Below are 48118 nucleotides of genomic sequence, written 5' to 3'. Positions count from 1 at the left end.
GCACTTCACCGACGATCAACCCGCGAACCTTCACATCCGCATTGGTAGGCAACGCATTACCCACCGAATCGGTCACCAGATCGATACTGACGACCTTCTTGAAGGTCTTGTTGTACGAGGTGACCGACCATCCGAGGAAGAGGATCAACACCAGAAAGAATGCGAGGCCGAGCAGAAGTCGCTTCAGCCGCGACGGCGAGTCGATCATCCTGCAACCCTCACTGTCGTCGTGGTTCCCCAGATTGCGAGGCTGAGGAAGAAGTCCAGTACCGCCACCGTCACGATGGCCGTTCGCACGGCCCGGCCCACTGCGACGCCGACGCCTGCAGGTCCGCCCGATGCATGGAATCCGTAGTAGCAGTGGATCATGATCAGCACGAAGGCGAAGATCAACACCTTGAGGAACGAATAGAGAACATCCTCGGGCGGTAGGAACAGATTGAAGTAGTGGTCGTACGACCCACCGGACTGCCCGTTGAATATCGTGCTGATTCCGCGTGATGCGATGTACGACGCCAGGAGTCCCACGATGTAGAGCGGGATGACGGCGACGAATCCGGCGATCATGCGTGTGGTGACGAGGAACGGAACGCTGGGCACCGCCATCACCTCGAGCGCATCGATCTCCTCGGAGATTCTCATTGCACCGAGCTGTGCCGTGAAGCCGGCCCCGACCGTGGCCGACAGGGCTAGACCTGCAACGACGGGCGCGATTTCACGGGTATTGACGTACGCGGAGAGGAAGCCGGTGAGGACCGAGCTTCCGAGTTGCTCGAGTGCTGCGTACCCCTGCAGACCCACGACCACACCGGTGGCGCCGGACATCATGACGATGACACCGATGGTTCCGCCGATGACCGCGAGAGCTCCCGATCCGAAGGTGACCTCGGCGAGAAGTCGCAGTACTTCTTTCTTGTAGTGGATGAGCGTGCGCGGAATCCATCCGATGGCACGCACGTAGAAGGACATCTGCTCGCCCGCGTTGTCCAACACGGTGAGCGGAGCACCGGCGATGCGCTTCGCGCGCATGAGAGTACGGTCGCCGCGACCTTTGGCGATGGTCATTGCGAGTCAGCTTCCCTTCGCCGGCACGACCTGGAGGTACACCAGGGTGAGAATGAGGTTGGCGAAGAACAGCAGCAGGAAGGTGATGACCACCGTCTGGTTCACTGCCTCGCCGACGCCCTTGGGGCCGGGGTTGGGATTGAGTCCCTTGTACGAGGCGATGATTCCTGCGATCAGACCGAAGATCGCTGCTTTCAGTTCGGCCACATACAGATCCGGCAGCTGCGCCAGCGCCGAGAACGACGCGAGGTAAGCGCCCGGGGTACCGCCCTGCAGCACGACATTGAAGAAGTAGCCGCCCGCGATTCCGACGACGGACACCAATCCGTTCAAGAGCAGCGCGACGAGGATCATGGCGAGCACGCGCGGTACGACGAGACGGTGAATCGGGTCGATTCCGAGCACTCGCATCGCGTCGATCTCTTCACGAATGGTTCGCGAACCGAGGTCGGCGGTCACGGCCGACCCAGCAGCACCGGCGATCAACAGCGCCGTCACGATCGGGCTTCCCTGCTGGATCACCGCCAGCACGCTCGCTGCGCCGGTGAACGACTCGGCGCCGAGTTGTTTGATCAGCGAGCCCGTCTGCAGCGAGACGACCGCGCCGAACGGAATGGCAACGAGCGCCGTCGGCAGAATCGTGACGCTGGCGATGAACCAGGCCTGTTCGATGAACTCGCGAAACTGGAAGGGCCGTCTGAATGTGTTTCGAACGACGTCGACCAGTAGATCTACGATGTTTCCGGCTTGAGCAAGTGCTGCGCCCGCCGGAGCAAGAGCGGACTTCTTCGATCCCCCCATGGTGCTTATTGTCCCCGCCCCTGCGCAGGACCGTGGCCCTGATCGCTACGTCCTGAAGTGTCATAGCCCGAACTGTCGTACCCGGATTGGTCGTAACCGGTGTTGTCGTACGCGGCGTTGTTGTAACCGGTGTTGTCGTAACCGGTGTTGTCGTAACCGGCGTTGTCGTAGCCGGAGTTGTCGTAGCCGGAGTTGTCGTAGCCGGCGTGGCCGTCGTTCTCGTACGTCTGGCTGCCCGCGTACGCGGGTGTCTGACTGCCGGGGTCCGTGGTGTCGAGGCTTTCCTGAATGGCGACCTGCGCGCTCTGAGGAAGGGTGTGCATGATCTGACGCACCCGCTCCTGACGGCGACCGACGGCCTGCCGAACCGGCGTACCGGGAGTCGCTTTCATCTGCGGCACGATACCTTCCACATCGTCGACACCACCAGCATGATGCCCGGCGTCGACGAGGGCCTGCTCGTGCGCCATCTGCGCCTCGTCCTTCTCCTCCGACATACCGATCGGCCCGATCATCGTGCCGTTCAAGAACTGCTTGACCACAGGCTCGTCGGAGGTGAGAAGCACCTCACGAGGACCGAACATCACCAACTGGCGGCGGAACAACATACCGATGTTGTCCGGCACCGTCCGCGCCAGGTTGATGTTGTGCGACACGATCAGAATGGTCGCATCGATCTCGGCGTTGATGTCGATCAGCGTCTGCGAAATGTACGTCGTACGCACCGGATCCAGGCCCGAGTCCGGCTCGTCGACCAGGATGATCTCCGGGTCCAACACCAACGCACGGGCCAAGCCGGCGCGTTTGCGCATACCTCCGGAGATCTCACCCGGCAGCTTGTCCTCCGCGCCGATCAGACCCGTCAGTTCGAGCTTCTCCATGACGATCTTGCGGATGTCGGACTCGGACTTCTTGGTGTGCTCGCGCAACGGAAACGCCACGTTGTCGTACAAATTCATCGATCCGAACAGGGCACCGTCCTGAAACAGAACTCCGAACAGCTTCCGGATCTCGTACAGCTCCCTCGAACTGCACTGAAGGATGTCGGTTCCGTCGATGAAAATTTTGCCCTGCTCGGGACGGAGGAGACCGATCAGCGACTTCAGGAACACCGACTTACCGGTTCCCGACGGTCCCAGCAGTGCACTGACCTCGCCCGACGGCAACGTCAAAGTGACGTCCTGCCAAATCTTCTGGACACCGAAAGACTTGGTCAATCCCTCGACCGAAACCTCGACTCCCACGCTGACCTCCACAGTTCGTACACATCGACCCGGATGTGGGTTGGGTCACTCTATCGCACACGAGTGTCCACACCGACACCGGAGCTTACTGCCCAGTAATAACTTCCCCGAGTCGGGCTGCGGTCCTGGCATCAGTGTGGCTCATCTCACCACGACACGCGTGCGACTCGCCCGATTTGTGATGAAACCCAACGCATCAACGTTGTGAGAACAGACAGAACCGAGCTGAATTCACGGGCATCGGCCACGAACACGACACGACGAAGGGCCACCCCCGAGTGGGGATGGCCCTTCGTGTGTGCGAGCTACGCCAGAATTACTTGACGGAGATCTTTGCGCCGGCTGCTTCCAGCTTCTCCTTGGCAGCCTCTGCTGCATCCTTGGCGACCTTCTCCAGGATTGCCTTCGGAGCGCTCTCGACGAGGTCCTTGGCTTCCTTCAGGCCGAGGCCGGAGACGACCTCACGGACGACCTTGATGACCTGGATCTTCTTGTCGCCGGCCGACTCGAGGACGACGTCGAACTCGTCCTGCTCCTCGGCAGCGTCAGCGCCACCGGCAGCCGGTGCGCCAGCAGCGGCGACGGCGACGGGAGCAGCTGCGGTGACCTCGAAGGTCTCCTCGAATGCCTTCACGAACTCGCTGAGCTCGAGGAGGGTGAGCTCCTTGAACTGGTCGAGCAATTCTTCGGTGCTGAGCTTCGCCATGGTGGCGGTCCTTCCTTTAGTACCGAGTCGCTGATCCGCGACACAGGTTGGTTGTGTAGCTGTCGCTGTGAGTGCGGATCAGCTTTCGGCGGGAGCTTCTGCTTCTGCCGGTGCCTCGGCTGCAGCAGCTGCGGGAGCTGCAGAACCTTCGGTGGCCTTCTTGTCTGCCAATGCCTGAGCCAGACGTGCAACCTGCGAAGCAGGCGCATTGAACAGTCCTGCAGCCTTCGACAGGTTGCCCTTCATGGCACCTGCGAGCTTTGCAAGCAAGATCTCGCGGGACTCGAGGTCCGCGATCTTGTTGATCTCGTCCACGGACAGCGTCGCGCCGTCCATGTAGCCGCCCTTGACGACCAAGGCCTTGTTGTCCTTCGCGAATGCCTTGATGGCCTTCGCAGCGTCGACCGGCTCGCCCTTGATGAACGCAATGGCGGTCGGTCCGACGAACAACTCGTCCAGCCCGGTGATGCCGGCTTCGGCAGCAGCGCGCTTGACCAGGGTGTTCTTGGCGACGGAGTAGGTGGCACTGTCGCCGAGCGCACGCCGCAGCTGGGTCAGTCCGGATACCGACAGGCCACGGTATTCCGTGACGACGGCAGCCGTCGAACCCTTGAACTGCTCGGTGATCTCGGAAACCGCTGAGACCTTTTCGGGCTTTGCCATACTTCGCCTCCTCTCGTGGAAGTTATGTCGATCGCGAGAGGTCCTGCAGAAACGACGAACGCCCCGGTGCAGGAGGCACACGGGGCGTAGACATGATGGCGGCGTGGAGTGATCCGAGCCGTCGAACAGGTCCCTTACCTCGTTCTCCTGCGTGGGCCGTCCGAGTGACTCGGACCTTCAACCGCAATCTCGTGAAAGAAATCCCTCGAGAAGGCGGTGACCAACGGTCTTGGGTAGAACTTGATTGGGCAGCCCCGGCACATTCCCGGGTGTGAGCCGGGTTCGTGTTCAGGACCGTCGACCAGACTACAGCGCTGCGCTGCAAAGTCCAAAACGCCGTCGCCGCCCTGTGATCTCGAACCAAGCAGGTTGTTCGCGCAAACAACATTCGCATCACGCAGGACAAGACGGTACTCGGGGCTGTTGAATCGAGAACATGACGGCAGCGCAGCCACGCCCACTGCTCGTACCGGACTCCGCCGGATCGAGCCCGGAGCGTGACCCGAGCGGCGGCGACGCAGCTGCTGCCTGGCGCACCCTCGTCGAATCACCACCGCTGTACCCGCGAATCGCGCGCGCACGGAACGTCGCGGTGACCATGAGCGACGGCACGGTAGTGCGCGCGGACGTCATGCGCCCCGCCGATGCGTCGGGGCAGGCCGTGGCGACCGCGCTGCCCGCGGTCCTCAACATCACCCCGTACAACAAGCGGCTGATCACCGGCATCGACGCACTCCTCGGGGCGCCCGTCCTGGGACGTGCCATCCGCGGTGCGTCGCGTCGATTCGACCTGAGCAACACCGCGTTCGACGGAATCACCGAGATCACGCGCATCGTCGACGGCGGTGCCGCCGATCTGCTGTCGGTCAACCGGCATCTCGTTCGAAGCGGCTACGTCCAGGTCATCGTCGACGCACGTGGTACCGGCTCGTCGAACGGCACGTGGGACATCCTCGGGGATCGCGAGCAGCTCGACTCCGTCGAGATCATCGACTGGATCACCTCCCAGCCCTGGTGCAACGGTCGCGTCGGTATGACCGGTATCTCCTACTCCGCCATCAACGCGCTCCAAGCAGCATCCAAGCGGCCCGACGGCCTGCACGCCGTCTTCGCGGTGGAGGGTTCCGTCGACATCGTCCGTGAGATCTTCGCGACGGGAGGTGCACCGTCGCTGTTCATCCCGTTGTGGCTGACGGCGGTGAACGGCCTCAAATGGTTTCCGACGCTCCGCGGCATCGACGCCCTGGCATGGTTTCGCGACCGAGCGGCCTCGCCCGCGACCCACATGTTCGATCTCGCCAAAGGTTTTCTGACCGGCGGGGACACCCGGATCTACGACGACCCGTACTACGACAACATCGACGCGGACATCGAAGAGATCGACGTCCCTACGTTCGTGTACGGATGCTGGCACGACATCTTCGGTGGATCGGCACCCGACATCTACAATCGACTGGCCCTCGAACGCGGCCGCAAACAACTGCTCGTCGGGGACGGGTATCACGGCAATCCCGGAATCGGCTTCGGCAGACCAGGTTTCCCGCCACGGCTGGACGTACTGGAACGAGCATGGTTCGACCGCTGGTTACGCGACGAGGACAACGGTATCGAGCGATTCGGGCCCGTCACGCTCCGTAGCCAGGGCGGATCGTGGACGGCCCACGGCCGCTTCCCCGCACCCCACGCCGTACCGCAACGGCTCTACCTGTCCGCCGCCACGTCGGGAACGGCGCGGCACGCAGCAGCCGACGGCACCCTCAGCGGCCGATCCGACGGCAGCAGTGGAACATTCACCGTCCGTCCCTCGCTTCGAGCCGTCGTCTCACGGGACACGACGCAGGTGCTCGCCGGAGTCACCGCCGTCCTCGGTGGCGGATTCACCTACGACAATCGATTCGCCGAGGGCGCTGCGGTCAGCTTCACGACGATGCCGGCCTCGATCGACACGGTGATCTCGGGTCCGATGAATCTGCATCTACGCGTCGTATGCCGTGCACGAGAGGCACTCTGGGCCATCATGGTGTGCGACGTCGCCCCCGACGGCACATCCACCGTCGTGACCAACGGGGCCCTGCTGGCATCGCGCCGAGCCGTCGACGACGAGAAATCGTTGTTCGCCCCCAACGGTGATTACACACGCCCGCACCACCCATTGACCGAAGCCTCGATGCTTCCGGTACCCGTCGGTGAACCGTTGACCCTCGACATCGACTTGCTCACCACCGAAGCCGCGATCTCCGTGGGACACCGCCTGAGAGTCGACGTCTTCGCCGCCGACCCGCCCCGATTCATGCCCATCCTCCCCGACCTGCTTCGAACCCGAGCCCGCAGCCAAGACATCGTCATCGATCCCGAGAACCCCAGCTTCCTCGTCGTGCCCATGCTCGACGACCCAGGTTGGTGAAGGAGAACCAATGCAGACCCGCACCGGCTTCGCACCGTCGAACGGCATCGAACTCGCCTACGAGGACATGGGCAACCCCGACGACCCAGTAGTCCTGATGATCATGGGGCTCAGTGCCCAGATGACGTTGTGGCCCAGAGAATTCTGCGAGCGAATCGTCGAACTCGGATTCCGGGTGATCCGATTCGACAACCGCGACATCGGACTGTCCACCAAGATGGACGGGCTCCGCATCGAAGGCTCCGCGCTGCTTCGGCTGATCCGCACGGGCCTCGGAGCGTCGAGCACCGTCCCGTACACCCTGAAGGACATGGCCCTCGACGCCAAAGGCCTACTCGACCACCTCGAGATCCAACAGGTCCATGTCGTCGGCGCATCCATGGGAGGAATGATCGCGCAGGTCTTCGCCGGTCTGTACCCGGAACGCGTACTCAGTGCCGCGATCATCTTCTCCAGCACCAACGAGGCCTTCCTGCCACCGCCCGACCCGCGTGCACTCCTCCCCCTCATGAAAGGCCCAGGCCCGGGTGCCAGCCGCGAACAGATCGTCGCCCACTCCGCCAACACCCGTCGGCTCATCGGCAGCCCCGCGTATCCCACGCCCATGGAAGAACTCCTCGTCACCGCCGGCGAGATGTACGACCGCAACTACAACCCCGCCGGCGCACTCCGCCAGATGGCCGCCGTGACCGGAACGGGCAGTCTCCGTCGAATCGCCGCTCGGATCTCCGCACCCACCGTCGTCGTCCACGGCCGCGCCGACCGCCTCATGCGCCCCTCCGGTGGCAAAGCCGTCGCCCGAGCAGTCACCGGTTCCTCGCTCCACCTCATCGGCGGAATGGGCCACGACCTCCCCCGTCCACTGTGGGACGAAATCCTCGGCGAACTGTCGTCCAACTTCGCGCGAGTCTGATCGGCTCCCGCCCCCCTTTCCGGAGCGAACGTGGTGTTCGGTCAGTCTGACTGACCGAACACCACGTTCGCTCCGCGACAGGTCGGCTCCCGGGACGCACGAAACACGAAAGAGGGCCGACCCCGGTGGGGTCGGCCCTCTTCCAGTACTACTGCTTACGCTTCTGCGTCGTCCTCGAGGAGGTTACGCGTGCGGTTCGGGTCCACGGGGATTCCCGGTCCGGTCGTCGTCGAGACCGTGATCTTCTTGACGTAGCGGCCCTTTGCGGAGGACGGCTTCGCACGGAGGATCTCGTCGAGTGCTGCACCGTAGTTCTCCACCAGCTTGGCGTTGTCGAACGATGCCTTGCCGATGACGAAGTGCAGGTTGGCCTGCTTGTCGACGCGGAAGTTGATCTTTCCGCCCTTGATGTCGTTGACGGCCTTGGTCACGTCGTTCGTGACGGTGCCCGTCTTCGGGTTCGGCATGAGGCCACGCGGTCCGAGGACGCGGGCGATGCGGCCGACCTTGGCCATCTGGTCCGGGGTGGCGATCGCGGCGTCGAAGTCCAGGAAGCCGCCCTGGATGCGCTCGATCAGATCCTCTGCGCCGACGACGTCGGCTCCTGCTGCCTCTGCTTCTGCAGCCTTCTCACCAGCGGCGAAAACGATGACCCGAGCGGTCTTGCCGGTGCCGTGGGGAAGGTTGACGGTGCCGCGCACCATCTGGTCGGCCTTACGAGGGTCGACGCCGAGACGAACGGCGACCTCGACGGTCGCGTCGAACTTGCTCGACGCGGTGTCCTTGGCCAACTGTGCTGCCTGAAGCGGCGAGTACAGGTTGTCTGCATTCACCTTTGCGGCCTGCTCGAGGTAGGCCTTGCTGCGCTTTGCCATTTCTTACTGTCCAATCATGAGTTCAGTGTGGTTGACAGGCCTGGCAGGCCCTCCCACGTGACGCTTCGTGTGTGACGAGGCCGAGATCAGCCTTCGACCGTGATGCCCATCGAACGAGCAGTACCGGCGATGATCTTCGCGGCCTGGTCGATGTCGTTGGCGTTGAGGTCTTCTGCCTTGGTCTTGGCGATTTCGCGCACCTGGTCCATGGTCACCTTTGCGACCTTGGTCTTGTGCGGCTCGCCCGAACCCTTGGCGACACCTGCAGCCTTGAGCAGCAGCTTGGCGGCCGGAGGAGTCTTGAGCTTGAAGTCGAACGTACGGTCTTCGTAGACCGAGATCTCGACCGGCACGACGTTTCCGCGCTGCGACTCGGTCGCTGCGTTGTACGCCTTGCAGAACTCCATGATGTTGACGCCGTGCTGACCCAGTGCGGGGCCGACGGGAGGAGCAGGGTTGGCCTGTCCTGCCTGGATCTGAAGCTTGATGATCCCGGCTAGCTTCTTCTTCTTCGGGGGCATTTCTTTTTCCTTGTATTCGCTCGGGTTTCTTGCGGTAACTACTGCAAGTTCTGTGTGGGCTCGCCCACGCGGCGCCGACTAGATCTTGGCGACCTGCGTGAAGCCCAGTTCGACCGGAGTCTCACGGCCGAAGATGGATACCAGCACCTTGAGCTTCTGCTGCTCGGCATTGACTTCGCTGATGCTGGCCGGGAGTGTCGCGAACGGGCCGTCCATGACGGTGACGGACTCTCCGACCTCGAAGTCGACCTCGATGGCCGGCTTCGACGTGGTCTCGGTGGTGGCGCCTTCGGCTGCAGCGGCCGTGGCCTTCGCGTCCTTCTTCTGCCCGTCCTGCGGCATGAGGAACTTGACGACCTCGTTGATGGTCAGCGGCGACGGACGCGACGTGGCGCCGACGAATCCGGTGACACCGGGGGTGTTGCGGACTGCGCCCCACGACTCGTCGTTGAGTTCCATCCGGACCAGGATGTAGCCCGGCAGAACCTTGCGGTTGACCTGCTTGCGCTGGCCGTTCTTGATCTCGGTGACCTCTTCGATCGGAACCTCGACCTGGAAGATGTAGTCGCCGACGTCGAGGTTCTGCACACGAGTCTCGAGGTTGGTCTTGACCTTGTTCTCGTAGCCCGCGTACGAGTGGATGACGTACCAGTCGCCGGGTGCGCGTCGGAGAGCTGCTTTGAACTCGGCAACCGGATCCTCGACCTCGGCGGGCTCGGCCTCTGCCGTCTCGTCGGCTACCGCGTCGTCACCCGCGGCAGCGGCGACGTCGGCGGCGATGGCCTCGTCGGTCTCGCGGTCCTGAGCGGCCTGCTCCGCTTCGAGGCCCTGTTTGGTCGCCTCGACATCGGCGTCGAATGCGGCCACTTCGGTGGCGTCGTTGTGCGGCGTGCTCACAGCAGGCACCCTTTCTGTCGTTTCATGCATGTCGTACTACTCATCGGACTCGGCCAGCGGATCGGTGTCAACCGAACAGCCACTCGACGCCTTGCGTGAATGCCAGGTCCAGACCGCTGATGTACGCGACCATGAACGCCACGAACACGAGCACGACGCTGGTGTAGGTGACCATTTGCTTGCGGTTCGGCCAGATGACCTTGCGCAGCTCTGCGACGACCTCGCGCAGGAACTGGATCAGACGCTTGAAGATGTTCGGGCGCTTCGCCTCGCGGGACTTCGGCGGGCGGGTGGCAACGGATGCCTTGCCCGCCGGCGCGGTGGACTTGCCGTCCGACGACTTGGAGATCGACGACTTGGAGATCGACACGGGCTCGGCCGCAGCGCCTGCGGTCCGTGAACGTCGCGCGGTGCGCTTGCCGGAGGGCTTGGCGACAGCGGCGGAGGAAGTGTCGTTCTGGGATACAGAGGCATCCGGCGTCGACGAATCGGGCGTTGACGAATCCCCGGACTCGTCTTCGCGCTTGCCGCGCTCCTCGCTCACCCGTCGTTCCTCTCAGTAGCTGACACCGTCGCTCTCCTCACCGAAAATGCGGTGAGGGAGCCACATGGGCAGGGGCGACAGGACTTGAACCTGCAACCTACGGTTTTGGAGACCGTTGCTCTACCAATTGAGCTACGCCCCTTCGGTCCAACCCGATTGGAGTCGGACCGTTCTGGAATCACACACGACGTACGCGCTACCTCACACCCTCGAAAGAGAGTCTTGGCAGCGCGCAGCGCTGAACAACCCCAGAAATCTCAGTGTACTGCACAGGCTATGGAAGTTTGAAATCAGGCAGGTCAGGCCAGACGGACGGTTGCCGTCGCCCTACCGAAGATCTTCTTGCCCTCGGACTTCGCTGTGATCGCGATGACCGCGGACTTGGATTCGGGGTCGATCGACTTCACCTTGCCGGTGTACTCGACGGACGCGGCCGAATCCGCGGGCACGTACACGGAGCTGGTGAACCGAACGTTGTATTCGGTGACCGCACCCGGGTCGCCGAGCCACGACGTCACGAACCCCGCGCCGAGGCCCATCGTCAACATGCCGTGGGCGATGACGTTGTCCAATCCTGCTAGCTTGACGACCTCGTCGCTCCAGTGGATCGGATTGGGATCACCGGACACGCCGGCGTAGTTGACCAGGTCTCCGCGGGTCAGCTTGACCACGCGCTCGGGCAGCTCGTCGCCGACCGCCACATCCGCAAAACTACGAAGCGCCATGCATGATCACTTCCTTGACTGCGTGGGCGATGTTCTCGTCGACTTCGCCACCGGTTCGGGCGACCAGCGTCGTCCAGGTCGTCTGGACCAGCTCGCCGTTCTGATCGGTCACGATGTTCTTGGTGGTGATGATGTCACTACCGCTCATCTGGCGGAACGATTCCAGGTAGACCTCGCAGGACAACTCGTCACCGACCTGAATGGCCTTGTGGAATTGCAGTCTCTGATCGGTCTGCAGAATCTGACTCGGGTCGTACCCGGTGATGAATTCCTTGAACATCCGCGACTGCGCGATGATTCCGACCAACGAGATGAACGTCAGCGGGGCAAGGAGGCCGTCGTATCCGAGGCCTTTGGCTGCATCCTCATCGTGGTGGGCGGGGTGCCAGTCCTGGACGGCACGGGCGTACTCACGCACCTTCTCACGACCGACCTCGTAGGCGTGGTCCACCTTGTAGTGGTGGCCCACCATCGCCGCCGCATGCAGAGCTGGATCTTGCACCAGCTCTGGGTCCTGCACTGACTCGGTCACGCTGAAAGAACCTTTTCTACCCAGGACGCAGATGCGGTTAGGGCACGAAAAGTAAGCCTAACGCGTGGCGTCGACTCCGAACGAGAACCAGCAGCCGATGAGGCTCGCGACTAGCGAGACTCGCGGTGCGCGCGATGCGTGCCGCAGTTCGAGCAGAACTTCTTCAGCTCGAGGCGGTCGGGATCGTTGCGGCGGTTCTTCTTCGTGATGTAGTTACGGTGCTTGCAAACCTCGCAGGCCAAGGTGATCTTGGGCCGCACATCGGTGGAGGAGGCCACTGGATGCCTACTTTCGGGTAAATCTGATCCGGTTAATCAGGACTGTGCATTCTTCTTGTGTAGCGGTGACCGGACTTGAACCGGCGACGCAACGATTATGAGTCGTTTGCTCTACCAACTGAGCTACACCGCCTCAGGTGCTCACCCCTACACCATCTCACTAACAAGGGTGTGGACGCGAACCATCCAATCCAGCGAGCCCCCTAACGGAATCGAACCGTTGACCTTTTCCTTACCATGGAAACGCTCTACCGACTGAGCTAAGGGGGCGTTCGCTTCTCTGCGCGGCAAGCCGTGCGTCGAAGCCTTCAAGAGGTTACACAGTCCGAGCGTCGAGTACCAAATTGCGTGCTCGCCGCGCTTTCTGCGGATCCTCTTACAGTAGAAACCCCAGCGAGAATTTCTCTCGCCGGGGCATCTGTGTGGCAGATGTAGGATTCGAACCTACGTAGGCATAAGCCGACGGATTTACAGTCCGCTCCCATTGGCCGCTCGGGCAATCTGCCGGGTGCTCGATGAGAACTTTCGCTCTCTTCGACGCGGAGAGAAGAATACAACGAACGTCCCCCGGAAACGCAAACCGGGTGGATAGCGCGGGTGCGAACGAGCTAACGTCGTCAGGACGAGCCTCACGGATCGGCCCACAGAAGCCGATCGAAACCGATTCGAGTACAGGAGTTGCACGTGGCTGATTCTTCCTTCGACGTAGTGAGCAAGGTCGACCGTCAAGAGGTCGACAACGCTCTGGGACAGGCTGCGAAGGAGCTCGCGACGCGGTTCGACTTCCGCGGTTCCGGCACCGTGATCGAGTGGTCGGGCAGCGGCGACAACGAGGTGATCGTGATCACCTCCGAAAGCGAAGAGAAGGTGAAAGCCGCCCTCGACGTCTTCAAGGAAAAGCTGATTCGCCGCGATGTGTCGCTGAAAGCGTTCGAGACCAACGATCCGGCAGCGTCGGGCAAGGTCTACAAGGTGACCGGGAAGCTCGTTCAGGGCATCTCGAGCGAGAATGCGAAGAAGCTGACCAAGAAGATCCGCGACGACGGCCCCAAGGGCGTCAAGGCGCAGATCCAGGGCGACGAGCTACGCATCAGCAGCAAGAAGCGGGACGACCTGCAGGCGGTACAACAGCTGCTCAAGTCCGAGGACTTCGGCCTCGCGCTTCAGTTCGTCAACTACCGCTAGCTCTACTCTCCCCTGGCCATTCGTTCGAGGCGATCGATACGGTCCGCCATCGGCGGGTGCGTGGAGAACAGCTTGCCGACCTTGTCTCCGGCCCGGAACGGGCTGGCGATCATCAGGTGGGACTCGGCGGCGAGGCGCGGTTCAGGCGGCAGCGGTGCCGCCTGAACGCCTCGCTCCAGTTTGCGCAGCGCCGACGCCAGAGCAAGCGGATCGCCCGTCAGCTCGGCTCCCGACCGGTCCGCCTGATACTCGCGAGAACGCGACACCGCCAGCTTGACGACGGTGGCCGCGATGGGCCCCAGCAGCGAGACGAGCAGTAGCGCAAAGGGATTGGCGCCTCCGTTGCCTCGCCCCCCGAACATGGACGCGAACATCGCGAAGTTCGCCAGTCCGGAGATCACCGCAGCCATCGCTCCCGCAACCGAGGAGATCAGGATGTCGCGGTTGTAGACGTGGGACAGTTCGTGCCCGAGAACGGCACGAAGCTCGCGTTCGTCCAGGATCTGAAGAATGCCCGTGGTGCAACACACCGCAGCATTGCGTGGATTGCGACCGGTGGCGAACGCGTTCGGGTTGTTCGTCGGGCTGATGTACAGCGCGGGCATCGGCTGATGCGCCGTCGTCGCCAACTCGCGCACGATGCGGAACATCGCCGGTTGTTCCACCTCGGTGACCGGCTGCGCGTGCATCGCTCGCAGTGCGAGCTTGGCACTGTTGAAGTAGGCGTAGCCGTTCATACCGATCGCGAGCGCGACCGACACGAACAGAATCGTCGGACTGTTGAACAATGCTCCCACGAAGACGATGAGCGCGGACATACCGACCAACAGGCCGAACGTCTTTGCGTTGTTCGCGAAACCCATTGCAGCGCCTCTTCCCGGAGTTCTCTCGTTACCCACGGGAAGAACGATCAGCGCACCCCACGAAGTTCCCCGTGGGTAGCGCGTCGGAGACGAGTGGGATCTAGCCGACCCGCTCGACGGTGTAATCCACCAGCCGACCCAGTGCGTCGTTGGCTGCACCCTGCGGGAGCTTCTTCAGCTCTGCGTGTGCTTTCGCCGCGAACTCTCCGAGAGTCTCCTTGGCCCGCACCATTCCCGGTGAGCGCCCCAACAGTTCGAGCGCCTCGTCGACCGACGCGTCGTCGGTCACGGGGCCGTCGAGCAGCACACGCAGTCGATCACCGTCCGCGCCGTCCTCGCGGAGCGCGAACAGAACAGGCAGAGTGTGCACACCTTCGCGAAGGTCGGTGCCCGGTGTCTTGCCGGATTGCTCCGTGGCCGACGAGATGTCGATGATGTCATCGGAGATCTGGAACGCAGTGCCGACAGCGTCACCGAGACGTTCCAGCGACGCGACGTGCTCGGCGTCTCCGCCGGAGAACGTACCGCCGAAGCGGCCACACGCCGCGATCAACGAACCGGTCTTCTCCCAGACGACGCGGAGGTAGTGCGCGACGGGATCCTCGTCCTTCTTCACCCCGATGGTCTCGCGCATCTGGCCGGTGACCAACTCGGCGAACGTCTCGGCGATGATGCGGACGGCCTCGGGACCGAGCGTCGACACCAACCGCGACGCGTGGGCGAACAAGTAGTCGCCGGCGAGAATGGCGATGCTGTTGCCCCAGCGCGAGTTCGCGGACTCGGCGCCGCGCCGCATCGTCGCCTCGTCCATGACGTCGTCGTGGTACAGCGTCGCGAGGTGCACCAGTTCGACGACGGTCGCTGCGGTGACGATCGACTCGTCGGTCGGGTTGGGTCCGAGCTGAGCCGTCAGCACGGTGAAGAGCGGACGAAATCTCTTACCGCCGGCCTTCGCCAGGTGCAGCGCGGCCTCGGTGAGAAAATCCTCGCCGTCGGACAATTCGGCGATCATCAGCTTCTCGACGCGTTCCAGCCCCGCGGCGACGGTGTCTGCAAGCTGCGGATCGACGAGGTCGACCCCGGCAACGACCGTAGATCCGGCCGCGTCGAAAGTGCTCACGATTGTTCGTCCTGTCCTCGTCGGGGGCGTCGTTTCGTCTCTACCGTAGTGAACCTGGCGCGGGCGAGCGCCGGAAGGTGCCACACACCACGTGAGAGGGGGCCGAAACCCCGCGGGAGCAGGCCCGTCGGCGCCACTGCTTTACTGGACGGGTGAGCGCTGTGCGAAGCACCGACGTCCTCGTCATCGGCGCGGGCCCTGCCGGGTCGTCCGCCGCGGCATGGGCGGCAAGAGCAGGCCGGGATGTCGTCCTTGCGGACGCGGCGACCTTTCCGCGTGACAAGACGTGCGGCGACGGACTGACACCGCGCGCGATCGCCGAGCTGAATCGTCTGGGACTCGGCGACTGGGTTCGGGGACGAGCGGAGAATCGCGGCCTGCGACTGTCCGGTTTCGGTCAGGAACTTCAGTTGGAATGGCCGGGCGGGTCCTTGCCTACGGTCGGAAGCGCAGTCCCGCGAACCGAACTCGACGACCGAATCCGCGTCGCGGCAGTCGATTCCGGTGCCACGATGATCGAGGGCGCGAAGGCTGTCGACGCAACCACCGACGGCGCGAGAGTCACCTCGGTGACGTTCGCGAACGGTGAGGAGATCCGCTGCGAGAAGCTGATCGTCGCCGACGGTGTTCGTTCCACACTCGGCAAGAAACTCGGCCGAACGTGGCATCGCGACACCACGTTCGGGGTCGCTGCCCGCGCGTACATCGACTCCGACAGGTCGGATGATCCGTGGATCAGTTCCCACCTGGAACTGCGTGACGCCGCGGGCACGGTACAGCCCGGCTACGGCTGGATCTTCCCGCTCGGCACCGGTCAGGTGAACATCGGCGTCGGCACATTGGCGACAGCCAAGCGCCCCGGCCCCGGAGCGTTGCGGCCACTGCTGGATCTGTACACCTCGCAGCGTCGCCAGGACTGGTCGTTGACGGGTGACCTTCGCGCAGTGGCGTCGGCTCTGCTTCCCATGGGCGGCGCGGTGTCGAACGTGGCCGGAGTGAACTGGGCAATAATCGGCGACGCCGCCGCGTGCGTGAACCCGCTCAACGGCGAAGGTATCGACTACGGCCTCGAAGGCGGCCGGTTCGTCGCCGACATGCTGAGCGAGAACGACCTCACACTGGCATGGCCGACGCTGCTGCGTGAGCACTACGGACAGGCCTTCTCCATCGCCCGACGCCTCGCCGGGCTCCTGACCGTCCCTCGCTTCCTGCCCGCGACGGGACCGATCGGTATGCGCTCGCGTGCGTTGATGACCGTCGCGGTACGCGTCATGGGAAACCTGGTGACGGAGGCAGATTCGGACCTCGTCGCCCGGGCATGGAGAGCGTCGGGCACTGCGTCACTGAAGGTCGACAGCCGGCCGCCCTTCACCTGACGATCAGCGCACGGCGCGGTGCAGTGCGACGATTCCGCCGGTGAGATTGCGCCATTGCACGCCGGACCAGCCCGACTCGGCGATGGTGGTGGCCAACTGCTCCTGCGTCGGCCAGGCGCGGATCGATTCCGCCAGGTAGACGTAGGCGTCCGGGTTCGACGAGACGGCCCGCGCGACGGCAGGAAGCATCTTCATCAGATATTCCATGTACACCGTGCGGAACGGGGTGAACGTCGGCGTCGAGAATTCACAGATCACGAGGCGCCCGCCGGGCTTGGTGACACGCGCGATTTCCCTCAGACCCGCCTGGAAGTCGGAGACGTTCCGCAGCCCGAAGGAGATGGTCGCGGCGTCGAAACTGGCATCGGCGTACGGCAGGTGCATGGCGTCGCCGGCCACCATCGGCACCGGCCGCGCAGCGCCCGCCTGCAGCATCCCCTTCGAGAAATCGGTTGCGACGCACCATGCGCCGCTACGCGCCAGTTCGACCGTGGAGACCCCGGTTCCAGCCGCGAGATCCAGGACCTTCTCCCCCGGCTTCAGGTTCAACGCAGCGCGGGTCAGCTTCCGCCAACTGCGATCCTGACCGAACGACAGAACGGTGTTGGTGATGTCGTACCGACGGGCGACGCCGTCGAACATCGAGGCGACCTCGTGCGGTTCCTTCTCGAGGGTGGCACGTGAACTTGTAGGCACACGATCGAGTTTACCGCCGCCGGGATCAGGCTGTTCTCAGCGACCGCTCGCGCTGCCACCCGAGGACGTCGCCGTAGTGGCCGAGCAACTCGTCGCAGATGGCGGGCCAGGTGCGGTGCAGCACCGACGTGCGGGCGGCCTCACCGAACCGGGCACGCATGACAGGCGAGGCCAACGCCGCCACAGCGCTCGGCAGCAACTCGCAGAATCTGTCGACGGGCAACAGGTAGCCGTTGCGGCAGTGCGCCACCAGGTCACGTGGGCCTCCGGCGTCGGGACCGATCACCGGGACGCCGCTGGCGAGTGCTTCCTGGACGGCTTGGCAGAACGTCTCGTGCTCACCGGGGTGCACGAAGACGTCGAAGCTCGCGTACGCCTGCGCCAACTCGTCGCCGCCGAGCTGGCCGGTGAAGACCGCCGTCGGCATCAGCTTCTCGAGTGCGCCCCTGTCCGGACCGTCGCCGACGATCACCACCTGCACGTCGTCGGGCAGAGCAGCGAGTCGTTCGACGTGCTTCTCCGGTGCAAGCCGCCCGACGAATCCGACGATCAGCCTGCCGTCGGGCGCCCACTGCGTACGCAGCGCCTCCCGGCGCGACGACGGCGCGAAACGGACGGCGTCGACGCCTCGGGCCCAACGGTGGACCCGCGGAACACCGTGCAGTTCGAGAGCTTCGACGGCCGAGCTCGACGGGGCCAACGTCCGTGCCGCTCCGCGGTGAACCCGACGTGTCCACCGCCATGCCGCACGGGATGTCAGACCGAGGCCGTAGCTTTCGGCAAACCCTGCGACGTCGGTCTGGTAGACCGCCACCGCGGGCACACCGAGACGGCTTGCCGCTGCGAGTCCGCCCGCACCGAGCAGGAACGGAGACGCGAGGTGAACGACATCCGGCGCGAATTCACGGATCGTCGCCGTCAGGCCCGGACCGGGCACGCCGACAGGAAGCGAGCTGATCTTGGGGACCATGACGGCCGGGACGCGATGGACCGGTACGCGATCGTGCTCGATCGAGGCTCGCGGTTTGCCCGCTGGATTGTCCGGAGCGACGACCATGGCGTCGTGGCCGGTGCGTCGGAGATGTTCGAGAACTCGAAGCACCGAATTCGTGACGCCGTTCATGTTGGGTAGGAACGATTCCGCAACGATGGCTACTCGCACGATCCTCAGTGTGGAGCCGGACTCGGACCATCCGGCAGCGCCGACGTTACGAGCGGGCGAAGTTCGCGCTAATGCTGCGCGGCGTCACGCAAGAGTCCCGGCGCGAGACGACGATGGATCCGCGAGAGCGTCGACACAGCACTGCGGACGGGTCACGTCGTGCACCGCCTGACCCACGATCCCTCATGATGCGATGAATTGCCCGATACTTTCGTCGATTGCCGCAATTCCGTCGATGGGCGGAGTATCGGGCAATACGTTGCACTCGACCGATCAGAAAGCCGACTTCTCCCGCCGCCGGAGAAGGAACAACACTCCACCCGCGACGAGCCAGGTGACGACGACGACCGATGCCGCAGGAATGATCGCAACGCCTGCGTTTCTCCCCGCCACCCTGACCAGATCGGGATCCGCCTTCGCATATTCGACATCGATGCGTTGACCCGCAACGAGATTCGTCGGATACAACACGCCCAGTTGCGGATTGTGGGTGACACCGTCCGGGGTGACGAAGCTGACCGCGGAACGCAGCTTTCCCGCCGACAGCACTTCCGCCGTCGCGCGTCCCTCGTCCGAGGTGATGGTGCGATCGTTCTGCCACGCCGCGACCACCAACAGGAACGCCAGAACGGAAATCCCGGTAGCGACGATCAGGACGGAGATCCGCGCTCGATGCGTGACTTTCGGGGTGCTCACGCCGATAAACGTTACTGTGCGCCCACCGGCTCGCCTCTTTAGGTAGCGTCTGCTGGCATGTCTCGCGACTTCGAGTTCACGATCGTCTCCGAGTACCCTCCCGCCGACGTCCACGAAGCACTGACCAGTGAAGATCAGTGGCTGGCGCGGTTCGAGAAGGCGAAGAAGACCGACGGATACGAAATGATCCGCCACGAGGACGGCGCTTTCACCGTCGACATCTCCGAGGAAGTCGGCACGTCCGAGCTGCCGGGGTTCGTCAAGAAGGTCATCAAGGGCAAGTTGCTGATCACCCGCACCGACCATTGGGGGCCACTCGACGGCGATGCAGCCGACGGCACCCTCGCGGGCGGCTCGTCGTCGCTGCCCGCGAAGGTCGAGGGCACATTGGCGCTTCGACCCGACGGTGACGGGTCGGTCCTGACGGTGCGCGGCCGCTCGACCGTCAAGATCCCTCTGATCGGCGGCAAGATCGAGTCGCTCATCAACGACATGATCAAGGACATGGTCGACCAGGAAACCCGCGAGACCGTCGAGTGGGCCGAAGCGAGAGACACCGACTGACCGAACTCCTACAGCCGAGCGCGAATGCCGGCGTGCAGTTCACGCAGGCCGGAGCGTTCGGTCGTCACTTCGAGCACCCGAATGCCGGCAGGAGTGGAGCCTGCGGAACGACCAGGAGCGGTGCCGGCGAGCGCGGCGGCCAGTTCGGTCACGTCGACGCGGGAGTGCGGAATTCGGTAGGCCGCGCAGAGGGCCGCGAGGTCCATGCCGTGCGGGGTTCCGAAGACACGCTCGAATGCACCGGCGTACTGCGGATCGCCCTGTTCGAGCAGTTCGAAGATGCCGCCTCCGTCGTCGTTGGCGACGACGATCGTCAAGTCCTCCGGCCTCGGCTCACCGGTTCCGATGAGCAGGCCCGATGCGTCGTGCAGGAAGGTCAGGTCGCCGAGCAACGCGATGGTGCGTCCGGGGCTCGTCAGGGCCGCGCCGACGGCCGTCGACACGGTGCCGTCGATACCGGCGACACCGCGGTTGGACCGCACCCGGACTCCCGGTGTCGGGTACGCCACGAGTGCGGCGTCGCGCACCGGGTTGGATGCTCCGAGCAGCAGTTGGTCACCGTCCCGCAACGAGGACATGACCGTCGCGGCGACGTGGAGGCCGGTGGGTTTCGGGTGAGCCGCCAGCTGGTCCCGCACTGCGATGTCGGCGCGCGCGGACAGTTCACCGCAACGCGCGAGCCACCCCTCGCTCGGGCTACCTGTGACCACGGCCCGTGTTCCGGTGGCCAGCACGTTGCCGGAGACATCGGGCCACCGCGGACCCGTCGTGATCGCGAATACGTCGACATCGGGATTCGCGAGCAGGGCGGAGACCGGGCGATGAAGCGTCGGTCGGCCGGTGATGATCGCCTGCTTCGGCCTCAGCTGCGCCAGCGCGAGCGGATGGAGCGGCAGCCCGTGCAGCGGCGCTGTGGGTTCGGCGACGGTCGGCAACCCCGCCAGTTCCGGCCGCAACGCCGCGCCGTGCCCGGAGACGACGACGGTGTCGATCGACAGATCGATGTCGACGGGTACGTCCAGCGTCGCCTGCTGGGTCGTCGTCCAGGCGGTCCCGTCGGCGCGGCCGGCGGGTGCGGCGGTGGCGTCGGCGAGATCGGGCACGAGGGGCTCGCGCAGTGGGATGTCGAAGTGCACGGGGCCTGCGTTTCCGGACCTGGTTCCGCGCGATGCGGCAAGGACACGGCACACGGCGCTGCGCCACTGACTGTTCTGTGCATCGGTCTCGGCGAGGCCCAGGCTGATGGTGGCGCGGACCTGGCTTCCGAAGAGCCCGAGCTGTTCGACGGTCTGGTTGGCGCCGGTTCCGAGCATTTCGTACGGGCGGTTCGCGCTGAGCACGATCAGCGGCAGGCGGGCGTAGTTGGCTTCGAGGACGGCGGGGCCGAGGTTGGCGACGGCGGTGCCGGACGTCATCACCACGGGTACCGGGGCACCGCTGCCGAGGATCAGACCGATCGCGAGGAACCCTGCGGTGCGTTCGTCGATGCGCATGTGCAAGCGAAGCCGTCCGTCAGCGTCGGCTTGCTGCAGAGCGAACGCGAGCGGCGCGTTCCGTGATCCCGGGCAGAGCACGACGTCGCGAACACCGCCGCGGACGAGTTCGTCGACGACGGCTGTGGCCTGAGCACTGGACGGGTTCACCACTTCAGATTGTCAGATTCTCGCGTCGGCGCCCTAGTCGGCCCGCCTGTGTCGTGTTTGACACGATGAAGGAGTGCGAACTGTCTTCGATCCGTCCGAGATGCCGCCGGGCGGCTTCTATTCCCTGCTCACAGCCTCAGTAGTGCCGCGTCCCATCGCCTGGGTGTCCACAGTGTCGGCCGACGGTGTGGCCAATCTCGCGCCCTACAGCTTCTTTTCGGTGTCCTCGTCGACGCCGCCGGTCGTGCAATTCACATCGGTGGGTCGCAAGGACAGCCTGCGGAACATCGAAGCCACAGGTGAGTTCGTGATCAACGTGGCCACCGAGTCGATGGTCGAGCAGATCAACGCGTCCTCGGCCGGCTACGAACACGGTGTCAGCGAACTCGAAGAGCTCGGCATCGCAAGCGAACCAAGCGAGAAGGTCGCACCTCCTCGCGTCGCCGGTTCACCCGTCGCGATCGAGGCGTCGCTGCACCGAATCGTCGAGGTCGGCAATTCCTTCGTCGTCATGGGCCGCGTCGTCGCACTCGCCGTCCGCACCGACGCCCTTGCCGACGACGGCTTGCCGTCGTTCGCCGCCGTAGCCCCGGTGAGTCGACTCGGCCGCAACGAATGGGGCCTCCCTCCCGAGGTTCGTCTGTTGGATCGACCCAGGCGTCCCGACACCACTGAGTGAGGCATAGGTCATAGAGTTCAAGCCATGCCCGATGCTCGAAAAGGTCATGCAGTGCTCCCCGAGGTCGGCGAAGTCGGTCGTCAGGCCTACGCCTCGCTCAGATCACGGCCGACGCCACGTGCCGAACGCTACGAACTCGGCAGGCAGTTGCGTGACAAAGTCTCCCGCGAGTCGATGGGCGATTGGACGCCGCCCGCAGATCGATACGATCCCATCCGCCAGATCGAGTTCTCCCACGACGGCCGGATCGACTGGCTCATTCCGGTACGTGCCGAACGGATGGTGGAGTCGCCGTACGGGTTCCTGCGCGGCACCGCGATCGTCATGGCCAGAGACGTGGCCCTGCTGCCGTCGACCGGAATCAACCCTGTGATCAGCGGCGACTCGCATCTCGGCAATTTCGGGTTCTACGCATCTCCCGAGCGTGACCTGGTGATCGATCTGAACGATTTCGACGAGGCGCACCCCGGCGGGTGGGAATGGGATCTCCGACGCCTCGTCGCGAGCATCTGGGTGGCCGGCCGGCAGAACGGACGCACCGAAGCCCAGTGCGAGGAGGCCGTCGCCGCATGCGTGCGGGCGTATCGCGTCGAGGTGTCACGCTTGGCCGACGAGCCCCTGATGTCGCGGTCGTTCCAACGGCTCACCGCGGAGAAATTGCAGGCCGACGCCACCGAGGGTTCGCTGCGCAAGGAGATCAAGCGAGCCACGAAGAAGGCTCGTCGGCGCACCAGCGACCGCGTTCTTCCGAGGTTCACCGAGGAACACGAAGGCACCCGCAGGCTGGTCGAGGAGCCCCCGATCACCACCCGCATCTCGGCCCGCGACGAGGATCTCCTGGCCGAGGGGCTGGACGAGTACCTGACGACGCTCTCCCCGCACTGGCGTCGGGTGCTCGGTGGGTACACGCTCATCGACGTCGCGCATCGAGTCGTCGGCGTCGGAAGCGTCGGACTGCGGGCGTACGTGGCACTGCTCGAGGGATCGAGCCCGGACGACGTGGTGTTCCTGCAACTCAAGCAGGCGCGGCGTTCGGTGTTGGCGCCGTACGTGCACGGCAAGGATGCGTGGCACGCGCATCAGGGGCAGCGCGTGGTCGAGTACCAGCAGGATCTGCAGACGGTGAGCGATCCGCTGCTGGGGTGGACCACCATCGACGGCAGGCAGTACTACGTGCGGCAGTTCCGGAACATGAAGGGCACGATCGATCTGGGTTCGATCGATGCTCCTGCCCTCGTCGACTACGCGGGAGTGGTCGGTCGACTACTGGCCAAGGGGCATGCGCGTACCAGTGGCGCCTCGATGATCGCCGGTTACGTGGGCAAGTCCGACACGCTCGATATCGCGCTGTGCAGGTTCGCCCGGCTGTACGCCGATCAGACCGAGGCCGATCACGCGTTGCTCGTCGACGCCGTTCGCCGGGGCCGCTTCGCGCTGTGAGTGAAAATGTAGGCCCTTGTTCACTGGCAGCGGAGCCTACTGGGAGCGGAGCCTACTGGGAGCGGAGCCTGCGGAGTGACCCGCCGGTTCCGCTCCACTCACGTAGGGGTCAGGCGGCGTACTTGGTGACCAGTGCGCCCAGACGCGGGAGTGCCTCGGCGACGTTCTTCTGCGCGGAACCGCGCAGGCTGCCGTAGAACTTCTTCACGACGCTCTTGTCGGTGTCCTCGATGCGCGAGTCCGTCACCGACAGCAGCGCGTTCGACACCTGGTCCGAGTTCGCGACGAGGTAATCGGAGAACGTCCCGGCGGGCGCGGCGTTGTAGGACTGCCAGAACGGCTCGAGCTGATCGACGAAATCGGGCCACAGCGTTTCGACGGCCTTTTCGATGTACGACGGTCCGACCTTCTTGACAGCTCCGTAGCCGCCCTTGACCGCCAGGCCACTGGCGCCCTTCTTGTCCGACACCTCGGCGTCGATCAGCGCCAGGACGTCGGGCAGCAGAACATCGCGCTTCGACTCGTCGAGCAACGATTCCCTGAGTGCAGCAACCACTTCGAATTCCTCCCGGAGGTTCAGTTTCTTCCTTCGAACCGGGGAAGACTACCGCAGGCCGGTGTATGTTCGCCGAACTCGCTCGTGCCACCACTGCACCCGCTCGGGTGCGGCGGCGAGAGCCGTCAATCTCTCCGGATCGGGTTCGACGGGTACGGCTGCGATGGTTCCGTCCACGATGCCGTGACCGTCCGCGACATCGCCGGTGAACAGGCTTCCGGTCCCGAGGCCGCACGCGAACTCCAGCCTGGGGATCGCGGCCGCAGCGGCGAGACCCGATGCCATCCCCACCGCGGAGTCGAGTGCACTCGACACCACCACGGGCACTCCGTACTCCTCGAGTTCACCGGCGAGTTCGAGTAGGGCCCGCATGCCGCCGAGCGGAGCGACCTTGACGACGGCGACGTCCGCTCCGCCTGCGCGGACCACACGGAGCGGGTCCTCGGCGCGCCGGATGCTCTCGTCGGCCGCGACACGCACTCCGGGGAGAAGACGTCGCAGTTCGACGAGCTCGTCGACCGTCGCGCAGGGTTGTTCCACGTACTCGAGGTCGCCGTCCTCCAGCAACGCCGAGATGGCGTTCACCGCCTGTGGGACGGTCCATCCGCCGTTGGCGTCGACCCGGACGTGTGGGACGAGCGCCCGGACGGCTCGAACCCGCGCGACGTCGTCGGCGACGCTCGTCTCGAAGCTGCCCTGTCCTTTCTCGGCGACCTTGACCTTGGCGGTGTCGACGCCGGGGTATCGGGCCAGGATGGCGGGCACCTCGTCGGGGGTGACGGCGGGGACTGTTCCGTTGACACGGACACGTTCGCGATACGGCTGGGGTGGCCCCTCCCACGCTGCTTCGACGGCCGAGCGCAGCCAGTTCGACGATTCGGCGTCGTCGTACTCGACGAAGGGTCCGAACTCGCCCCAGCCGGCAGGTCCGCGGAACAGCATCACCTCGCGGGTGGTGATGCCGCGGAACTTCGTTCGCATCGGGAGAGACAGGACGTGCGAGGACACGAGAAGTTCGTCGAGAGGCGGTGTCACTGCTGTCCCTCGAGGAGCTGAACCATCAGGGCGTCGGAGTCCGCGAGGACGTTTCCGTCGAGATCACGCAGGACGGCACTGATGAACGTCTTTCGACCCTCCACTCGGTCGACACTGCCCTCGACCACCAGTTCGGTGTCGAGTGGGGTGATCTTGCGGTAGTTGATGTGCAGGTACGCGGTTCGGCTGATCGGACGTCCGTACGCGTGCTGGATCAGCCCGAACATGTCGTCGAACAGCAACGGCAGTGTTCCTCCGTGTGCGGCACCGTTCCCACCCAGGTGATAGCGACGGAACACGCCTCGGCTGCGCACACCTTCCGCGTCGAACTTCTCGATGCGCCACGGCAGCATCAGCAGTGATCCGCGGCCCGGAAGATCGATGGCCCGCCCGGCAGGAGATTCGCCTTCGGGAACTCGGAACGGTGCCAGCTCGGCGTTCATCGCTTCGACCTGCTCGGCGAGCTTCTCGGTCAGTTCCTGGGTGGGAGCGGTACTGACGGCGAGGTCCTGCAGTGTCCGCAGCGCTTCGACGAGGCGCCCCCACTCGGGGCCGACGTTCGCGGGGGTGAACTTCGGGAATCCGCCGTGGTGGGAGTACTCGTCCTTGCGCGCGTCGTCACTCATCTGTGCACCGTATCGTGCGGTCCGAAGCCCTGGCTCTATCGTGACCCAGGTGACCTTCACTCCTTCGCTCTGGCAGCCGGTTCCCGGGTTCGACGACCTCACCGACATCACCTATCACCGCCACGTCACCGACGACACCGTGCGGATCGCGTTCGACCGTCCCGAGGTCCGAAACGCGTTCCGGCCGCACACGGTCGACGAGCTGTACCGCACGCTGGAACACGCGCGGGTCAGCTCGGACGTCGGCACGGTGCTCCTCACCGGCAACGGACCGAGCTCGAAGGACGGCGGCTGGGCGTTCTGCTCGGGCGGAGATCAACGCATTCGTGGACGCAGCGGCTACCAGTACGCGGAGGGAGACACCGCGGACACGGTCGACAAGGCGCGGGCCGGGCGGTTGCACATCCTCGAGGTCCAGCGGCTGATCCGGTTCATGCCCAAGGTCGTCATCTGTCTGGTCAACGGATGGGCCGCGGGCGGCGGGCACAGCCTGCACGTCGTCTGCGACCTGACCCTCGCGAGCCGCGAGCACGCACGATTCAAGCAGACCGACGCGGACGTCGGCAGTTTCGACGGCGGTTACGGCAGTGCGTACCTCGCGAAGATGGTGGGACAGAAGTTCGCTCGCGAGATATTCTTCCTCGGCGACACGTACACAGCCGAGGAGATGCATCGAATGGGCGCAGTCAACCGCGTCGTCGATCACGACGAGCTCGAGAACGTGGCCATCGAGTGGGCCGCGAAGATCAACGCCAAGTCGCCGCAGGCTCAGCGGATGTTGAAATACGCGTTCAATCTTCAGGACGACGGATTGGTCGGCCAGCAACTCTTCGCCGGTGAGGCGACGCGTCTGGCGTACATGACCGACGAGGCCGTCGAGGGCCGCGATTCGTTCCTGCAGAAGCGGGACCCCGACTGGTCGCCGTTCCCCCGGTACTTCTGAAGGTTCATGTCCGTTTCCCGAGATCCCCTCACGCATCGACGCCGCGCACCGGACAGTGCGTGGTCGTCGGTGACGTCGTGGTTCCTGCAGAAGCACGACTACGAATGGATGCGCGAGTTCCAGAACTCACGCCCGTCGGGAAAGATCGTTCGGATCATCGTCGCCCTGTCGATGATCAACATCAGTGCGATGTCGTTCACGTCGCTGTTCGCGATCGGCGGTCCGACGGGCACCGCGGCGACTGCGCTGACGTTGACGCTGTGCACTGTCAACCTGATCATCGCTGCACTGTGGGTGCTTCGGCCGTTTCCTGGGCGCCTCGGCGTGGTGTCGTTCGCGATCTACTCCGACCTGGGCGTCGCCGCTGCACTGTCGGTGTTGGATCTACGCAACGCGCTCCTCGGCTGTGTCCTCTACGCCGTCATCGGCGCATTCGTCACGTTCTTCCTCAGCCCCCGCTGGGTGGTGGCGCACCTGATCTTCGCCTCCGGAATCGCCATCGGCTTCGCAGTGGCGATCTACGTGCGCGGCGACATGGACACGATCACCTTGCTCGTCCAGACCGACGTGGTGCTGCTCGGCATCATGAGTGTTCCCGTCACCTCGCACATCTTCCTGACGACACTGTCCGCCGACGCGCGCAGTTCCGCACTCGATCCGCTGACCGGCCTGCTCAACCGCCGGGGTCTCGACGCCGCACTCGAGGACCTGTGGCCGAGGGGACGCCGCGAAGGTCAGTGTGCTGCGGTGATCGTCGTCGACATCGACAACTTCAAGTCGGTCAACGACATCCACGGCCACGACGAGGGTGACGCGGTGATCTGCCGCGTCGCCGAGCGCCTCACCACACACGTGTCGCGGTACGGAGTGCTGGGACGGACGGGCGGTGAAGAGTATCTGGCTGCCGTGGTGACGTCGAGACTGCACATCGACGCGCTCATCCACGGAATCCGACGTGCCCTGCACGGTGAGGGCGATTCGGTCCCGGTCACCGTCAGCGTCGGCGCCGCGATTCTGTACGCCGAGTCCCACCTGTGGACGACGGGCTCCGACACGGTGAACACTGCGTCGAGAGTGGCCGACTCGATGATGTACGAGGCCAAGGCGTCCGGAGGCAACCGAGTGGTCACCACGCTCATCTGAGCCTGCCCAGATCGACACCGGGCCCTGATTGAAACCTGACGAACCGGCAATACGACGATCATGACGACCGACCGCCAGACACCCTCTCCCGAACACCGACGACCGGACGGACTGTCCGACGACACGGTCGCTGCCGTCGGCAAGGTTTCCGAGGCACTCGAGACTATCGAGCGCGCCCGCGGCCACCTGTACTCGTTCCACCAGCTGATGGGACACGCGGACCTGCAGCTCGGCGAGGCAGTCGACGCGCTGCGAGAGGCCGGGAACGCGTCGGCAGCCGACCGCTTGTCGGAGGAGATGATCGGTCGCAACGCGATCGACGGGAGGTGGTCGTTCCAGATCGTCGAGGAGTTCGACGATCTCTACTGGTCGGCGTTTCGGCAGCACGAGAAGCAGACGAGGGACGAACTGCAGGAAGGCAAGCGACACGTCTTCGAAGCGGAAATGAAGGAGTCGCGGCGCACACACGACAAACGGGGCCACGAAGCAACACCCTGATGGCCGCATGCTGCAGGCAGGCTGTGGTATCGGTGAGGCTGTGGTATCGATGGGGCTGTGGTATCGATGGGGCTGTGGTATCGATGAGTCGTGGAGATACTCAGCGGCCGAACGATCCTGCGTCCAGTCGACTACGAGAAAACTCTCGCGTTCTACCGAGACGGCCTTGGGCTCGCAGTGCATCGCGAGTACGGAGCGGGTACGGTGTTCTTCGCCGGGCAGTCGCTGATCGAGGTCGCGGCTCACGGTAGTTCCGGTTCCGCGCAGATGTTCGACGGGGCACTGTGGTTACAGGTCCGCGACATCGAGGCTGCCGCCGACGAGCTGCGCGGTCGCGGCGTCCCGATCGAGCGCGACGCGAAGCAGGAGTCGTGGGGTTTGATCGAACTGTGGCTGCGTGATCCGGACGGAGTGCCGATCGTTCTGGTGGAGATACCCGCGGACCATCCCCTTCGGCGGGACACGCGCGGCTGACGCCCGGGAGAGCGCGAGTTCTCAGGAACGCGTCGCGGCGACGACTCTGCGCACTGCTGCGGCGGATTGGGGGCGTGACCACAGAAACCCTTGCGCCAGCGTGCACCCCAGCTCCAGGGCGACGTCCGCCTGCGCCTTGGTCTCGACCCCTTCGATGATCATGGTCAGGCCGAGATCGAGGGCGACGGTGGACAACGCACGCAGCAGCGCCCGTCCTCGTTCGGTGTCGATGTACTTCGTCAGGTGACCGTCGATCTTGATTCCGTCGGGCTCGAACGTGACGAGGCGTTCCAGAGAAGACCAGCCGGAGCCGAAATCGTCGAGGAGAACCTTGAAACCGAGCGCGTGAACGTCGTCGATGTGTCTGCGGATGAGCGGCCCGTCGCTGACGGACGACGTCTCGGTCAATTCCAGTGAGAGAGAACTCGGGGCGACGGAGGACATCGCCACTGCACTCTGCAGCTGGGCGACGGCGTCGGGATGCGCGAGGTGGCGACCGGAAAGGTTGACGCTCAGCCTCAGGTCCGGCCGGGTTTCGTGCCATGCTTCCGCTTCCTTGACGGCAAGGCGCAGCACTTCGAGGTCGATGTCGATGATCAGTTCGCTCGACTCGGCGAACGGCACGAAGTCCGCAGGCGAGACGAGACCCTTCCTCGGGTGATGCCAGCGCGCGAGCGCCTCGAACCCGATGATCTCCTCGGTCCGCAGGTCCACGACCGACTGGAACCACGGCACGATCTGGCCTGCGTAGAGCGCACCCGCCAGGTCGTGATCGTTGTCGAGTTTCGCGGCCGTGGAGCCGACTCGGCGGTGCAGGTCGAGTTGTTCTTCCAGGACGGACCCGTACTGCTCCAGCTCCTGCAGCTGACCGTCGCTCAGCTCACGGGGCATCCTGTCGAGCAGACACAGGGTCCCGATGACCAATCCCTCGCGACCCCGAAGCGGAACCGACGCGTACGACGCGACCCCGTTCTGATCGAGAATGTTGCGTTGCCGCACCGTGGCGTCGACGCGATTCCGGGTGAACACGGCGGCCTTCTCGCTGCGGACGACATCGTCGCAGAGGGTGTCCGAACGTTCGACCGCCGACACGGGAGGCCCGCCGATGTTGACCAGCGTGTACTGAGTCGTTTCGTCGAGGACGTTGAGCTGGGCGATGGCAAAACCGACACTGCGCGCGGCAAGCTCCACCGTGGAACGCAACGCCGGTGTCGTCGCTTCCAGGTCGAGGTACCGGCGGGCGGAGTCGCTCTGCCGACGGGCTTGCGGCCTGCGGGCAGCCGAGGACGGATCGTGCTCCATCGTCGTCTCCTGTCCCACAGTTCCGGCCTCCGCTGTTCCGGCCGCACGTCAGCTTAGCGCCGGAATCCGGTCATGCCGCCCGAACCATGCCGATCACACCGACGGAATTCGGGTGTGGAGCAGTCTGCGCCGCACCACGGCGGCGGCAAGACGCATTCCGTCCGGTGTCGGAGCTGGATCGTCGCCGTAGACGAGTACGCCGAGCGCCGCCAGATCCTGGAGCACGTCGTCTCCGAGGGGGAGGTCTCGATCGGCAGCGTCGGGGCCTCCGACGTGCGACCACCCTTCGGCATCCAACAGCTCGGTCACCAGAGGAGTCGGGTCGTCCGAGCAACTGCCGCGCGCGACATCGGCCAGGACGACCTCGGCCGCGATCGATTCCGGGTGATATTCGGCGCCGACGAGCCGTTCGACGAGCGTCGACCACAACCGATCGGCGCTCATCTCCTTGGCTCGTGCCGTCGGCAGCAAGCGGCCGTGACGTTTGCGGACCAGACCCAACCGGAGCAGGAGCCGTCGGACACGGAGCACGGGTTCGGTGCCTCGTTCGTCGCCGACGGGAAACGGCCATTCTCGTGGCGTCCACAGCGTGCCGAGGGCGTGTTCGACAACTGGCGCGGGGAGATACCCCTTGTCGGTCAACGTGATTCCGTCGCCGACGATGGCGAGCATGCCTTCGAGTCGCCGGACGCAACCGTATGCGGGTGAGATCGCGTCGTGCAGCGCGGTGTTCAGGTCGCGGTAGAGCTCCACGCGCGGGGGGCTGTACCGAGTCCACAGCTCGATCCGATGGTCGAGCAGTTGCTCGAGCAGTACACCTCCTGCGCGCTCGGATCGAAGTATCGAGTCGGTGATGCGCCGACGTTTCGCGGCGACAGCAGATTCCCGCAGCGGCCGACCGTCGATACCGGAGGATTGGAATTCGCCTGCGACGGAAGCAACTTCCAGGGTCTCACCGATCAGGTCGACCATGGCGCGTTCGGCACCCTCGGGATTGTCCTGCCAGGTGACGAGGTCACTGTCCTCGGGCGCGACGCCCGAGGCGTTCACGGCGCGGTCGAAGCGTTCCTGACGACTGGCCTCGTCGGTCGTCGTCAACAGTTCGCGTGTTCGGTCGCTCCGCGCGATGTCCGCGTACCGGGCGTGCCCCAGCCGGTCCAGAAGTTCCGCGAGTGCTTCCGCGACGTCCCATGCGCGATCCGGCTCCCCCACCGACTCGCCGAGGTAGGACCACAGAAATGTCTGCACCGAAATCTGCGTGGGCCCGCTGGGAGGCGAGACGGCGCGCAGCCCTTCCCATCCCAGCGCCGCATCCGCTGCCGACGCAGGGTCGACCGAGTCCAGATACGACAGGGCTGCGGCCACGGCGTCGTCGATCTGCATGCCGTCCACTGTCCCACAATCGCGCGGTCCGACCCGACCACGGAGCCGAGTGACGCACGCCTCTCGCGAATCGGGCAATTAGTGCAAAAAAGTGAACGGAAGATGAACGCCAGACGTCGTCGAAGAACCCAAGAAGAACACTGTGGGCAAAATTATCCGAACGGGCACTCGGTGCCCCACACTTTCAAGACGTGAGCGCAGAATTCCTCGTACTTCTCGTGGTGGTCGTGACGGCACTGGCCTTCGACTTCACCAATGGTTTCCACGACACCGCCAACGCCATGGCGACGTCCATCGCGACCGGGGCACTCGCGCCCAAGGTTGCCGTGACCCTGTCCGCCGTTCTGAACCTCGTCGGAGCCTTCTTGTCCGTCGAGGTGGCTGCCACCGTCGCCAAGGGCATCGTCAACCTCGGCGACACCGGCGGGCAGTCCCTCCTGACCATCATCTTCGCCGGCCTCGTCGGCGGCATCCTGTGGAACCTCGCAACGTGGCTGCTCGGAATCCCGTCGAGTAGTTCGCACGCTCTCTTCGGCGGCCTCATCGGCGCCACCATTGCAGGCCTCGGCACCTCCGGTGTCGTCTGGGACGGCGTGTGGAGCAAGATCGTCATTCCGGCACTGCTTGCTCCTGTGGTCGCAGGCTTGGTGGCGACAGTCGGAACCTGGGGTATCTACCGCATCACCAACGCCGTTCCCGAGAAGTCCAAGGAACGTGGTTTCCGGTGGGGCCAAATCGGTTCCGCCTCGCTCGTCTCACTCGCTCACGGCACCAACGATGCGCAGAAGACGATGGGTGTGATCTTCCTGGCGCTCGTTGCCTATGGCACCGTGACCCCCGATACGGAGATGCCGCGGTGGGTCAAGGTCAGCTGCGCTCTGGCGATCGCGCTCGGAACCTACCTCGGCGGCTGGCGCGTCATCCGTACGCTCGGCAAGGGACTCGTCGAAATCGCGTCTCCGCAGGGAATGGCCGCGGAGTCGTCCTCGGCAGCCATCATCCTGACCTCCAGCCACCTCGGCCTCCCCTTGTCGACGACGCAGGTCGCCACCGGATCGATTCTCGGCTCCGGCCTCGGCAAGCCGGGTGCAGCCGTACGCTGGGGAGTCGCCGGACGAATGGCCGTCGCCTGGGTGATCACCCTCCCCTCGGCCGGAATCGTCGGAGCGATCTGCTGGTTCCTGGCCGACGTCATCGGCGGTCTGCCCGGCATCCTGGTCGTCTTCGCGATCCTCGTCGCCGCGTCCGCGCTCATGTACATCCGCTCGCGTCGCCAGCCGATCGACCCTGACAACGTCAACGACGAGTGGGACGGCGGCCTCATCCCGGCCGACGAAAAGTCCCCCACCACGGTCTGAGAGAGACAACACCATGGAAACCCTCATGCACACGCTCGATTCTCTGTGGCAGGTCGTGCTGGTCGGACTACTGCTCGGAGCAGGACTTCCCGCCATCTTCGCGTTCGGTCTCAGGGCGCTGTCGGTCGGTGAGGCACGCGATGACGGCAGCACCGTCGCCACCGCGCGGCCGGCGGTCGCCACCGCTGCTGCCGCACTCTGCTTCGTCGTCGTCGTGGTCGCGATCATCGCAGGAATTCTCTTCATCATGAAGGCGTTCCTCGACAGCACTTTCGGCATCTCGGTCTTCTGAATCGGAAGGGACAATCCATGAGCGACACCACGTTTCCCGCGTCCGTTCTCGAATGGCTGCGCGCAGGCTACCCGGAGGGCATTCCGCCCAAGGATCGCTTCCCGCTCGTTGCACTGCTTCGCAAGGCAGAACTCACGGACGCACAGGTTCACGAAGTGGTACTGAGTCTCGTCTCTCCCATCGGAGGCGCACTCGAGGACGGGGCAATCACCAACGCGGAAATCACCGAGTACGTTCGCGAACTTGTCGAACACGAGCCGACGAGCGACGACATCGCGCGTGTATCGGCTCGCCTCGCTGCAGGTGGATGGCCACTCGCAGACCCTTCGTCGATAACCTGAATCACCGTGCCATCGTTCCTCGGTTCGATACTCGAGTGGCTTCGAGTCGGATATCCCGAAGGCGTGCCCGACGCGGATTACGTGCCGCTGCTTGCTCTTCTGAACAGAAGATTGTCCGACGACGAGGTGCAGTCCGTTGTGGATGCGCTCATCGCGAACGGCCAGGTTCCCGCCGACGCAGCGGGTATCGCTGTCGTCATCACGAAGGTCACCAACGAGATGCCTCGCGAGGAGGACATCTCGAGGGTTCGGTCGAAACTGGCTGCGGGTGGGTGGCCATTGGCGGATCCGTTCACGATCTAGAATTTCGCCTGTGAGCGTGCTCGAAGAACTGAAGATCCCCACCGGCGTCGCCGCGGCAGACATCCTGCCGCGGCTCGTCGACGTTCTGGGCGGCTCGGCGCCGGCGGTCCTCCCGGTTCCTGCTTCGGATCCACGGGAGACACGCAGGCTGCGCGACGCTCTGGCTCCCGGAACCGAGATCGAGGATGCCGCAGCGCTTGTCGTCGCCACCTCGGGTACGACGGGCACGCCGAAGGGAGCGATGCTGTCGGCGTCGGCGCTCCGGGCGAGCGGTGAGGCCACGGCGGTTCGGCTCGGTGGGCACGGATCGTGGCTCCTGGCGCTGCCTGCGCATCACATTGCTGGGCTCCAGGTCCTGATGCGCAGTGTGCTGGCGGGCACCGATCCGGTGATTCTGGATGTCGCAGGTGGTTTCGACACCTCGTTGCTGCCCGACGCGATCGGGCGGATGCGCGGTCCTCGGTACACCTCGCTGGTGCCGACGCAGCTGGTCAAGATTCTCGACGATGCGGCGGCGACCGAGGCGGTGGCATCGCTCGACGCAGTACTGCTCGGCGGTGCGGCAACACCGATTCCGTTGCGCGAGCGCGCTGTTGCCGCGGGCATTCGGTTGATCCGGACGTACGGGATGAGCGAAACCGCAGGAGGGTGCGTCTACGACGGAGTTCCCTTGGACGGCGCTCTGCTCCGTATCGACTCGGGGCGAGTGGTGCTGGGCGGGAGCACGATCGCTCTGGGGTATCGAGGTATGCCGGACCATCCGGCGTTCGCCGAGCCCGGTTGGTTCCGAACCGACGACGCCGGGGCGGTCTCCGGCGGTGTGTTGTCCATCTCCGGGCGGCTCGACGAGGCGATCTCCACCGGTGGACTCACCGTCGTACCTCAGGTGGTCGAGGCGGCTCTCGCGACGCATCCGCTGGTACGCGAGTGCGCAGTTCTCGGATTGCCGGACGAGCGACTCGGCCAGAAGGTCGTGGTGGCAGTAGTAGCTCATGAACCACTGACACTTCACGATCTGCGCCGGCACGTTGCCCCGACTCTGGATCCCACCGCCGCACCGCGGGAGCTGTACCTCGTGGATGCCCTCCCCACCCGCGGACCGGGCAAACTCGACCGCGCTCGCCTGCGCGAGATGCTGGCCGCATCGAGCCCGAGCCGGTGAAGTCGACCGCCCGGCGCACGGTGTGCAAGCATTTCCGGTCATGAGCACACTGGTTTGCTTCCACGCCCACCCCGACGACGAGGTGTTCACCACCGGTGGCGTCATGCGTCTCGCGGCGAACGCCGGCCACCGCGTCGTTCTGGTGACGGCGACGGACGGAGCACTGGGCGAGTTCCCGGACGGCATTCTGTCCGACGGCGAGTCGCTCGCGGAACGCAGGCGGACCGAGTTGCAGAAGTCCGCCGATGCGCTCGGTGTCAGCCGAATCGTGCTGCTCCACTACGCGGATTCCGGAATGGCGGGCACTCCGCAGAACGATCTGGGTACGGCGTTCTGCAACGCCGACCTCGACGAGGCGGCAGGCAAGCTCGCGGCGGTGCTGGAGGAGGAACGGGCGGACGTGTTGACCATCTACGACCCGCACGGCGGTTACGGGCACCCCGATCACATCAAGGTGCACGTCGTCGGGCTCCGGGCAGGCGAGTTGGCCGGCACGACGCACATCTACGAGACGACCACCAACCGCGATCACATGAAGCGGCTGATGGAGGCCAACCCCAACTGGTCGGACGACAGCACCCCGCCGGACGTGGAAAGTTTCGGTCTACCGGAGTCGGAGATCACGACCGTCGTCGACGTCAGCTCGGTGATGGACGCCAAGCGACTCGCGATGGAAGCGCACGAGACGCAGGTCGGCGATTTCGGTCCGTTCCTGCAGATGCCGCCAGAGATACTGGCGAGCGTGTTCGGACGCGAGTGGTTCCGACGCGTCGGCGGTGGCCCGGGGCTGACGGAGACGGCACTTCCGCTCTGACCGTGCGCACGGTGCAAGCGTCGTGCATGCACCGTGCAAGCGGCTGGGTTCACGCTGGTCGACATGAACCCAGCCATCGAGGCAGACGGCCTCGTCAAATTGTTCGGCGCACACCGCGCCGTCGACGGTGTGTCCCTCACCGTCCCCACCGGCTCCGTGTACGGAGTCCTCGGCCCCAACGGGGCAGGCAAGACCACCACTGTCCGGATGCTCGCGACTCTCCTGCGTCCCGACGGCGGTTCGGCGCGCATCTTCGGCCACGACGTCACCCGTGAATCCACGGCCGTCCGGTCCCTCGTCGGGGTGACCGGGCAGTACGCGTCCGTCGACGAGGATCTCTCGGCGACGGAGAATCTGATCGTCTTCGCGCGGCTGCTCGGGCGTAGCCGTAGGGACAGCCGTCTGAAGGCAGCCGAACTGCTGGAGGAATTCGGTCTGACCGAGGCCGCGACCAAGCCGCTGAAGAACTTCTCCGGCGGTATGCGTCGACGCCTCGACTTGGCGGCGAGCCTCATCTCCTCCCCTCCACTGCTGTTTCTCGACGAACCGACCACCGGGCTCGATCCCCGCACCCGCGCCCAGATGTGGGACACGATCCGACGTCTCGTCGCGCAGGGCTCGACGGTCCTGCTCACCACGCAGTACCTCGACGAGGCCGATCAGTTGTGCGACCGCATCGCGGTCATCGACCACGGCAAGGTCATCGCCGACGGCACAGCGGACGAACTGAAGTCCTCCATCGGATCGTCGTCGTTGCAGTTGACGTTGCGTGAGCCGACGCGGTTCGCCGAGGCGCGGTCCATCGTCGCGCAGCACTTGGGAGTCGAGGTTCAGATCACCCCGGAATCGGGTCGTCTGACCGCACCCATGGCCGACTCGTCGCAGACACCGGACATTCTGATTCGTCTGCGCGACAACGGTATCGACGTCGACGAGATCACCGTCACCAAACCCAGCCTGGACGAGGTCTTCATGACCATCACCGGCCGCGACGAGAACGAGGCAGCATGACCACGACAATCGACCGACCAACAGCGGTGCAACCGGACCTGAATCCGACGCGTCACATCTCGCTACGCCAGTCCTTCGCCAATTCGTTCACGATGGCGTACCGAGGACTGCTCAAGTTCAAGCACAACCCCGAGCAACTGTTCGACGTGGTGTTTCAACCCGTCATCTTCACGTTGATGTTCAGTTACATCTTCGGCGGCGCGATCAGCGGCGACGTGTCCAGCTACCTCCCGTTGATCATTCCCGGCATCCTCGCGCAAACGGTCATCACCACGTCCGTCGTCACCGGCACGCAGTTGCGTGAAGACATGGACAAGGGCGTGTTCGACCGTTTCAAATCGCTTCCCATCGCGCGCATCTCGCCGTTGGCCGGTGCGTTGACCGCCGATGTGGTGCGGTACTTCATCGCCACCGTCATCACGTTCACGACGGGTTTCGCGATGGGCTACCGGCCGGAAGGCGGTGCACTGGGCCTCGTCGCCGCGGGGGCTCTCGTGATCTTCTGTGCCTGGGCCATCAGCTGGATCTTCGCCCTGATGGGTGTCCTGATGAACAAGGCGTCGTCGGTGCAGGGCATCTCGATGCTCATCCTGTTCCCGCTGACGTTCCTGTCCAACGCATTCGTCCCCGTGGACACGATGCCGGGCTGGCTGCAGGCGTTCGTCAAGGTCAACCCCGTCTCGCACCTGGTCACCGCGGTGCGTGATCTGGCGAACAACGGCACCGTCGGCATGGACCTGGTGTGGTCGCTCGTCGGCGCGGCGGCTGTCGTCGTGATCGTCGCCCCGCTGACGGTCAAGGCTTACATGCGCAAGGCATGAGACTCAGAGCCGGAGCAGTTCGCACACTTCCGCGAGCGCTCCGGCTCTGCTCGTCGACTCGGTTCGTGTCAGTTCGGCATCGACGACGTCCGCGCCGAGCGTGGCTCGGGCTGCGTCCAGGTGCCGATCGATCCGCATGGACGGGTAGTCCTGCCTCGCTCGAAGCTTGCGGGACAGGGCGATCAGCGAGACACCGCCACCGGCGTCGCGCCCGGATTGCACCAGGTACGAGCCGAGCGCACAGGCCACCGCACCCAGCTGCGGCAGATCCTGAAAACCCACCGGCCCCGACCTCAGCGAGGCGGCAGCACCCAGATCGGCTGCCTGGGAGTCGATCTCAGCGGTGGCGCCGTGCAAGGCGTGGGCGGCGACGGACGCGCTGGCGAGCATCGTGATGTACGGGTCGCCGCGTCGTTCCTGCTCGAACCGTGCACTGTCGATCGCCCGCCGGTACAGCAACAGCCCGCTGGCGATCTTCCCCTCTGCAAGATCGGCTTCCGCCCGCGTCGCGCCGAGAGATACTGCCCGCTGATCCGCGTACTCGGCATCCGAGGACAACGCCGAGCCGGATCCGGAACCCAACGCAGAGATGGACAAGAGCACGGCACGGCCCTCGTCGACACGTCCGGCCGCGATCATCGACGCACCGGCGAATCCCCGGGTCTGGACCGATTCGTCGTAGGCGTGCATGTCCCACAACAGATCCGCGGCGAGCGTGTAGTTCTCGATCGCGTCGTCCGCAGCACCGGCCTGGCCGTGGATGCTGCCGAGAGTCTGTGCCGACGACGCGACACTCCACATGTCTCCGCGTTCGGCAGCCAGCAGTTTGGCCTCCTCGGCGTCGGATGCTGCCTCGTGGAGGTGGCCGTAGTTCTCGTGCAGCGACGCTCTGATCATGAAGGCTGCGTTGCGCACTGCCGGATCCGCCGACCGTGTTCCGTGCGCGAGCATCCGAGCGAGCCCACGTCCGTCGGCACGTCCGAGCAGCGTCGTGGCCACGAACCTCAGGCTCGTGTCGATACCGTTCCTGGACGCGATAATTCGACGCAGGCGCACGCGCATTCGAGCCGACGCGCGAACGTCTGCGTTGTACCCGACGTGCGCGAGCAACACCAGGTGGGCGAGCACGATCGAATTGTCGTCGACATCGCGCACGCCGTCACCGTCGAACGGGGCCTCCGCCATCCGCGGCGCCCAGTTCAACACCTCGGTGTGCGCGCCGCGCATGGACCAGGAGCACGCCAGTATCGCGAAGACCGAGTACACTGCGGCCCAACGCTTCTCCTGCAGCGAGATGCGTAGCACGTCGACGATGTTGTCGTGCTCGGCCTCGATGGAAGCAGCCGCCACTATCTGCCTCGACGCCCGGAAGTCGACCTCGGCGACGCCGGCAACGTGCACACCCCACTCGATCAGCCGGTCGGTCACGAGCGCCGAGTCGGTGTCCGACAGATGCTCCTCGCCGAACTCCCGCACGGTCTCGAGCATGTGGTACCGAACCCGACCCTCCCGGTCCTCGACCGTCAGCAACGACTGCCCGACGAGCCCGTCCACCGCGTCGGCGACATCTATCTCGCCGAACCCGGCGACGCGAGCCGCAGCGTCGGCCGTGAAGCCCGCCGGGAAACGGCACAACCGGCTGAGCACCGCACGGTGCGCGGGGAGCAGCAGGTCCCAACTCCAGTCGATCACCGCGCGCAACGTGCGATGCCGCTCGGGCCTCGTCCGATCACTGCTGCGCAGCAACGAGAATCGGTGCGTCAGACCGTCGCCGATGTCCGCGACACTCATGGTGCGGACCCGAGCCGCGGCGAGTTCGATCGCGAGCGGCAAACCGTCGAGCGACCGGCACAGGCTCGCGACGTCACCCCGGTCGAACGTCACGCCGGGACGCACGGCCCGAGCACGCGCGACGAACAACTGCGTCGCGGCCGAGTCGTTCCCGTCCGTCTCGAGTGCAGGCAGCTGGTACGTCGCTTCCGCGGTGATCGCCAACGGTGATCGCGACGTCGCCAGGACGGTGACGTACTCACTGGCGGCGACCAACTCGTCGACGACCTGCGCGACGTCGTCGACGACGTGCTCACAGTTGTCCAGGACCAACAGACCTGGTGTGACGGACAGCGCGTCACGCAGACGTTCACCCGCGGTCTGCACCCGCGTAATCGGAAAACCGGTCATCTTGAGGTCGGATTCGCTCAGACCGAGGGTGCCGGTGATAGCCGACGCGACGTCCTCCCCTCGCCTCAGGGACGCCAGTTCGACGAAGGCGACCGGCATGCTCGCGGCGGCACGCCGACCCAGTTCGTGTGCGATGCGCGTCTTACCCGCGCCGCCGGGCCCGACGATGGTCGTCACGCGCGCCTCTCGCATCGTCGCTTCGATGGCGTCGATGTCCGCACCGCGGCCGATCAGGGCGTTCGGCGACGCTCTGAGGCCGACCGTGGCCGGTGTTCTCGGTACAGGAGCCTGCAGGAGTTCTGCGTTCAACTCCACCAGCGCCGGCGACGGATCCGCACCCAGGGTGTCCACGAGGAGGCGACGAACACGAGCGAACACGGCCAGGGCCTCGTTGGTCCGATCGAGCGCGCGAAGGCAGCGCATCAACTCCGCGGCGACCCCCTCGTCCAGTGGATCGTTCTCGTGCGACGCGGTCAGAAGCGGCAGCGCGGCCCGGTGGTCGCCTCTCCCCACGTGGGCCGCGATCTCGACCGAGGTGAGGTCCACGGCGAGAGCGTCGGACCGTCGGCGCAGATCGTCGACGAGCGGGAGATCGCCGAGGTCGGCGCCCGGCTCACCGCGCCACAACTCGCGGGCGTCGGCGACGGATGCCAGCGCCTCCGTGTGGTCACCGCGTTCGACGTGGCGTCGGGCAACCGACAACAGCGATGTCGCCTGCGTCAGATCGACGCTGTCGACGCCGAGAACGAGCGCATATCCGCTGGGGCCCACATCGAGCGCCCCGGCGGGAAGCAGCGACCGGAGCCGCGAGATCTGGGTGTGCAGGGCGTTCTTCGGCGAGCGGGGTGGCTCACCCGGCCAGACGTCCTCGACCAGCGCAGCAACGGACCGTCGGCGACCAGGTTCGAGTGCGAGCGCCACCAGCAGAGCCCTCGCCCGGGCGCCCGGCACCGGCACCAGCGCACCGTCGACCCGTGTCACGACAGCACCGAGCAACCCCACCTCGACGTCGGGACGTGGGGTCGGCCTGATGTCGGCCGCGCGCTGGTCGACGGGTTCCGTGTGCACTGCGGGCCATCGTAGTCACCGGGCGACTTCACCTGTATTTTCACCTTCGAGTCGGTTATCGGTCGGTAAACAAACCGATTGACGGTATGGTGTGACGGGTCGGGGAACGGAACGCTCACTGGACGGGAGGCCACGAGCAACGATGGGTTCGTCAGTCGGCATGTCCATGGGTGCAAGCGGCATCCGCGCGGTCCGGACGTCGGACGGGCATTCGTTCACCGTCGAGACGTTTCCGTCGGCTCGGTCCGTCCCGGATGCCGAGGACGTCGCACACGCAATTCGCGCCATCGTCGACCGCCCGGATGCACCGACGTCACTCGGTGTCGCCTTTCCGGACCCGGATTACAGTTCTGCCCTCAAGACCGCGCTGGTCGAGGAGTACGTCTCCGAGGTACACATCATCTCGGAGATCTCCGGCACCATCGAGCAGCTGCGGGCCGACCCGGAGTTCCGTTATCGCACGGTCGCGTTGTACGACCTGGGCGCAACCGGCCTGGAAATGACCATCGCGGACATCGACAGCGGGACGATCTACGCGGCCACCCGATCGAACGAGCTCAGCGGTTCGTCCATCGACTGGACCGTTCGTGAACACTTGCTGACGCTCGACATCCTCGCGGAACCTCGCAACCACGAGGAAGAGGCCTCCCTGCTGGAATTCAGCCGGGAGATCAAGGAAGCACTCTCCACTCACGAGGCGACGCAGACGTCCGACGGTCAGTTCCGATTGATGGATCGGCGCATGTTCGATCTCCAGATCATCCGGCCGGCGGAGCGCACGGCCATCGCGCTGCGTGATCTGGCCGAGATGTCGGAGATCCCACCCGAGGTCGTCGTGGCCATCGGCGGTGGCGCACGCATTCCGCTCATCCGGGACGTCCTGAGTCGGTACCTTCGCATTCCCGTCGTGGTGCCCGACGCCCCGGAGCTCATGGCCGCCGAGGGCGCTGCGCTGTACGCGACGAGGGTGGACGGTGCCAGACCGCCCGCGCCGACGGTCGCGAAACGCAGTGCTCGCACGTTGTTGACGCCGCTGCTCAGGTTCGGCTTGCCGTCGATCGTCGCCATCGGCTTTCTGTCCTGGATGGTGTGGCCCGACGACGGCACCGACCGCACTGTCGCGGGTACCCCGGTGACCACCATCGCCGACACCGCGTCGACGACGAAGGTGACCGCGTCCGACGAGCCGGCATCCGCAGCCGACAGGTCCGCACTACCGGCCGCGCCGACTGTCACAGCGACGACCACCGCGGCGCCGCAACCGGACCCCGAAGCACCTGCGCCGCACTCGGGTAACGGCGGTGCTAGCTACGACGGTGGTAGCTACGGCGGCGGTAATTACGGTGGCGGTTACGTGGTTCCTCCGCCGCCTCCCCCGCCACCGCCTGCCCCGTTCGGGCTTCCGCGTATCGAACTGCCTCAGATCCAGCTACCCCCGATTCCGCGCCTGCCGTTCCCGTGATCGGCGTGCTCGGTACCTCACCGACACGCGCATGGAGTCGATAGGCAAGGATCAAGCCATGGCCACCACAGCACAATGGATCGAGGGCGCACGCCCGCGGACCCTCCCGAACGCCATCGCACCGGTTCTCGTGGGAACGGGTGCGGCGGCATCGATCGACGGGGTCGTGTGGTGGAAAGCAGTGCTGGCGCTCGTCGTGTCTCTCGCGTTGATCATCGGCGTCAACTTCGCCAACGACTACTCCGACGGCATCCGTGGGACCGACGACGAGCGCGTCGGTCCGTTGCGTCTCGTGGGATCGGGTGTCGCGTCGCCGAGGGCCGTGAAGTCCGCTGCCATCGGATGCTTCGCCGTCGGCGCCGTCGCCGGGCTCGTCCTCGCGGTGACGTCCGCGTGGTGGCTGGTGGTCATCGGCGTCGTCTGCATCGCCGGCGCGTGGTTCTACACCGGCGGCAGCAAACCCTACGGCTACAGCGGGTTCGGCGAGATCGCGGTGTTCGTGTTCTTCGGTCTGGTGGCGGTGTTGGGAACTGAGTTCGTTCAGGCCGGCCGAATCGATTGGGCCGGTGTTGTCTCGGCTGTGGCCGTCGGCTCGTTCTCGAGCGCAGTTCTGGTGGCCAACAACTTGCGCGACATCGACACCGACCCGGATTCCGGCAAGAACACGCTCGCGGTCCGGTTGGGAGACACCCGGACTCGCCTACTGCACCTGGGGTTGGTGGTCGTACCGTTCGCGGTCACCGTAGCGCTCGTCGCGCGCACTCCGTGGGCTCTGATCGCCCTGATCGCACTGCCACTCGCTGCCCGGGCGAACAAACCGGTCCGGTCCGGAGAAACGGGCCTCGCTCTGATCCCCGCGCTGCGTGACTCCGGGCTCGCGATGCTGGTGTGGGGACTCACGACCGGCATCGCACTCGCCGTCTCCTAACCTGCCGGCCTGTTGTCTCCTGGTCTTGCGAGGCTCAACGCTTCTCGGGAACGAACGCCCCGAGCAAGAAGTTGACGATCGAGATGATCAACGCACCCCAGAACGCTGCGCCGAATCCGCTGATGAGCAGACCGTAATCGGTGGCGGTGGAGATCCACGCGCTGAGCATCAGCATGAGGGCATTGATTACCAGGGTGAACAACCCGAGCGTGAGAATCAGTAGCGGTAGCGACAGCAGCTTGACCACTGGCTTGATGAATGCGTTCACGATCGTGAACACCGCGGCGATGCCTGCGAGGACCACCAGGTCCCATCCGGTGCCGCGCCCGGAGCTGGCGAGATCGATGCCGTCGACCCACTGCGCCGCGAGCCAGATCGCAATTGCATTGATGACGAGCCGTACCAGGAATGTCATGCCCACACCCTATGCGAGCACACACTCACGCCTCAGTACTTGAATCCGGTCACGAGGCAAGGCGAGCGCGCAATCCGTCCGGGTCGCCGAGAATTCCGTTCCGCTCGAGGTCTCCGGCTCTGATCAGCCCGAGTAGCACGTGTGTGCAGCGAATTTCGGAGTCCTTGGCGGCAAGCGCCTCCTTCAGGGACAGTTTCAGCGCCTTCTTCGAAGCCGACGTGAACGCCAGGTGCCCCGTCCGTCGCCCGAGCCATCCTCGTTTCTCACTCCGCGGTCGATCGAGAGCACCTGCGCCGAACGACGCTGCCAGGCTTGCCCGCACTGCATCCAGATCGATACCGATCGAACCGAGCGCTTCTGCATCGCTCGCACCGAGGGCACCGCCGACGGGTAACGACGACCGCACCGAATCGCGGGTGTATCCCTCGTCTTCGAGGACAGCTGCGAGATCGTTGTCGGCCGAGGAGAGCACGCCCAGGAACACGTGCACGGGTTCGATCCGCGTCGCGTGCAGCTCACGCGCCTCCGTCTGCGCAGCGAGGACTGCCATCCTCGCCTCGTCGGTGAATTTCTCGAACATCGCCGTTCTCCCTACGTATCGTGCGTCAGATGTTGTTGTGCTTCTTGTGCACTGCTTGTTTGCTCACTTCGAGCGAGTCGGCGATCGCCTGCCACGACCAGCCTTGTCTGCGTGCGTTCGTGACCTGAATTGCTTCGAGCCGTTCGAGTAGTCGCCGTAGGGCCAGCACCGCCCGAAGCCCTTCCTTCGGATCGGGGCTACCCGCCGCAGCCGCCAAGGTTGTTGCTTCCGTCATGTCGTCAACTTTAGTTGACAAACATCTAATGTCAACCCTGGTTGACGACGATGGCGCTCCCCTAGGGTGGAAACATGACCGCGAACTTGACCCGAACCGAGACCAGACGCCGCGCACGCCACATCACCGGCGTGTCGTATCGGGTCGAACTGGATCTGCGAGGAGCACCCGAATCCGGCGCGGACACCTTCGGCACCCGCACGACCCTCGAGTTCGATGCCACTACCGAAGCGACGTGGCTGGACTTCATCGGTCCCGAAGTCCGTTCCGTGACCGTCGACGGCACACCTGCACCCGTCGACTACGACGGTTCGCGCATCGGACTCATCGGCCTCGGTGGCCACCATGTAGTCGTCGTCGACGCAGTGGGTCGATACAGCCGTTCCGGCGAGGGTTTACACCGATTCGTGGACCCGGCCGACGACGAGGTCTACCTCTACACGCAGTACGAGCCCGCCGATGCCAGGCGAGTCTTCGCGAACTTCGAGCAACCGGACATCAAGGCGCCCTTCGTGTTCGAGGTACAGGCACCCGAGAACTGGGAAGTGCTGTCGAACCGCACCGGGACCAGGTCCGGTGCCACCGTCACGTTCGAGCCCACGTTGCCGATCTCCACGTACATCACAGCCGTCGCCGCCGGACCGTATCACCGAGTCGACTCTTCCTGGCAGCGCGGAGAACTCACCGTACCGTTGGCTGCACTGTGCCGCGCGTCCCTCGCCGAACACTTCGACCCGGACGACATCTTCGAGATCACGAAGCAGGGCCTCGACTTCTATCACGATGCGTTCGACTTACCGTATCCGTTCGGCAAGTACGACCAGATCTTCGTTCCGGAGTACAACCTGGGCGCGATGGAGAATCCGGGCCTCGTCACCTTCACCGAATCCTATGTGTTCCGTTCTGCAGCAACCGAAGCGCAGTACGAGCAGCGCGCCAACACGATCCTGCACGAGATGGCACACATGTGGTTCGGCGACCTGGTGACCATGGAGTGGTGGGACGATCTGTGGTTGAAGGAATCGTTCGCCGACTTCATGGGCGCCTTCACCTCGGCTCGCGCGACGCGATTCTCCGACGCCTGGGTCAGCTTCGCCAACCGTCGGAAGGCCTGGGCCTACCTTCAGGACCAGCTGCCGACGACGCACCCCATCGTCGCCGATATTCCGGACCTCGAAGCAGCGAAGCTCAACTTCGACGGCATCACGTACGCCAAGGGCGCCAGCGTCCTGAAACAACTCGCCGCATACGTCGGCGAGGACGCGTTCTTCGAGGCCTCGCGACGATACTTCGCAGAATTCGCCTACGGAAACACCACTCTCGCAGACCTTCTGACGCATGCATCGGCGGCGTCGGGACGAAATCTCGACGACTGGGCGTCAGCCTGGCTCCGGACGACCGGCGTGTCGACGCTGTCCTACACCGGATCCGCCGTCGAACAGACCGATCCACGTCCGCACCGCCTCGCGATAGGACTGTACGACGAGGACTCCGACGGACACCTCGTGCGGACCGGCCGTCGCGAGATCGACATCACCGAAACAATTACACCGGTCGATCTACCCAGCGCTGCGCTGACTTTGCTGAACGACGACGATCTCACCTACGCGAAGATCCGATTCGACGACCGCTCGTTGGAGACGATCAGAACATCGCTCGGGCGCCTGGTCGATCCCCTGGCGCGTGGGTTGGTGTGGTCGGCTCTGTGGAATGCGACGCGTGACGCCGAGCTGGACCCCGAGATCTACCTCGACATCGCATCGAGATTCGCGGGATCGGAGCCGAAGGTAGGCATCGCGGGCGCGGTGGCGGCGAACAGTCAGTACGCAGTCGATCACTATCTGCCCGAATCCGGCTCTGCCGCGGCGGACTGGCTCGCAACATGCTGGAGCAGGCTCGAAACCGCGGACCCGGGCAGTGACGCACAGATCGTCTGGTTCCGAGCGGTGGCGTCGGCGTCGCAGCGGTCGGACGTTCGGGCCGGGCAGATCGAGCGCGTCGTCGACGGCACCCTGCCGATCGAGGGAATCGATCTCGATTCCGAGCAGCGATGGCTGTTGCTGCGTTCGCTCAGCGCCCTCGGCCGTACCACCGTGGCGCGCCTCGATGCCGAGCTGGACACGGACACGACGTCCTCCGGCCGAAATTCCTACCGTGCCGCCGTCGCCGCGCAGCCGACGCCCGACGCCAAGGCACGGGCCTGGGCCGACGTGATCGACTCCGACGAACTGTCCAACGACGCCGTCGACGCCACACTTGCCGGTTTTCGTGCCGGCGGCCGTGAGCTGTTGTCCGCGTTCGACGATCGCTACTTCGACGTCATAGCCGACCTGTGGTCGACCCGCAGCATCGAGATCGCCCGACGGCTCGTCGTCGGTCTGTTCCCGCAGCAGGAGTCGACCGACGCCGCCGACGCGTGGCTCGCGGGCCACGAGTGGGCACCGGCGGCGTTGCGCAGGCTCGTCATCGAACAGCGTGATCACTTGGCCCGGAGTATTCGCGTGCGTCGGGCGTTCAACGGGTAGGTTTCCGCCAGACCGACACGTGCTTGACGCTGTCCGAAGTGAAATCCGATCGATCCCAATCGGCCCACCGACTCTCGAGCCTCATCCCGGCTATCCGGGCCATGAGGTCGAGCTCGGCGGGCCAGACGTAGCGAAAGGGAACGCGGCGGAAAGACCCTGAGCCGTCACCGGACACCGTCACATGAGTCGAGGTGAACTGTTGCGTGACGACGTCGTACCGATCGAACCCGACATACCCACCGCCGTCGACCGCATCGTTCACCGCGAACGGGACCGTGTCTTGACCGGGCGGTAGTCGGCGCAGGTCCGGCACCCCGACTTCGACGAGGAACCGTCCACCCGGACGTAGGTGGGATGCGGCGTTCTCGAACACGGCCACCTGCCCGTCCTGAGTTGTCACATTGCCGATCGTGTTGAACACCAGACAAACCAGGGCGAACTCACCGTCGACCCGTGTCGAGGTCATGTCGCCGATGTGCACCTCGACCGACTCGCCACCGGGTTTGGTTGCGATTCTCGACGCCATGGCACCGCTCAGCTCGATGCCGCTCACCCGTAGCCCGCGCAACGCCAGCGGCGCAGCAACCCGTCCGGTCCCGACGGCGAACTCCAGGACCGGACCATCCGCCAGCTGCGCCAGCAGCTCCACTGCCGGATCGACTGCCGCGGAATCGTTCTCGCCTCCCGGATCGTCGTATCGCGCGGCCACGCTCTCCGGAAACCACCCGTCCTTCGGATCATCGGTGGACTCGTCGTTCACTGCCATAGTCGCCGGACGCTACACCCGTGGTGCGGTGTGTTTCCAATGCTTTTCGAGGGGAGCCCCTGGTCGCATCGGCTTTCTGCAGTTCGTGTCGGACCCTCTCGATATATTCGAAAGTATGTTCGATACGGGGGTTTCGGCGGGGTACGACGGTACCGGGGTCGGTACGGCGGGGTCGAGTACTGCGTGCGTGGCAGGATTGGCAGGCTATGCCGCGGTGTGCCGGGTGCGGGAGAACATCGCCCGCGCCAGGACGGTGGAGGCGGTGTGCGAGATCGCCGACATCCGCCTCGCCGACGCCGACGGC

The 48118-nt window shown here is 64.9% G+C and carries 50 protein-coding genes, 4 tRNA genes and 2 pseudogenes; 23 read left to right on the top strand and 33 right to left on the bottom strand.

Features of this window, described 5'->3' with window-relative positions; genetic code table 11:
- The 6 genes and pseudogenes from CH293_RS16330 to rplJ form a co-directional block, all read right to left on the bottom strand.
- Nucleotides 1-208, bottom strand: a pseudogene (locus CH293_RS16330) (mammalian cell entry protein); the annotation flags it as partial.
- A complete protein-coding gene (locus tag CH293_RS16325; protein WP_037105613.1) occupies nt 205-1065 on the bottom strand; it encodes an ABC transporter permease in 861 nt (286 codons plus the stop codon). The pseudogene CH293_RS16330 and the gene CH293_RS16325, both read right to left, overlap by 4 nt.
- A gap of 6 nt (nt 1066-1071) precedes the next feature.
- On the bottom strand, nt 1072-1866 hold the full coding sequence (locus CH293_RS16320; RefSeq protein WP_037105611.1) for an ABC transporter permease: 795 nt from the start codon (nt 1864-1866) through the stop codon (nt 1072-1074).
- Between the two features lie 5 nt (nt 1867-1871).
- Nucleotides 1872-3110: an ABC transporter ATP-binding protein gene (locus CH293_RS16315; RefSeq protein ID WP_255122885.1), complete on the bottom strand. Its 1239-nt coding sequence runs from the start codon at nt 3108-3110 to the stop codon at nt 1872-1874.
- Nucleotides 3111-3426: 316 nt separating this feature from the next.
- Nucleotides 3427-3816 (bottom strand): 50S ribosomal protein L7/L12, encoded by a 390-nt coding sequence (gene rplL / locus CH293_RS16310; RefSeq protein WP_019666426.1) that lies wholly within the window; start codon nt 3814-3816, stop codon nt 3427-3429.
- A gap of 78 nt (nt 3817-3894) precedes the next feature.
- Nucleotides 3895-4479 carry a 50S ribosomal protein L10 gene (gene rplJ, locus CH293_RS16305; RefSeq protein WP_019666427.1) on the bottom strand — a complete coding sequence of 195 codons (585 nt, stop codon included), beginning with the start codon at nt 4477-4479 and terminating at the stop codon, nt 3895-3897.
- A 436-nt stretch (nt 4480-4915) separates the two neighbouring features.
- Between rplJ and CH293_RS16300 the strand changes: the two genes are divergently transcribed.
- Both CH293_RS16300 and CH293_RS16295 read left to right on the top strand, forming a co-directional pair.
- Complete coding sequence (locus CH293_RS16300) at nt 4916-6883, top strand: CocE/NonD family hydrolase (protein WP_094720813.1); 1968 nt, start codon at nt 4916-4918, stop codon at nt 6881-6883.
- A 10-nt stretch (nt 6884-6893) separates the two neighbouring features.
- Nucleotides 6894-7796 carry an alpha/beta fold hydrolase gene (locus CH293_RS16295; protein ID WP_094720812.1) on the top strand — a complete coding sequence of 301 codons (903 nt, stop codon included), beginning with the start codon at nt 6894-6896 and terminating at the stop codon, nt 7794-7796.
- A 155-nt stretch (nt 7797-7951) separates the two neighbouring features.
- On the opposite strand, the gene rplA is transcribed toward CH293_RS16295, so the two are convergent.
- From rplA to CH293_RS16240, 11 genes are all read right to left on the bottom strand, one after another.
- Complete coding sequence (gene rplA / locus CH293_RS16290) at nt 7952-8671, bottom strand: 50S ribosomal protein L1 (RefSeq protein WP_019666430.1); 720 nt, start codon at nt 8669-8671, stop codon at nt 7952-7954.
- Nucleotides 8672-8757: 86 nt separating this feature from the next.
- Nucleotides 8758-9192: a 50S ribosomal protein L11 gene (gene rplK / locus CH293_RS16285; RefSeq protein ID WP_019666431.1), complete on the bottom strand. Its 435-nt coding sequence runs from the start codon at nt 9190-9192 to the stop codon at nt 8758-8760.
- Between the two features lie 78 nt (nt 9193-9270).
- Nucleotides 9271-10089, bottom strand: coding sequence for a transcription termination/antitermination protein NusG (gene nusG / locus CH293_RS16280; RefSeq protein ID WP_037105600.1), 819 nt, complete (start codon nt 10087-10089; stop codon nt 9271-9273).
- A gap of 67 nt (nt 10090-10156) precedes the next feature.
- The gene (gene secE, locus CH293_RS16275; protein WP_094720811.1) at nt 10157-10633 is read right to left on the bottom strand and encodes a preprotein translocase subunit SecE; all 477 of its coding nucleotides are present in this window, start codon (nt 10631-10633) and stop codon (nt 10157-10159) included.
- Between the two features lie 69 nt (nt 10634-10702).
- Nucleotides 10703-10775, bottom strand: a tRNA-Trp gene (locus tag CH293_RS16270).
- A 157-nt stretch (nt 10776-10932) separates the two neighbouring features.
- A complete protein-coding gene (gene hadB, locus CH293_RS16265; protein ID WP_037105596.1) occupies nt 10933-11358 on the bottom strand; it encodes a (3R)-hydroxyacyl-ACP dehydratase subunit HadB in 426 nt (141 codons plus the stop codon).
- Complete coding sequence (gene hadA, locus CH293_RS16260) at nt 11345-11830, bottom strand: (3R)-hydroxyacyl-ACP dehydratase subunit HadA (protein ID WP_196248810.1); 486 nt, start codon at nt 11828-11830, stop codon at nt 11345-11347. The genes hadB and hadA overlap by 14 nt, the downstream gene beginning before the upstream one ends.
- A 170-nt stretch (nt 11831-12000) precedes the next feature.
- On the bottom strand, nt 12001-12168 hold the full coding sequence (gene rpmG, locus CH293_RS16255) for a 50S ribosomal protein L33 (protein ID WP_019666436.1): 168 nt from the start codon (nt 12166-12168) through the stop codon (nt 12001-12003).
- A 60-nt stretch (nt 12169-12228) separates the two neighbouring features.
- Nucleotides 12229-12301: transfer RNA gene (locus CH293_RS16250), tRNA-Met, on the bottom strand.
- A 64-nt stretch (nt 12302-12365) separates the two neighbouring features.
- Nucleotides 12366-12438 (bottom strand) — tRNA-Thr (locus CH293_RS16245).
- Nucleotides 12439-12591: 153 nt separating this feature from the next.
- Nucleotides 12592-12674: transfer RNA gene (locus tag CH293_RS16240), tRNA-Tyr, on the bottom strand.
- 178 nt (nt 12675-12852) lie between these two features.
- Here CH293_RS16240 and CH293_RS16235 point away from each other — a divergent pair.
- The gene (locus tag CH293_RS16235) at nt 12853-13353 is read left to right on the top strand and encodes a YajQ family cyclic di-GMP-binding protein (RefSeq protein WP_037105590.1); all 501 of its coding nucleotides are present in this window, start codon (nt 12853-12855) and stop codon (nt 13351-13353) included.
- A gap of 2 nt (nt 13354-13355) precedes the next feature.
- Here CH293_RS16235 and htpX read toward each other — a convergent pair whose 3' ends face one another.
- Both htpX and CH293_RS16225 read right to left on the bottom strand, forming a co-directional pair.
- Nucleotides 13356-14216 (bottom strand): zinc metalloprotease HtpX, encoded by an 861-nt coding sequence (gene htpX, locus CH293_RS16230; protein WP_094720810.1) that lies wholly within the window; start codon nt 14214-14216, stop codon nt 13356-13358.
- Between the two features lie 100 nt (nt 14217-14316).
- Nucleotides 14317-15336 (bottom strand): polyprenyl synthetase family protein, encoded by a 1020-nt coding sequence (locus CH293_RS16225; RefSeq protein ID WP_037105585.1) that lies wholly within the window; start codon nt 15334-15336, stop codon nt 14317-14319.
- Between the two features lie 110 nt (nt 15337-15446).
- Here CH293_RS16225 and CH293_RS16220 point away from each other — a divergent pair.
- Nucleotides 15447-16712: pseudogene (locus tag CH293_RS16220) on the top strand (geranylgeranyl reductase family protein); the annotation flags it as partial.
- 3 nt (nt 16713-16715) lie between these two features.
- Here the strand turns inward: CH293_RS16220 and CH293_RS16215 are convergent.
- The 3 genes from CH293_RS16215 to CH293_RS16205 all read right to left on the bottom strand — a co-directional run bounded on the left by CH293_RS16215 (nt 16716) and on the right by CH293_RS16205 (nt 19266).
- A complete protein-coding gene (locus tag CH293_RS16215) occupies nt 16716-17354 on the bottom strand; it encodes a demethylmenaquinone methyltransferase (protein ID WP_230595925.1) in 639 nt (212 codons plus the stop codon).
- A 79-nt stretch (nt 17355-17433) separates the two neighbouring features.
- Entirely contained in the window at nt 17434-18570 is a 1137-nt protein-coding gene (locus CH293_RS16210; RefSeq protein WP_176460033.1) for a glycosyltransferase family 1 protein, read from the bottom strand.
- Nucleotides 18571-18843: 273 nt separating this feature from the next.
- A complete protein-coding gene (locus CH293_RS16205; protein ID WP_094720807.1) occupies nt 18844-19266 on the bottom strand; it encodes a DUF3592 domain-containing protein in 423 nt (140 codons plus the stop codon).
- Nucleotides 19267-19323: 57 nt separating this feature from the next.
- Between CH293_RS16205 and CH293_RS16200 the strand changes: the two genes are divergently transcribed.
- Entirely contained in the window at nt 19324-19830 is a 507-nt protein-coding gene (locus CH293_RS16200; protein ID WP_037105574.1) for a DUF2505 domain-containing protein, read from the top strand.
- Nucleotides 19831-19838: 8 nt separating this feature from the next.
- On the opposite strand, the gene menD is transcribed toward CH293_RS16200, so the two are convergent.
- On the bottom strand, nt 19839-21473 hold the full coding sequence (menD, locus tag CH293_RS16195; RefSeq protein WP_094720815.1) for a 2-succinyl-5-enolpyruvyl-6-hydroxy-3-cyclohexene-1-carboxylic-acid synthase: 1635 nt from the start codon (nt 21471-21473) through the stop codon (nt 19839-19841).
- Between the two features lie 73 nt (nt 21474-21546).
- On the opposite strand from menD, the gene CH293_RS16190 reads away from it, so the two are divergent.
- Together CH293_RS16190 and CH293_RS16185 are read left to right on the top strand one after the other, a co-directional pair.
- Nucleotides 21547-22152 carry a flavin reductase family protein gene (locus tag CH293_RS16190; RefSeq protein WP_037105571.1) on the top strand — a complete coding sequence of 202 codons (606 nt, stop codon included), beginning with the start codon at nt 21547-21549 and terminating at the stop codon, nt 22150-22152.
- A gap of 24 nt (nt 22153-22176) precedes the next feature.
- Nucleotides 22177-23592 carry a DUF2252 domain-containing protein gene (locus tag CH293_RS16185; protein ID WP_052059139.1) on the top strand — a complete coding sequence of 472 codons (1416 nt, stop codon included), beginning with the start codon at nt 22177-22179 and terminating at the stop codon, nt 23590-23592.
- 109 nt (nt 23593-23701) lie between these two features.
- Here CH293_RS16185 and CH293_RS16180 read toward each other — a convergent pair whose 3' ends face one another.
- The 3 genes from CH293_RS16180 to CH293_RS16170 are packed head-to-tail and all read right to left on the bottom strand — an operon-like array spanning nt 23702 to nt 25809.
- Nucleotides 23702-24148, bottom strand: coding sequence for a hypothetical protein (locus CH293_RS16180; protein ID WP_037105567.1), 447 nt, complete (start codon nt 24146-24148; stop codon nt 23702-23704).
- Between the two features lie 48 nt (nt 24149-24196).
- Nucleotides 24197-25183 (bottom strand): o-succinylbenzoate synthase, encoded by a 987-nt coding sequence (locus CH293_RS16175; protein ID WP_094720806.1) that lies wholly within the window; start codon nt 25181-25183, stop codon nt 24197-24199.
- Complete coding sequence (locus CH293_RS16170; protein ID WP_094720805.1) at nt 25180-25809, bottom strand: PaaI family thioesterase; 630 nt, start codon at nt 25807-25809, stop codon at nt 25180-25182. The genes CH293_RS16175 and CH293_RS16170 overlap by 4 nt, the downstream gene beginning before the upstream one ends.
- A gap of 49 nt (nt 25810-25858) precedes the next feature.
- Here CH293_RS16170 and CH293_RS16165 point away from each other — a divergent pair, with 49 nt between their 5' ends.
- The 4 genes from CH293_RS16165 (at nt 25859) to CH293_RS16150 (ending at nt 28867) form a co-directional block, all read left to right on the top strand.
- Entirely contained in the window at nt 25859-26752 is an 894-nt protein-coding gene (locus tag CH293_RS16165) for a 1,4-dihydroxy-2-naphthoyl-CoA synthase (RefSeq protein ID WP_037106305.1), read from the top strand.
- Between the two features lie 6 nt (nt 26753-26758).
- Nucleotides 26759-27895, top strand: a complete 1137-nt coding sequence (locus tag CH293_RS16160; RefSeq protein WP_255122884.1) for a GGDEF domain-containing protein — start codon at nt 26759-26761, stop codon at nt 27893-27895.
- A gap of 60 nt (nt 27896-27955) precedes the next feature.
- Nucleotides 27956-28393 (top strand): hypothetical protein, encoded by a 438-nt coding sequence (locus tag CH293_RS16155; protein ID WP_037105557.1) that lies wholly within the window; start codon nt 27956-27958, stop codon nt 28391-28393.
- A gap of 90 nt (nt 28394-28483) precedes the next feature.
- Nucleotides 28484-28867 carry a VOC family protein gene (locus CH293_RS16150; protein WP_094720803.1) on the top strand — a complete coding sequence of 128 codons (384 nt, stop codon included), beginning with the start codon at nt 28484-28486 and terminating at the stop codon, nt 28865-28867.
- A 21-nt stretch (nt 28868-28888) separates the two neighbouring features.
- Here CH293_RS16150 and CH293_RS16145 read toward each other — a convergent pair whose 3' ends face one another.
- The gene (locus CH293_RS16145) at nt 28889-30169 is read right to left on the bottom strand and encodes an EAL domain-containing protein (protein WP_037105552.1); all 1281 of its coding nucleotides are present in this window, start codon (nt 30167-30169) and stop codon (nt 28889-28891) included.
- Nucleotides 30170-30262: 93 nt separating this feature from the next.
- Nucleotides 30263-31552: a hypothetical protein gene (locus CH293_RS16140; RefSeq protein WP_241483626.1), complete on the bottom strand. Its 1290-nt coding sequence runs from the start codon at nt 31550-31552 to the stop codon at nt 30263-30265.
- 191 nt (nt 31553-31743) lie between these two features.
- On the opposite strand from CH293_RS16140, the gene CH293_RS16135 reads away from it, so the two are divergent.
- The 8 genes from CH293_RS16135 (at nt 31744) to CH293_RS16100 (ending at nt 37654) form a co-directional block, all read left to right on the top strand.
- Nucleotides 31744-32910, top strand: a complete 1167-nt coding sequence (locus tag CH293_RS16135; protein ID WP_094720802.1) for an inorganic phosphate transporter — start codon at nt 31744-31746, stop codon at nt 32908-32910.
- A 13-nt stretch (nt 32911-32923) separates the two neighbouring features.
- Nucleotides 32924-33202: a hypothetical protein gene (locus tag CH293_RS16130; protein ID WP_037105547.1), complete on the top strand. Its 279-nt coding sequence runs from the start codon at nt 32924-32926 to the stop codon at nt 33200-33202.
- A gap of 17 nt (nt 33203-33219) precedes the next feature.
- Entirely contained in the window at nt 33220-33543 is a 324-nt protein-coding gene (locus tag CH293_RS16125) for a DUF3349 domain-containing protein (protein ID WP_037105545.1), read from the top strand.
- On the top strand, nt 33544-33846 hold the full coding sequence (locus CH293_RS16120; RefSeq protein ID WP_037105542.1) for a DUF3349 domain-containing protein: 303 nt from the start codon (nt 33544-33546) through the stop codon (nt 33844-33846).
- A gap of 10 nt (nt 33847-33856) precedes the next feature.
- Entirely contained in the window at nt 33857-35008 is a 1152-nt protein-coding gene (gene menE, locus CH293_RS16115; protein WP_094720801.1) for an o-succinylbenzoate--CoA ligase, read from the top strand.
- A 40-nt stretch (nt 35009-35048) separates the two neighbouring features.
- Complete coding sequence (locus CH293_RS16110) at nt 35049-35822, top strand: PIG-L family deacetylase (RefSeq protein WP_037105535.1); 774 nt, start codon at nt 35049-35051, stop codon at nt 35820-35822.
- A gap of 63 nt (nt 35823-35885) precedes the next feature.
- The gene (locus tag CH293_RS16105) at nt 35886-36833 is read left to right on the top strand and encodes an ATP-binding cassette domain-containing protein (RefSeq protein WP_094720800.1); all 948 of its coding nucleotides are present in this window, start codon (nt 35886-35888) and stop codon (nt 36831-36833) included.
- Nucleotides 36830-37654, top strand: coding sequence for an ABC transporter permease (locus CH293_RS16100; protein ID WP_094720799.1), 825 nt, complete (start codon nt 36830-36832; stop codon nt 37652-37654). The genes CH293_RS16105 and CH293_RS16100 overlap by 4 nt, the downstream gene beginning before the upstream one ends.
- A gap of 3 nt (nt 37655-37657) precedes the next feature.
- On the opposite strand, the gene CH293_RS16095 is transcribed toward CH293_RS16100, so the two are convergent.
- Complete coding sequence (locus tag CH293_RS16095) at nt 37658-40903, bottom strand: BTAD domain-containing putative transcriptional regulator (RefSeq protein WP_094720798.1); 3246 nt, start codon at nt 40901-40903, stop codon at nt 37658-37660.
- 142 nt (nt 40904-41045) lie between these two features.
- On the opposite strand from CH293_RS16095, the gene CH293_RS16090 reads away from it, so the two are divergent.
- Together CH293_RS16090 and CH293_RS16085 are read left to right on the top strand one after the other, a co-directional pair.
- Nucleotides 41046-42365 (top strand): hypothetical protein, encoded by a 1320-nt coding sequence (locus tag CH293_RS16090; protein ID WP_094720797.1) that lies wholly within the window; start codon nt 41046-41048, stop codon nt 42363-42365.
- 58 nt (nt 42366-42423) lie between these two features.
- Complete coding sequence (locus CH293_RS16085) at nt 42424-43293, top strand: 1,4-dihydroxy-2-naphthoate polyprenyltransferase (protein ID WP_094720796.1); 870 nt, start codon at nt 42424-42426, stop codon at nt 43291-43293.
- Nucleotides 43294-43327: 34 nt separating this feature from the next.
- On the opposite strand, the gene CH293_RS16080 is transcribed toward CH293_RS16085, so the two are convergent.
- Genes CH293_RS16080 through CH293_RS16070 form a run of 3 tightly spaced genes read right to left on the bottom strand, consistent with a single transcriptional unit; the run spans nt 43328 to nt 44523 of the window.
- Nucleotides 43328-43708: a phage holin family protein gene (locus tag CH293_RS16080; protein ID WP_026348034.1), complete on the bottom strand. Its 381-nt coding sequence runs from the start codon at nt 43706-43708 to the stop codon at nt 43328-43330.
- Between the two features lie 49 nt (nt 43709-43757).
- Nucleotides 43758-44288: a Clp protease N-terminal domain-containing protein gene (locus CH293_RS16075; RefSeq protein ID WP_094720795.1), complete on the bottom strand. Its 531-nt coding sequence runs from the start codon at nt 44286-44288 to the stop codon at nt 43758-43760.
- A gap of 25 nt (nt 44289-44313) precedes the next feature.
- Nucleotides 44314-44523 (bottom strand): hypothetical protein, encoded by a 210-nt coding sequence (locus tag CH293_RS16070; protein WP_037110591.1) that lies wholly within the window; start codon nt 44521-44523, stop codon nt 44314-44316.
- 74 nt (nt 44524-44597) lie between these two features.
- On the opposite strand from CH293_RS16070, the gene pepN reads away from it, so the two are divergent.
- On the top strand, nt 44598-47048 hold the full coding sequence (pepN, locus tag CH293_RS16065; protein ID WP_094720794.1) for an aminopeptidase N: 2451 nt from the start codon (nt 44598-44600) through the stop codon (nt 47046-47048).
- On the opposite strand, the gene CH293_RS16060 is transcribed toward pepN, so the two are convergent.
- A complete protein-coding gene (locus tag CH293_RS16060; protein WP_094720793.1) occupies nt 47038-47814 on the bottom strand; it encodes a class I SAM-dependent methyltransferase in 777 nt (258 codons plus the stop codon). The genes pepN and CH293_RS16060 overlap by 11 nt on opposite strands.
- A gap of 115 nt (nt 47815-47929) precedes the next feature.
- Here CH293_RS16060 and CH293_RS27915 point away from each other — a divergent pair.
- The coding region (locus CH293_RS27915) for a hypothetical protein (protein WP_141217178.1) at nt 47930-48118 on the top strand (189 nt) is incomplete at its 3' end.

Source organism: Rhodococcus sp. 14-2470-1b (assembly GCF_002259415.1).
GTDB lineage: Bacteria > Actinomycetota > Actinomycetes > Mycobacteriales > Mycobacteriaceae > Rhodococcoides.
This window is presented reverse-complemented; position numbering and strand designations above follow the sequence as displayed.

Excerpts from the sequence above, each read along its gene's own strand:
- CH293_RS16080 (WP_026348034.1), bottom strand. The coding sequence starts at position 43,708 with ATGACATTCCTGGTACGGCTCGTCATCAATGCAATTGCGATCTGGCTC.
- CH293_RS16060 (WP_094720793.1), bottom strand. The coding sequence starts at position 47,814 with ATGGCAGTGAACGACGAGTCCACCGATGATCCGAAGGACGGGTGGTTT.
- hadA (WP_196248810.1), bottom strand. The coding sequence starts at position 11,830 with ATGGTGGGCCACCACTACAAGGTGGACCACGCCTACGAGGTCGGTCGT.
- CH293_RS16090 (WP_094720797.1), top strand. The coding sequence starts at position 41,046 with ATGGGTTCGTCAGTCGGCATGTCCATGGGTGCAAGCGGCATCCGCGCG.
- CH293_RS16110 (WP_037105535.1), top strand. The coding sequence starts at position 35,049 with ATGAGCACACTGGTTTGCTTCCACGCCCACCCCGACGACGAGGTGTTC.
- CH293_RS16105 (WP_094720800.1), top strand. The coding sequence starts at position 35,886 with ATGAACCCAGCCATCGAGGCAGACGGCCTCGTCAAATTGTTCGGCGCA.
- CH293_RS16185 (WP_052059139.1), top strand. The coding sequence starts at position 22,177 with ATGCCCGATGCTCGAAAAGGTCATGCAGTGCTCCCCGAGGTCGGCGAA.
- hadB (WP_037105596.1), bottom strand. The coding sequence starts at position 11,358 with ATGGCGCTTCGTAGTTTTGCGGATGTGGCGGTCGGCGACGAGCTGCCC.
- CH293_RS16085 (WP_094720796.1), top strand. The coding sequence starts at position 42,424 with ATGGCCACCACAGCACAATGGATCGAGGGCGCACGCCCGCGGACCCTC.
- rplL (WP_019666426.1), bottom strand. The coding sequence starts at position 3,816 with ATGGCGAAGCTCAGCACCGAAGAATTGCTCGACCAGTTCAAGGAGCTC.
- CH293_RS16300 (WP_094720813.1), top strand. The coding sequence starts at position 4,916 with ATGACGGCAGCGCAGCCACGCCCACTGCTCGTACCGGACTCCGCCGGA.
- CH293_RS16320 (WP_037105611.1), bottom strand. The coding sequence starts at position 1,866 with ATGGGGGGATCGAAGAAGTCCGCTCTTGCTCCGGCGGGCGCAGCACTT.
- CH293_RS16100 (WP_094720799.1), top strand. The coding sequence starts at position 36,830 with ATGACCACGACAATCGACCGACCAACAGCGGTGCAACCGGACCTGAAT.
- rplJ (WP_019666427.1), bottom strand. The coding sequence starts at position 4,479 with ATGGCAAAGCCCGAAAAGGTCTCAGCGGTTTCCGAGATCACCGAGCAG.
- rplA (WP_019666430.1), bottom strand. The coding sequence starts at position 8,671 with ATGGCAAAGCGCAGCAAGGCCTACCTCGAGCAGGCCGCAAAGGTGAAT.
- CH293_RS16295 (WP_094720812.1), top strand. The coding sequence starts at position 6,894 with ATGCAGACCCGCACCGGCTTCGCACCGTCGAACGGCATCGAACTCGCC.
- CH293_RS16200 (WP_037105574.1), top strand. The coding sequence starts at position 19,324 with ATGTCTCGCGACTTCGAGTTCACGATCGTCTCCGAGTACCCTCCCGCC.
- htpX (WP_094720810.1), bottom strand. The coding sequence starts at position 14,216 with ATGGGTTTCGCGAACAACGCAAAGACGTTCGGCCTGTTGGTCGGTATG.
- CH293_RS16130 (WP_037105547.1), top strand. The coding sequence starts at position 32,924 with ATGGAAACCCTCATGCACACGCTCGATTCTCTGTGGCAGGTCGTGCTG.
- CH293_RS16215 (WP_230595925.1), bottom strand. The coding sequence starts at position 17,354 with ATGTTCGACGGCGTCGCCCGTCGGTACGACATCACCAACACCGTTCTG.
- CH293_RS16070 (WP_037110591.1), bottom strand. The coding sequence starts at position 44,523 with ATGACGGAAGCAACAACCTTGGCGGCTGCGGCGGGTAGCCCCGATCCG.
- CH293_RS16075 (WP_094720795.1), bottom strand. The coding sequence starts at position 44,288 with ATGTTCGAGAAATTCACCGACGAGGCGAGGATGGCAGTCCTCGCTGCG.
- pepN (WP_094720794.1), top strand. The coding sequence starts at position 44,598 with ATGACCGCGAACTTGACCCGAACCGAGACCAGACGCCGCGCACGCCAC.
- CH293_RS16155 (WP_037105557.1), top strand. The coding sequence starts at position 27,956 with ATGACGACCGACCGCCAGACACCCTCTCCCGAACACCGACGACCGGAC.
- CH293_RS16160 (WP_255122884.1), top strand. The coding sequence starts at position 26,759 with ATGTCCGTTTCCCGAGATCCCCTCACGCATCGACGCCGCGCACCGGAC.
- rplK (WP_019666431.1), bottom strand. The coding sequence starts at position 9,192 with ATGCCCCCGAAGAAGAAGAAGCTAGCCGGGATCATCAAGCTTCAGATC.
- CH293_RS16145 (WP_037105552.1), bottom strand. The coding sequence starts at position 30,169 with ATGGAGCACGATCCGTCCTCGGCTGCCCGCAGGCCGCAAGCCCGTCGG.
- CH293_RS16325 (WP_037105613.1), bottom strand. The coding sequence starts at position 1,065 with ATGACCATCGCCAAAGGTCGCGGCGACCGTACTCTCATGCGCGCGAAG.
- CH293_RS16170 (WP_094720805.1), bottom strand. The coding sequence starts at position 25,809 with ATGAGTGACGACGCGCGCAAGGACGAGTACTCCCACCACGGCGGATTC.
- CH293_RS16140 (WP_241483626.1), bottom strand. The coding sequence starts at position 31,552 with ATGCAGATCGACGACGCCGTGGCCGCAGCCCTGTCGTATCTGGACTCG.
- CH293_RS16125 (WP_037105545.1), top strand. The coding sequence starts at position 33,220 with ATGAGCGACACCACGTTTCCCGCGTCCGTTCTCGAATGGCTGCGCGCA.